The sequence below is a fragment of the Pseudoalteromonas sp. CO342X genome (assembly GCF_004208915.1).
GTDB lineage: Bacteria > Pseudomonadota > Gammaproteobacteria > Enterobacterales > Alteromonadaceae > Pseudoalteromonas > Pseudoalteromonas maricaloris.
Genome location: NZ_SGPH01000038.1, coordinates 1 through 57,671, shown reverse-complemented (window position 1 = coordinate 57,671; position 57,671 = coordinate 1). Strand labels below are relative to the sequence as shown.

At 43.5% G+C, this 57,671-nt stretch carries 44 protein-coding genes (1 of these 44 running past the window's edge); 24 read left to right on the top strand and 20 right to left on the bottom strand.

From position 1 onward, the window contains the following. The 3 genes from EXT47_RS17855 to glmU form a co-directional block, all read left to right on the top strand. Nucleotides 1–502: the 3' end of a cyclic peptide export ABC transporter gene (locus EXT47_RS17855; protein WP_039493173.1), read on the top strand. 1,118 nt of this gene lie to the left of the window's left edge; only the last 502 of its 1,620 coding nucleotides appear in the window; the start codon falls outside the window, past its left edge; the stop codon is at nt 500–502. A 14-nt stretch (nt 503–516) separates the two neighbouring features. Continuing rightward, nucleotides 517–726, top strand: coding sequence for a hypothetical protein (locus tag EXT47_RS17850; protein ID WP_130127216.1), 210 nt, complete (start codon nt 517–519; stop codon nt 724–726). Between the two features lie 327 nt (nt 727–1,053). Further along, the gene (gene glmU / locus EXT47_RS17845; RefSeq protein WP_130127215.1) at nt 1,054–2,412 is read left to right on the top strand and encodes a bifunctional UDP-N-acetylglucosamine diphosphorylase/glucosamine-1-phosphate N-acetyltransferase GlmU; all 1,359 of its coding nucleotides are present in this window, start codon (nt 1,054–1,056) and stop codon (nt 2,410–2,412) included. A gap of 63 nt (nt 2,413–2,475) precedes the next feature. On the opposite strand, the gene EXT47_RS23890 is transcribed toward glmU, so the two are convergent. Next, nucleotides 2,476–2,646, bottom strand: coding sequence for a hypothetical protein (locus EXT47_RS23890; protein WP_165383827.1), 171 nt, complete (start codon nt 2,644–2,646; stop codon nt 2,476–2,478). 196 nt (nt 2,647–2,842) lie between these two features. On the opposite strand from EXT47_RS23890, the gene EXT47_RS17840 reads away from it, so the two are divergent. Beyond that, the gene (locus tag EXT47_RS17840) at nt 2,843–4,087 is read left to right on the top strand and encodes an HlyD family secretion protein (protein WP_039493180.1); all 1,245 of its coding nucleotides are present in this window, start codon (nt 2,843–2,845) and stop codon (nt 4,085–4,087) included. 17 nt (nt 4,088–4,104) lie between these two features. Then, entirely contained in the window at nt 4,105–6,249 is a 2,145-nt protein-coding gene (locus EXT47_RS17835) for a peptidase domain-containing ABC transporter (protein ID WP_039493182.1), read from the top strand. A gap of 51 nt (nt 6,250–6,300) precedes the next feature. Here the strand turns inward: EXT47_RS17835 and EXT47_RS17830 are convergent, their stop codons facing one another. After that, entirely contained in the window at nt 6,301–6,501 is a 201-nt protein-coding gene (locus EXT47_RS17830) for a hypothetical protein (protein ID WP_039493184.1), read from the bottom strand. A 232-nt stretch (nt 6,502–6,733) separates the two neighbouring features. Between EXT47_RS17830 and EXT47_RS17825 the strand changes: the two genes are divergently transcribed. Further along, complete coding sequence (locus tag EXT47_RS17825) at nt 6,734–7,939, top strand: lanthionine synthetase C family protein (protein ID WP_039493186.1); 1,206 nt, start codon at nt 6,734–6,736, stop codon at nt 7,937–7,939. A gap of 9 nt (nt 7,940–7,948) precedes the next feature. After that, the gene (locus EXT47_RS17820) at nt 7,949–11,077 is read left to right on the top strand and encodes a lantibiotic dehydratase (protein WP_039493188.1); all 3,129 of its coding nucleotides are present in this window, start codon (nt 7,949–7,951) and stop codon (nt 11,075–11,077) included. A gap of 46 nt (nt 11,078–11,123) precedes the next feature. On the opposite strand, the gene EXT47_RS17815 is transcribed toward EXT47_RS17820, so the two are convergent. After that, complete coding sequence (locus EXT47_RS17815) at nt 11,124–12,689, bottom strand: NAD(P)-binding domain-containing protein (RefSeq protein WP_130127214.1); 1,566 nt, start codon at nt 12,687–12,689, stop codon at nt 11,124–11,126. 842 nt (nt 12,690–13,531) lie between these two features. Here EXT47_RS17815 and EXT47_RS23885 point away from each other — a divergent pair. The 3 genes from EXT47_RS23885 (at nt 13,532) to EXT47_RS17805 (ending at nt 16,457) form a co-directional block, all read left to right on the top strand. Continuing rightward, nucleotides 13,532–13,684: a hypothetical protein gene (locus EXT47_RS23885; RefSeq protein ID WP_017218567.1), complete on the top strand. Its 153-nt coding sequence runs from the start codon at nt 13,532–13,534 to the stop codon at nt 13,682–13,684. An 11-nt stretch (nt 13,685–13,695) separates the two neighbouring features. Continuing rightward, nucleotides 13,696–14,235, top strand: coding sequence for a hypothetical protein (locus tag EXT47_RS17810; RefSeq protein WP_130127213.1), 540 nt, complete (start codon nt 13,696–13,698; stop codon nt 14,233–14,235). A 143-nt stretch (nt 14,236–14,378) separates the two neighbouring features. After that, nucleotides 14,379–16,457 (top strand): winged helix-turn-helix domain-containing protein, encoded by a 2,079-nt coding sequence (locus EXT47_RS17805; protein WP_039493193.1) that lies wholly within the window; start codon nt 14,379–14,381, stop codon nt 16,455–16,457. A gap of 72 nt (nt 16,458–16,529) precedes the next feature. Here the strand turns inward: EXT47_RS17805 and EXT47_RS17800 are convergent, their stop codons facing one another. The 3 genes from EXT47_RS17800 to EXT47_RS17795 form a co-directional block, all read right to left on the bottom strand. Further along, entirely contained in the window at nt 16,530–16,817 is a 288-nt protein-coding gene (locus EXT47_RS17800; RefSeq protein WP_084204207.1) for an IS3 family transposase, read from the bottom strand. Nucleotides 16,818–16,891: 74 nt separating this feature from the next. After that, a complete protein-coding gene (locus EXT47_RS24205; protein ID WP_099644108.1) occupies nt 16,892–17,017 on the bottom strand; it encodes a hypothetical protein in 126 nt (41 codons plus the stop codon). Between the two features lie 284 nt (nt 17,018–17,301). Further along, a complete protein-coding gene (locus EXT47_RS17795; RefSeq protein ID WP_045965510.1) occupies nt 17,302–17,514 on the bottom strand; it encodes a hypothetical protein in 213 nt (70 codons plus the stop codon). A gap of 401 nt (nt 17,515–17,915) precedes the next feature. Between EXT47_RS17795 and EXT47_RS17790 the strand changes: the two genes are divergently transcribed. Both EXT47_RS17790 and EXT47_RS17785 read left to right on the top strand, forming a co-directional pair. Continuing rightward, nucleotides 17,916–18,983, top strand: a complete 1,068-nt coding sequence (locus tag EXT47_RS17790) for a ParB/RepB/Spo0J family partition protein (protein ID WP_039493195.1) — start codon at nt 17,916–17,918, stop codon at nt 18,981–18,983. A 233-nt stretch (nt 18,984–19,216) separates the two neighbouring features. Beyond that, the gene (locus EXT47_RS17785) at nt 19,217–19,735 is read left to right on the top strand and encodes a hypothetical protein (protein ID WP_039493197.1); all 519 of its coding nucleotides are present in this window, start codon (nt 19,217–19,219) and stop codon (nt 19,733–19,735) included. Between the two features lie 49 nt (nt 19,736–19,784). Here the strand turns inward: EXT47_RS17785 and EXT47_RS23880 are convergent, their stop codons facing one another. From EXT47_RS23880 to EXT47_RS17760, 6 genes are all read right to left on the bottom strand, one after another. After that, nucleotides 19,785–19,958 (bottom strand): hypothetical protein, encoded by a 174-nt coding sequence (locus tag EXT47_RS23880; RefSeq protein WP_017218574.1) that lies wholly within the window; start codon nt 19,956–19,958, stop codon nt 19,785–19,787. 237 nt (nt 19,959–20,195) lie between these two features. Continuing rightward, the gene (locus EXT47_RS17780; protein ID WP_130127212.1) at nt 20,196–22,742 is read right to left on the bottom strand and encodes a family 20 glycosylhydrolase; all 2,547 of its coding nucleotides are present in this window, start codon (nt 22,740–22,742) and stop codon (nt 20,196–20,198) included. Beyond that, a complete protein-coding gene (locus EXT47_RS17775) occupies nt 22,732–23,607 on the bottom strand; it encodes an ROK family protein (RefSeq protein WP_130127211.1) in 876 nt (291 codons plus the stop codon). Before EXT47_RS17775 ends, EXT47_RS17780 begins: the two co-directional genes overlap by 11 nt. A gap of 6 nt (nt 23,608–23,613) precedes the next feature. Then, nucleotides 23,614–24,879 carry an MFS transporter gene (locus EXT47_RS17770; RefSeq protein WP_130127210.1) on the bottom strand — a complete coding sequence of 422 codons (1,266 nt, stop codon included), beginning with the start codon at nt 24,877–24,879 and terminating at the stop codon, nt 23,614–23,616. A gap of 106 nt (nt 24,880–24,985) precedes the next feature. Continuing rightward, nucleotides 24,986–26,473 carry a tryptophan halogenase family protein gene (locus EXT47_RS17765; protein ID WP_240701627.1) on the bottom strand — a complete coding sequence of 496 codons (1,488 nt, stop codon included), beginning with the start codon at nt 26,471–26,473 and terminating at the stop codon, nt 24,986–24,988. Nucleotides 26,474–26,531: 58 nt separating this feature from the next. After that, a complete protein-coding gene (locus EXT47_RS17760; protein ID WP_130127208.1) occupies nt 26,532–29,186 on the bottom strand; it encodes a TonB-dependent receptor in 2,655 nt (884 codons plus the stop codon). Between the two features lie 284 nt (nt 29,187–29,470). Here EXT47_RS17760 and EXT47_RS17755 point away from each other — a divergent pair, with 284 nt between their 5' ends. The 3 genes from EXT47_RS17755 (at nt 29,471) to thpR (ending at nt 31,779) form a co-directional block, all read left to right on the top strand. Then, a complete protein-coding gene (locus tag EXT47_RS17755; protein WP_039493209.1) occupies nt 29,471–30,337 on the top strand; it encodes an AraC family transcriptional regulator in 867 nt (288 codons plus the stop codon). A gap of 171 nt (nt 30,338–30,508) precedes the next feature. Next, nucleotides 30,509–31,231: a helix-turn-helix domain-containing protein gene (locus tag EXT47_RS17750; RefSeq protein ID WP_130127207.1), complete on the top strand. Its 723-nt coding sequence runs from the start codon at nt 30,509–30,511 to the stop codon at nt 31,229–31,231. A 29-nt stretch (nt 31,232–31,260) separates the two neighbouring features. Then, a complete protein-coding gene (gene thpR, locus EXT47_RS17745) occupies nt 31,261–31,779 on the top strand; it encodes an RNA 2',3'-cyclic phosphodiesterase (RefSeq protein WP_130127206.1) in 519 nt (172 codons plus the stop codon). A gap of 3 nt (nt 31,780–31,782) precedes the next feature. Here thpR and EXT47_RS17740 read toward each other — a convergent pair whose 3' ends face one another. The 4 genes from EXT47_RS17740 to EXT47_RS17725 all read right to left on the bottom strand — a co-directional run bounded on the left by EXT47_RS17740 (nt 31,783) and on the right by EXT47_RS17725 (nt 35,553). After that, nucleotides 31,783–32,436 carry a hypothetical protein gene (locus tag EXT47_RS17740; RefSeq protein ID WP_205991269.1) on the bottom strand — a complete coding sequence of 218 codons (654 nt, stop codon included), beginning with the start codon at nt 32,434–32,436 and terminating at the stop codon, nt 31,783–31,785. Further along, nucleotides 32,400–33,149, bottom strand: a complete 750-nt coding sequence (locus EXT47_RS17735; protein ID WP_130127205.1) for a hypothetical protein — start codon at nt 33,147–33,149, stop codon at nt 32,400–32,402. The genes EXT47_RS17740 and EXT47_RS17735 overlap by 37 nt, the downstream gene beginning before the upstream one ends. A gap of 23 nt (nt 33,150–33,172) precedes the next feature. Then, on the bottom strand, nt 33,173–34,459 hold the full coding sequence (locus EXT47_RS17730; protein ID WP_130127204.1) for a LysM peptidoglycan-binding domain-containing protein: 1,287 nt from the start codon (nt 34,457–34,459) through the stop codon (nt 33,173–33,175). Nucleotides 34,460–34,689: 230 nt separating this feature from the next. Beyond that, nucleotides 34,690–35,553: a LytTR family DNA-binding domain-containing protein gene (locus EXT47_RS17725; RefSeq protein WP_130127203.1), complete on the bottom strand. Its 864-nt coding sequence runs from the start codon at nt 35,551–35,553 to the stop codon at nt 34,690–34,692. A gap of 166 nt (nt 35,554–35,719) precedes the next feature. Here EXT47_RS17725 and EXT47_RS17720 point away from each other — a divergent pair, with 166 nt between their 5' ends. Beyond that, complete coding sequence (locus EXT47_RS17720) at nt 35,720–36,922, top strand: acyltransferase (protein WP_130127202.1); 1,203 nt, start codon at nt 35,720–35,722, stop codon at nt 36,920–36,922. Between the two features lie 137 nt (nt 36,923–37,059). Next, on the top strand, nt 37,060–40,485 hold the full coding sequence (locus EXT47_RS17715; RefSeq protein ID WP_130127201.1) for a GMC family oxidoreductase N-terminal domain-containing protein: 3,426 nt from the start codon (nt 37,060–37,062) through the stop codon (nt 40,483–40,485). 303 nt (nt 40,486–40,788) lie between these two features. Here the strand turns inward: EXT47_RS17715 and EXT47_RS17705 are convergent, their stop codons facing one another. The 4 genes from EXT47_RS17705 to EXT47_RS17690 form a co-directional block, all read right to left on the bottom strand. Next, nucleotides 40,789–42,756 (bottom strand): TonB-dependent receptor, encoded by a 1,968-nt coding sequence (locus tag EXT47_RS17705; protein ID WP_130127200.1) that lies wholly within the window; start codon nt 42,754–42,756, stop codon nt 40,789–40,791. A 139-nt stretch (nt 42,757–42,895) separates the two neighbouring features. Next, nucleotides 42,896–43,672 (bottom strand): LytTR family DNA-binding domain-containing protein, encoded by a 777-nt coding sequence (locus EXT47_RS17700; protein WP_130127199.1) that lies wholly within the window; start codon nt 43,670–43,672, stop codon nt 42,896–42,898. A 132-nt stretch (nt 43,673–43,804) separates the two neighbouring features. Then, nucleotides 43,805–45,130 carry a PAS domain-containing sensor histidine kinase gene (locus EXT47_RS17695; RefSeq protein ID WP_130127198.1) on the bottom strand — a complete coding sequence of 442 codons (1,326 nt, stop codon included), beginning with the start codon at nt 45,128–45,130 and terminating at the stop codon, nt 43,805–43,807. An 11-nt stretch (nt 45,131–45,141) separates the two neighbouring features. After that, nucleotides 45,142–46,554 (bottom strand): sigma-54 dependent transcriptional regulator, encoded by a 1,413-nt coding sequence (locus EXT47_RS17690; RefSeq protein ID WP_130127197.1) that lies wholly within the window; start codon nt 46,552–46,554, stop codon nt 45,142–45,144. A gap of 249 nt (nt 46,555–46,803) precedes the next feature. Here EXT47_RS17690 and EXT47_RS17685 point away from each other — a divergent pair, with 249 nt between their 5' ends. From EXT47_RS17685 to EXT47_RS17655, 7 genes are all read left to right on the top strand, one after another. Continuing rightward, nucleotides 46,804–48,057, top strand: a complete 1,254-nt coding sequence (locus EXT47_RS17685) for an efflux RND transporter periplasmic adaptor subunit (RefSeq protein ID WP_017218594.1) — start codon at nt 46,804–46,806, stop codon at nt 48,055–48,057. A gap of 10 nt (nt 48,058–48,067) precedes the next feature. Next, nucleotides 48,068–48,775: an ABC transporter ATP-binding protein gene (locus EXT47_RS17680; RefSeq protein ID WP_039493234.1), complete on the top strand. Its 708-nt coding sequence runs from the start codon at nt 48,068–48,070 to the stop codon at nt 48,773–48,775. A 2-nt stretch (nt 48,776–48,777) separates the two neighbouring features. Further along, nucleotides 48,778–51,174 (top strand): ABC transporter permease, encoded by a 2,397-nt coding sequence (locus EXT47_RS17675; RefSeq protein ID WP_039493236.1) that lies wholly within the window; start codon nt 48,778–48,780, stop codon nt 51,172–51,174. A 226-nt stretch (nt 51,175–51,400) separates the two neighbouring features. Continuing rightward, complete coding sequence (locus EXT47_RS17670; RefSeq protein WP_039493238.1) at nt 51,401–53,815, top strand: FtsX-like permease family protein; 2,415 nt, start codon at nt 51,401–51,403, stop codon at nt 53,813–53,815. A 122-nt stretch (nt 53,816–53,937) separates the two neighbouring features. Then, on the top strand, nt 53,938–55,284 hold the full coding sequence (locus EXT47_RS17665) for a 3-deoxy-D-manno-octulosonic acid transferase (protein WP_039493240.1): 1,347 nt from the start codon (nt 53,938–53,940) through the stop codon (nt 55,282–55,284). Between the two features lie 2 nt (nt 55,285–55,286). Next, on the top strand, nt 55,287–56,315 hold the full coding sequence (locus EXT47_RS17660) for a glycosyltransferase family 9 protein (protein WP_039493242.1): 1,029 nt from the start codon (nt 55,287–55,289) through the stop codon (nt 56,313–56,315). Further along, nucleotides 56,312–57,436 carry a glycosyltransferase gene (locus EXT47_RS17655; protein ID WP_039493244.1) on the top strand — a complete coding sequence of 375 codons (1,125 nt, stop codon included), beginning with the start codon at nt 56,312–56,314 and terminating at the stop codon, nt 57,434–57,436. Before EXT47_RS17660 ends, EXT47_RS17655 begins: the two co-directional genes overlap by 4 nt. Nucleotides 57,437–57,671 lie beyond the last annotated feature (235 nt).

Sequence of the window (57,671 nt, the reverse complement as noted above, 5' to 3'; positions counted from 1 at the left end):
TTACACACCCTCAAAGGGCGTAATAAAAGTAGATGAACAGGAAGTGCATGCAGCTCAACTTGATAGCTATAGAGATAAAATTACGATGGTGCTGCCCGATTTCTACCTTTATCGCGAGCTGTTAGACGCCAAAGGCGACCCAGTAGATAGAAAAACGGCGAATACATTGCTGGCTCAGTTTCAATTGGATCACAAGCTAAGCGTGGATGAGGAAGGGTTTTCCGCCACACAGTTTTCTCAAGGTCAGAGAAAGCGTTTGGCATTGATCGCCTCAATTCTCGAAGATAAAGATATCTACGTGCTAGATGAATGGGCTGCGGATCAAGACCCACATTTTAGAGCGCTATTTTATCAAGAATTGCTGCCATGGTTGAAGTCGCAAGGTAAAACAGTAATTGCGGTAACTCATGATGACAAATACTTTCACCTCGCTGATCGCCATATCAAGTTCGATCAGGGGCAGGCAGAAGAGTTGAACCAGAAAAAGCAACAAGCTGCATAATTAAAGGAGCACATATGTTTGATTTTATCAAAGGTCGCAAGACCCCAGAAACACCAAAAAATACGGATATCGAAGCTGTTGGAGCAGAAAGTGAAGTGACCGTGAAAGAATCCCAGTACACCGTTGGTGGTGAAGTGGTGAAAGAGCGCCATGTAACCGTTACCAAAGGCGATGGCGGACCAGCCCCAACCACGCCGACTCCGCCCCAAGTTCCAGCCAAATAAGTGCTGAACATTGAGTGGTGCGAGGCGAAAGCTTCGTGCCACTTTAGCTCACTTTTAGTGTGTTAAAACGATTCAGCTGACTGTGTTGTAGGTACTATTGCATTCTTTTAACGTATTTTTTTGACTAAACCGCTGTGCGGAAGAAAAGTACACTCTTACCTTTCTCACCAATCCTCGCTACAATATTGCGCAATTTGTACTTAGTAAGTGCTTGTTGTCTGCTAAAGCCATTTCAGTATTACGGTGCACAATGAAGTGACCGAATTAAAGACAAGAGTATTGAACCGTACGTTTGTTTTTTGACACAAGAAAAAGGATCCTGTGTTCATGCCGTTAAATACAATTATTCTTGCTGCGGGTAAAGGCACTCGCATGCGCTCTAAGTTGCCAAAAGTACTTCACCCTATCGCTGGAAAGCCGATGGTTCAGCATGTTATCGACAATGCGGTCTCATTGGGCGCGCAGTCTACCAATTTAGTTTTCGGTCATGGTGCGCAGCAGCTACAAGCCGCGTTATCACATAATGAAGTGAACTGGGTGCATCAAGCTGAGCAGTTGGGTACTGGTCATGCTGTCGCGGTAGCAAAGGAGCATATCAGTGATGACGATAAAGTACTGATCCTCTATGGTGATGTGCCTCTCACAAAGCTGAGCACGCTACAGCGTTTGCTGGATGTGACGCCAGCTAAAGGCCTTGCGGTACTCACTGTTGATTTAGCAAACCCGACAGGTTACGGCCGTATGCTGCGAGAAAATGGCAAATTGGTTGGTATTGTCGAACAAAAAGATGCGTCTGCGGAGCAACTTGCTATTACCGAGATCAATACAGGCATAATGGCGGCTAACGGTGGATTATTGAAAAAGTGGCTTGGGCAGCTATCGAACAATAACGCACAAGGTGAATATTATCTCACTGATATCGTGGCGATGGCGCACCGCGAAGGGGTAGAAATTACTTCTGCACAGCCTGATGATGAGATGGAAGTAGAAGGTGCGAATAACCGTGTGCAACTTGCTGCTTTAGAGCGTGCTTATCAAGCTTGGCAAGCTGAAACCTTGATGATTAATGGTGCTAGTTTAGCGGATCCTGCTCGCATCGATGTGCGTGGACAGGTAACAACTGGCGAAGATGTTCAGATTGATGTCAATGTGATATTTGAAGGCCATGTTGAAATTGGCGATGATGTCGTTATTGGTCCTAACTGCGTACTTAAAAACTGTAAAATCGGCAATGGTGTAGTTATTAAAGCTAATACGCTTATCGAAGATGCGCAGGTTGCTGATAAGTGTACTTTAGGTCCATTTGCTCGCTTGCGTCCTGGCGCGATAATGGAAGAAGATTCTCATATTGGTAACTTTGTCGAGATGAAGAAATCTCGTTTGGGTAAAGGTTCAAAAGCTAATCACTTGACCTACCTTGGAGATGCTGAAATTGGGGAAAAAGTGAATATTGGTGCCGGGACCATCACTTGTAACTATGACGGTGTGAATAAGTCAAAAACCATTATCGGTGATAATGCCTTTATTGGCTCTAATTCATCACTAGTTGCACCGGTTGAAATTGGTAGTACGGCAACGATTGGTGCAGGCTCAGTGATTACCTCAAGTGTTAAAGATGAGCAATTGGCAGTCGCGCGAGGAAAACAGCGTAACTTGGATGGCTGGCAGCGTCCAATTAAAAAGTAAAATTCTAACTTTTTCTTTCACAAAGGGCGCAGTAACAGCGCCCAGACATTATTTAACCTCAAATTAAAAAGGTTGCCTTACTTCCGAACGGCATTTAATTTGTGGGGTATGGATACACACACCTGTTGGGTCTGGACTACCTCCAGCAATTAAAGGCGTGGTATTCTGTGCCAATGTCTTACCCTCAAAAGAGAGGCTTTTGAGTTTCTTTTTTTGTAACGTTAGTTTCTTCATATTAATTTCCTTTTTATTATAAATCAGTCAGATTAAAAAATAATCCCTCTACTTTGTCAACAGGATTTTTACCTAAAATGTAAACAATTAACTCTTTGTTTGTAAGTGCGCTTATTCGGTTCCTTTCCTCTACCACCCATGGTACATTGTATTTTCAATAAAAAAATATTAACAATAATATTACCCGATAAGTGCTATGGAAAATTTATTTCGCCGTGAGGTGTTAGAGCATAAACAGCACCGCTTAGAGGGCACAATTAGCTTAATCCAACCGCCTGTATTTAAGACTCTGGGACTACTCATTTTAACGGTTGTGATTTTAAGCATCGTGTTTCTATCAAGTGGTAGCTATACCAGAAAGGAAAGAGTATCTGGTGTTATTGAGCCCAGTGGTGGACTGCTGCGTGTTGCTGCAATGCAACAAGGTGTGGTGTCTGAAGTATTGGTCAAAGAGGGTGAGCAAGTCGCAGCTGGGCAACCTTTGCTGCGAATTGCATCTGCAAAACATAGCACTGAAGCCACAGAGTTGAATCAAGCATTACTGAATCAATATCGCTTTCAACAAAAGAACTTACTACAGCAGATAGAGCAACTACGTGGACAGTACCAGCTTGATATTGAAGAGCTACAACAACAAGAAACGACCGTAAAAGAAAAGTTAAAAGAACTTGAGAGCCAAGCAAGCACGTTCCAAGAGCGACTACTACTTAATCAAGATTTAGTATCGCAAATTGCGACCTTAAAAGGCACTGGTTATATTTCTGAACTAGAATTACAGCGTCAAAAAGACACCTTGCTTTCATTAAAGCAACAAGCTTCTTCAATCCGTTCAGAGCGCATAGCGCTTGAGTCACAGCTTAAAAACATCAAAAATCAATTGGCGAAATTGCCGATTGAACATCAAAACCGAACTTCTCAGCTGCAATCGCAGCAAGCTGACCTGCTTATCCAAATCTCATCCATCGAGCAGGAGCGACTTGGTGAAGTCCGCGCGGCCCAATCCGGTGTTGTCACTGGCTTGCTTGCTAAGCTTGGCAAAAATGTCTCCATAGGTCAGCATTTACTGACCCTTATCCCTGAAGATAGTGATATGCAAGCAATTGTTTATATCCCAACTTCGGCTTTTGGTTTTATCAAAGAGGGGCAGGAAACAAAATTGCGCTACCACGCGTTTCCTTACGAAAAGTTTGGTATATACAAAGGAAAGATCGTAGAGCTTAGTAACAGCGTTATCTTGCCTGAGGAAACCAACATGCCAGGCATCATTCAAGAGCCTGCGTATCGTGTAGTGGTTACGTTGGATGAACAAGCAGTAAAAGCATATGGTAAAGATACAGTCTTGCGTGCAGGTATGACGCTTGATGCGGATATTGTGGTAGAAGAACGCTCTTTATTGCGTTGGTTGTTTGACCCAGTATTTAGCATCAAAGGCCAGTTATAAGAAGTAAAAGGGTTGATATGGAAATGGAACATGAAGGCGCAGCCAATAAGTTAGAGTTTTGGTCGCGGAAATCTTTACCAGTGATCATCCAATCAGAAGCGGCTGAGTGTGGTCTTGCGAGCCTTGCTATGGTTGCTGGATATCATGGTTATCGCACTGATTTAACTCGCTTAAGGCAGCGTTTCAGCATTTCAATCGAAGGTTGTACGCTGCTCGATATTATGCACTTTGCTGAAAAGCTCCATTTAACTTCAAGGCCTCTGCGAATTGAACTTGAAGATCTAGATGCGCTGCAAACTCCTGCTATATTACATTGGAACATGAATCATTTTGTGGTGCTTAAAAAAGCCAACGAAAAGCGCATCGTGATCCATGATCCAGCTGGTGGCGAAAAAACCTTTACGATGGAAGAAGCCTCCAAGCATTTTACTGGCGTGGCATTGGAGTTAACGCCAACCAAAGATTTTGAAAAGAAAGAGCAAAAAGCGAGCCTTAGATTCTCAGATTTTTGGAGCCGTATTACGGGCTTAAAACGCTCACTGCTGCTTATCTTTATGTTATCCATCTTGCTACAGGTATTTACGCTGGCAGCGCCCTATTATATTCAGCTGGTTATAGATGATGTCATACTCACTGGTGACACCTCTCTCTTGACGGTGCTGGCGATAGGGTTCTTTTTAGTACTGCTTTTTGAAATCGCTACCAATGCGCTACGTGGCTTTACCTTGCTGCACTTTGGTAATCAGATGAATATTCAACTGGGGGCGAACCTATTTCACCACTTAGTGCGCTTACCCATCGCCTATTTTGAGAAGCGCCATATGGGGGATGTTGTTTCTCGCTTCGGCTCTCTTCAGCAAGTAAAGCAGCTTCTTACAACGGGAGTCATTGAAGCGATTATTGATGGCTTAATGGCGATTATTACCTTAGCGATGATCTTCTTCTATAGCCCTATGTTATCAGCGGTTGTGTTGGTTGCTGTGATCACTTACGCGATTATCAGAATGCTCATGTATAAGCCATTTCGCAATATCAGTGAGCAAGAAATCATGGCGCGCGCGGAAGAAAATTCCAACTTTATGGAAACGGTACGCGGGATCCAAACAATTAAATTATTTGGCTCAGAGGTCAAGCGAGAAGGACAGTGGCAAAATCGCTATGCTAGCGCGATTAACCACAATATCCGCTTGGGTAATTTTAAAATTGGCTATGACGCGATTAACCGTGCGCTATTTGGTATCGAAAATATCATTGTGGTTTATTTGGCTGCACATTTAGTGATTGCAGGTGGGTTTAGTACCGGTATGCTGTTTGCCTTTATGTCTTACAAGCGTCAGTTTATGGATAAGACCGCAAACCTTATAGAGAAACTGATAGAGTTTAAAATGCTAGGTCTCCACTTTGACCGTATCGCCGATATTGCTTTGACGGACAAAGAAGAGTTACAACCAGATCAATATCGAAAATTGAATATCGAAGGCAAAATTGAAGTAAAAAACTTGTCGTTTGCTTATTCAGACGCAACCCCCAATGTCATAGACAAGCTGAGCTTAACAATCAATGCGGGCGAGTCAGTAGCAATCACAGGGCCTTCTGGCTGCGGTAAGTCGACGTTACTTAAGTTAATGCTGGGGCTAAATAAACCATCCAGCGGTGAAATCTTGGTGGATGGCATATCTCTTAGCCAAATTGGCGCTAGACAATACCGCCAGCAGATTGCTGCGGTAATGCAGGATGATGAGCTTCTATCAGGTACTGTGGCTGATAATATCGCTTTTTTCGACTCCCCGATTAATATGGAAAAGGTGGTGCACTGTGCCCAGCTTGCTGCCATTCATGATGATATCAGCGATATGCCAATGGGGTATGACAGCTTGATTGGTGATATGGGGTCAAGCTTATCTGGTGGTCAGAAGCAACGGATCATCCTGGCGCGTGCTCTGTATAAAGATCCGAAAATACTGTTTATGGATGAAGCGACTAGTCATCTTGATACTGGGTTGGAAGAGGATATCAATGATGCGGTGTCTCGGTTGAAGATAACGCGTATTATCATCGCGCATCGAAAAGAAACCATTGCCTCAGCTGACAGAGAAATTAAGCTCAAAAAGCCAGTGCACCATGAAGGGGAAGAGCAAACCTCGACATCGGGGTCTGAATAAATAAAGCGAGCATACAGCTCGCTTTATTTTAAGGCTTACTGCTGTAGCACATTATGGGATCTGACAAGTGTGCTCACGGCAAGAGTGGTTACGACCTGTCCAACAATCGCCATAGCGATCTGTGAATAGAGAGCCCGCTGGAGAATTAGCTTGAACATCACCGCCAGCAATTTGAGGTGTCATATTCGCTGGAATAGATTTGCTGTCATTTGAGAGCGCTTTTATGCACTTTTTGTTTAGTGTCAATTTCATTCGTTTTTCCTTACTTATGTTGGTTAATGGCAGTCCTTTATTTCAATCCTTTTACTACACGCATTGAACGCGTGTGTACAAAAATTAAGCTAGTGTTAGTTTGAATAAATGTCAACACTTTGTTTTTTTTAATGGCAATCTATATGTCAAAGTTTGAGTTTGACTAAACAAAAGGTTAACTTACCTATGGTGAGTACAAAAATTACAATTAAGAATTTAAACAAGGATAAGTATGCTAAAGGCGTTAGATTTAAAAAAGAAAGAACAAATTCTATCTATAGTAGAAAAGCTAGCCAAGCAGGTTGAGTCAAATCTTGAAGCTGTTAACAGTAATGGTTTGCTTAGCGGTTTAGCTGGGCACTTATTGTTTTTATTTCGAGCGGCAAACTTTAATGATGCTTGGGTCAATGAGGAAAAATTTCATCTGGCGCTAGATAAGCTCCAAAATGAATTGGCAGAGCAAACCCCTGAACTGAGTTCAGGGTTAGCTGGACAGGCGTGGGTGCTTGAGTATTTTAACCAATATGACGACGAAGAGTATGACCCTGAGCTGCTGGAGGAGATAGATAACTTCTTTGACACTGCACTCGACTTTTCTCCTTGGACTGGAGAAATTGAAATGGTGTTAGGCCTTGCCGGATATTCTCCCTATATCTCACGTCGTGCAAAAAAGACTCAACAAAGTACTTTATTTGATCGTCTTGTTACGGGGTATGAGTCAGTTGCGGTAGAGCTAAATGATAATCAGGTTGCTTGGCCTCAGCCGAAGCAGTCGGTGTATCGGTTCGATCAAGAAGATACGGAAAGCCACGAATTTAATTTAGGGCTGGCACATGGTATTCCTGGCATTATCGCGGCACTTATTTCTGCGCTTCAGGACGAAAAAGTAAAGCTGCGGGCGCAAAAACTGGTCGTTGCGGGCTGTGACTGGCTACTTGAACAGCAGAGTCATGCAGTTGATAGGCTCGCTTGTTTTGGCTCATGTGCAGGAGACGAACATCGTTCTCGTTTAGGTTGGTGTTATGGTGATTTAACGATTGCGTTAACACTTGCAAGAGCTGGGCATGCGCTTGATAAGCCAAGATATGTTGAGCAGGCATTGGAAATCGCGTTGTTTAACGTCGATAGAGACGCAAAACAAGGCCATATTAACGATGCTGGACTTTGTCATGGATTTTTTGGGTTAGTCACTATTTATCAACTGCTCAACCAAATCATGCCTCATCCTAAGTTACAGCAAGCCGCCTTAACCTGGCTAGATTATGGCTTAAATCAGTACCAAGAACATGGACTAGAAGCCCTGTATTCATATAACGGTCTGGAAAAGGCATATCAGGAAGATTTTGGCTTTTTAATGGGTTTTTCAGGTATTGGTTTAGCGCTTATCGGTGTGCTGGATGATGACCTAGATTGGACCGATTGTCTGTTAATGAGTTAAGGAGTAACTATGCCAGCTAAAATAACAACAGACTCCTTTTTTGTTCTGCGAACACCAAAACTGCCGGTTGAAACCTTGTTCAATCAGCAAGATAGTAATGCGATGTTAAGTGCCTGGCTTGCCACACCTGGGGTGATGGAAGCTTTGTACGTCGCAAGTCCATCTCTATTAGAGCGATTGGAACAGTGGCGTGAAAAGCCAGACTCTAAGCAAGGTAAAAAAGTGGCATTGGCGCTATTGCGATACCTCATTCGAATGTCTTCACGACCTACACCTTTTGGTCTTTTTTCTGGTGTCCATACGGGTAAAATCGGCTCAGAAACTCGTCTTGTGAGTGATAGCGCAGAGCATGATTCCCGCAAAACTCGCTTAGACATGTTTCTGCTGTCTGCAATTCGCTCTCATTTAGCAGAAACTGAAGCAAAATCAGATAACTTATCTTATTTACCTAATCCATCTCATTACTTTATAGCAGATCAGTGCCGATATATTGAAACTTACCTCTCTGATGAAGCGATGCAATATCGCCTGAGTGCAGTTGACAGTGATGAATACTTCATCACTATGCTGGAACTGGCGAAGCAAAAGCTCAGCTTTTCTCAGCTCATTGAGCAGTTTTGTCAGCGCTATAACGAAGCTGAATATGATGAAGTTAGTGCATACCTTGAAGAACTCATCAGTGAAGGGGTATTAATTCCCGATATTCCGCTACCTCTTACCGGTGAAAGCCCCGACATTGCGTTGATAAAAGCGTTGAAAAACGTTGCGCCTATAGAAGTTTACGCCAAGTTGGAGCAGGCGACCCATGACCTTGCAGTGATGGATGAAGCGGGACAAGCGAAGCCTGAGCAATATCAAGCCATTTTTAAATACCTTTCTGAGCTACCGGTTAAAGTTCAAGAAAACAAACTTTTCCAATCAGATACTTACCGCGCCTTTTTACATTGTGAATTGTCACAGCAAGAAGTTGCAAGAGTGAATAAACAACTGCAATTGATTGCGAGCTTAAATCGCGGCGCTAAGCATAACCCACTTGAAAACTTTATTAATAAGTTCAACACGCGGTTTGAAGGTCAATTTGTACCTTTGGATATGGTGTTGGATGATGAGTCGGGTATTAGTGTTTCCACTGAAACCGGTTATGACGCCCCGCTAGTAGGTGGTTTACAGTTGGGGCGAGCGAGTAGTGGACAAGCTAGCGCCCCTGACTATACCGAGCTAGATCTGATTATTGAGCAGGCTGTGACATTGCCAAGTAATTTAGGCAAAAGCTGTGTGGTCTTGAGCAGTAGCGAATTGAAGCAAAGAGTTAAGGATAAAGTAGAACTTAACTTGCCACGTTCAATGGCTGTGATGTTGAGTTTATTTGAGGACGAAAAGTCGAATCCTGTGTTCAAGTTCAGTGGCTGTTATGGACCGTCGGCAGCTAATCTTTTGGGTCGTTTTTGCCACCTTGATGAAACATTAAAAGAATCGGTTATTCATCATTTAGAGCAAGAACATAGTCACAGTGAAGAGGTAATCTTCGCAGAAATTGTACATATGCCCGAGGGAAGGCCTGGTAACGTGATTGCGAGGCCACATTTACGGCAGTACGAAATCGTTTTTATGGCAGACAGTTCACTAGACCTTGAATACCAGATCCCGCTAAGTGATCTGTATGTTTGGGTCGAAAGCCAGCAGGTTAAACTCTGGAGTAAGCGACTCAATAAACGCATTATTCCGCGTTTGTCGAGTGCACATAACTTTTCTGCTCGAAGCTTGAGCGCTTACAAATTCCTTTGTATGTTGCAGCATCAAGAAAGTGAAACGCCCAAATTTTCACTGCCTTCAAGCCTAATAAACACTACTTATGTGCCGCGCATCATGTTAGATAACCTGATTTTACATGAGAAAACATGGCGTATTGAACGCAAAGAGCTAGAAGCGTTATTAGTTAATCAACACATCGACGCAAATAAGCTGCAACAGCTCAAAGAGAAGTATTTGTTAGATGATTGGGTTAGTTTTGCCGCAGGAGATAATGTTTTAACTTTGAACTTAAGCCAAAGTGCGATGGTAGAAGTGTTGCTAATGGAAACCAAAGGCCGTAATACGGTTGAGCTCAGCGAAGTATTGGCATCTCAACTGACGCCGCGTGTAACGGATGCGCAAGGTCGTCATTACGCTAATGAAATCATTGTTCCTTTACTTAATGAGAATGCGGCTCCTCATACGCACTTTGCAGAAAAGCCACTAGAAAATATTACCGCCACACCAATCTCTCGGCGCTTCAGTGCGGGTTCCGAGTGGCTTAGCTTAAAAATATATTCAGGTAATACCATTGTTGAGCAGCTACTTTATGAGCAGTTATTGCCGCTTATTGAGGAAAATAGTGCATTGTTCGATAAGTGGTTCTTTATTCGCTATGGTGATCCGGATTGGCATCTACGCTTACGCTTCCAAGGCAAGCCAGCAGTGCTTTGTGGAGAGTTATTGCCAAAACTCAATCAGCTATTGTCACCTATGATAGAGAGCTCTCAGCTGCATAAAGTTGAATTAATGACTTATGAGCGAGAAGTCGAGCGCTACGGCGGTCCGCAATCGATGACTTTGATCGAAAGCTTGTTTATGTTTGACAGTGAGCTTATTGCGAAAAGTTGTCAGCTAGTTGAAGAGTTCGGAGAAGATGTCCGTTGGCGTATCGCATTGGCTTGTACTAACCGTTTGCTGACGCTATTTGATTATGATGCGGAACAAAAGCTATCACTGATCTCTTCATTGCGCGCAGGGTTTGGTAAAGAATTCAATGAGAGTAGCGCGCTGAGAAAGCAGCTCGGTAATCGTTATCGCGATCACCAAACTCAGCTCGATGATGACTTTACCAAGCTTAATATTGCGAGCTTAGCGCAATGTGATGAGACGCAACAAGCGATGTTGGCGCTGTTAGAGGCGTGGCAGAAGCAGGCAGAGCCAGTGGTGAAGGAAATTTTGACATTAGAAAAGTCAGGTTCACTTAATTTGAGTATACAATCATTACTCGGCTCTCTTTTGCATATGCATAACAACCGTATGTTTAAAGCTTATGGTCGAGAACAGGAATTTGTTATTCATGATATGTTGAGACGAAAGTACTTCTCTGAGTCTAAAGTTTCTTAGAGAATGAAAAAGGTTGGCTTGGTTGCCAACCTTTTTCATTTATGAGTTATGCTGACACTTTATTTTGCATTTTCTCACCAACAAGTTTTGGTAATACTCGCTCAATGAACTGTTGAAGTGGCTTAACGTGCGCTTCTACGTCAGTCCAGTCCGCTTCTAGGTCCTCAATAATATGATGAGTCTCTATTACTTCACCCTGATAGCAAAGTTCAATGATGGGGTGTAAGAATTTACTTAACTCCGCATCAGTCGCGTTGTCTTTATGCACTCGAACCTGATTGAACGGGTCACCTTCAATTGGTGCACCAAAGTCTAATGCTATCTGCAAATGATAGTGATCACCTAGATGAGCATGGAGGTACGGACTCGGCAAGTGTTTATAATATTGTGCCATACCGCTCTTTGATACCGTAACTGCATCCACCATGAAGCCATGCTGTTGCCATAGCGCGCTTGTCTCATTGATACGGTTCAGGATTGCACTGCCGATTGCTTCTGGCGTACCTAAGTGTTGGTCGCATGCAAGCGTAGTATCATGATGCTTTTGTTTTAGCATCTCGACTAAGGCGCGGCTATTGTATCTAAAGCCGTGAATAAAGCCTGAGGTCGACTTACGATATTTGGTGGATTGTGTCAGCGTGCCGGCAAAATACAGGCCTTTTACATTGATGGATTCAAAGCTGCAATCTAGAGATGGGAAGCGGCCTTCAATCATGAGATCAGGTTTTGCACTATCGGCAAAAATACTACTGTCCATGGCAAATCCAGTACAACAAATGATCTCATCATACTCTATGGTTTCTTGCTCACCATTAGCATGAGCATAACTAAAGTGCACGATAAAACGGTTGTCTTGTTTCTCAATACGCTTAATGTCGGCGTCTAAGATAGCGTTTTGCGACTTCAGTTGATATGTATCTAGAATATTGTTGTTTACTGCACGTAGGTCGCCAACATAGTGGGTCTTCCATGCCATATCTAAAGGATTTGGACTACAAACGTGGATTAGGCTGGTGGCAGGGATAAGGTGATCAGCCGTTTCGAAAGCTGAGTTTCCTTTACCGATAACAAGTACGCGTTTGTTTTCATATGGTGCCAAATCAATATTTAAGTCTGAGTATTGTGTAACTAGCTCTATTCCTTCGATCTTCGGAATATAAGGCTTAGGGACACCAGTGCTGACGATGACGCGGGCTGCTGTATATTGTTCATTATGAGTTGTGGTCACAACGAAGTGATCGGCAATCTTTTCGACGGACTTAACACGCTGGTTATAAGCAATATTTAGCTGATTTTGGTCAACATAATGGTTGAGGTATTTGACTAAGTTATCAGCACTTGGGAAAAAGTCGCGGTCAAAACTGGAAAAGTTAAGGCTGTAGTCATCAGTTAAAATGGAGTTCCAATCGTGTCTTAAGTTGAATTCAGGGTTTGTTGAACTGGTAAATACTTTATTAATTGAAATCAGTTTCCGGTGAATTGGGAATGTTTCAAAAAAACACCCTGCGCGCTGACCTGACTCCAACATGAGGTAGGACAAGCCACTTTGTTTTAGGTGGTAAGCGGTTTGGACCCCAGCTGGGCCTGCGCCAATAATAAGATAATCAAGCATGTTCGTTGTTCCTTGTTGGTGTTGGTTCTGCAACAACTACTCTAGACAGGGTAACGTTCCCCGCTTTCCCTATTGCAGTTATGATATTAATTTGTTGTATAATTGTTGTTTTAAATTGTGTATTAATTGTGTATTTGCAATGTTTTTTTACCAACTGGGCGGTAACACGAATTCCAGTATGTATTTTTAGGGAGGGAGTCGTAGATAGTGCAACTAAGGCAAGCAATGACTAAAAGCTAATAGTCGGTAATAGGTATTAGCTATGTACTATCTAGAGATATTCTTCAGTTTAGTGACTTAAGAATGCTCTCTTTGACTAAGCTGACTTACCTGCGGACGAGAGCAAATACCAAATAATAAGAGAACTTTGATAAGTACATTGATATACCTTGAATTTGTTTAGTAGCAATATGTAAGTAGGGCTTGAAGTAGCATCCGGACTTACAGGAGCTAAGTAAAGCTAAAAGGTTATTTAGAGCGTATAATTAGAGGAATTACAAATCTGTTACCTAATGACCTGATGGTCTTTAGGTAACAGGTTTCGTTCTTTACCTTGTGTTTCTACTAGCTTGAAAAGCACTACTATCCCGCCAATAAAACTAAAAATTAGCATATTTTGCGAAAACTTTTTTATAAATATTATCGTCAATAGCCATCTAAGAAATCATATTAAACATTATCTTCATCCATAATAAAGCTATAAATATCATTTTCTTATTTGTTTCTAAGGATTGATAATTACTGCTTTTTACACTTTGTTTGTACTCTGGAGTGGGACGGTTGAGCTGAAAGGTTGACTGAGACTATAACTACGAAGAAAAAACATAAAAGGTGTAGACATCATGCTTAAATTGAAATTTATAAAAAGAAATCTAAAAGAATTAAATGATAAAGGTCACTTTAATAAGTCTTTAACCAAAAAAGTTGTAGGCGGTAATACGGATGGTATTGTGACTACCACACATAGTGTCGCCGATCCAGAACCTAAACTTTAGAATTGTTAGTAATGAATGTAGGAAAGGCATTATTAGGGTGCTTCACTACATATTCTTTAATGATCTCTGCTTCTACTTCACCATCTTTTACTATTGAAGTAGAGCCTCCAAGAGTTGAACTCGTGTATGCATATGAAAATGCGATTGCTTTTGAGTTTCTAGCTTCGGAAAATGTAGAAGTTTTTGAAGGAGATATTTTAATTAAGTATCTCAATGAAAAAAATGAAGAAAAAAAAATATTAGCCACATCATCCAGCTTAGTTAATTGGATAAGAAAGCATAGCTTTGATCAACAAGGGTTCAGCTCTGGTGATTTACTTATGAAATTGAAGAGTAGGACGATTTATGGTGTTATCAGGATGCCTGGTGATACTGATGAAGGTTTCAAGGTTGGACAATTAGTAACACTATGTAATAGAGGGGTATCTGCGAAAATTATTATCCAGAGCAAAGAAAAAGGAAGCTATACGTTTGTAGCTAATGATGTGTCATTTGAGTGGCAATCAAAAATCGACATCAATATTATAGATAATAACCATGGTTGTATGTAGTTTTTTTGTTGCATAAGTTGGTATTATGTTTTATTTTTGTAGTTGTTTTTTTTAAGTTTTATTTGTTTTCGCTATGTAATTGTTGAGTTATTGTACTTATTGAGTAGAATGATTAAGTGGGTATTTATAGCTAAAAGTAAATAATGAACGAAGTTAGTTTTTCAAGGAAAGTTAGAGAAGTTCGATTTGGTGAATGGGTTTTGGATCCCAAGTCACAAAGAATATTTGATGGCGAAGTCTCCAGAGAATTGGAGCCTCTTATCTTTAAACTACTTTGTTATTTTATTGTTAATCATGAGTCGGTCGTAACAAGGCAAGACCTTGTTGAGAGTGTTTGGTGTCAGCGCTATGTAGATGATAATGCTATTAATCGCGCTATGTCTGAACTAAGAAAGATCTTACGTTCAAACAAGCAGCAAGGTATTGTGGTTAAAACGCACTACAGTAAAGGTTATAGCTTTTTCCTTGAGCCTGAAATCGTTTATTTCGAAAACACATCCGAGTCTTATCCTCACGATAGTACACCAAAAATCTTTCCCCCTCGTACGGCGTTTATTTTCTATTTTGTACTTGCCATGCTAATCACAAGTCTGATATTCGTTTTTATATCGTTTAAAACACGTGATGTAGATGTGAGAGAAGTTAGTGTTGATGAGAAAACAATTTCTTGGCTTGAAGGTAGTTACAACTCGATCATCATACACCCATCTGAACGATTTATTGCTTTTGAATTTACTCCTGAAGGGGAAGGGTTTTCTAGTGTTATCGTTAGAGACTTAGTGACAAACCAAGAAAATAAGCTTTCACATCAAGGTATTAATCTTTCTCCTTCAGGTTGGTCTTTAAAGTCTAGCGAGCTTTTCGTTAAAAAGATTAGAAACAGCCAATGTGAAATTTGGAAAGTTGATTTAGAGGATAAGGAAAAGTCTCAAAAGTTTATTATGAATTGCGATGAACGGCAGCGTGTAATGGCCGGAATAAGCGATGAAACAATAATATATTCTAAGTTTGGCTATAGAAATAATAATAACTTATCTACAGTTATGATTAGAAATATAAAATCAGGTGATGAATACCAGATCACTTCTCCAAGTCTTAGCTCATTTGGAGATAACTTTCTTTACTTTGATGAACTGGGTAAAAAGGTATACTTTGAGCGAGTGCAGTTTGGTTTTACGGAATTAATGGTGACAGACATTGAAGGTACAGAGGTAACAAGCTTATATAAAACAGAAGGAAGAATATGGAGAGTGAGTTACGATAAAGAGAATGACTCAATATCGTGGTTTGATAATATCAATCAGGCTATAGTCTACTTTTCATTGAATAAGTTTTCTTTATCAAAAGTCGAAAAGTTAGATAAGAAAAGCGCTTACTCGCTCGCATACAATTTGAGTAATAACAAGATCATAGCTGTGAGTGTTCCATACTCTTTTGATATTTATGATTTCGATTTGCAAGAAAGGAAATTCAGTCCTCTCTACGTGAGTAGCGAAGATGAATTTAAGGCGATCTACAAAGGTGAATTCAACGCTTACCTTAAGAAACACAGTAATGGGTCTAAAGAATTAATACTTACAGGTTCTGGAGTTGACGGTGAGGAACCTTGGATGGTAGGAAATATTTTAGACTTTGATCTTGCTGAGAAATCAAAAACGGCGCTCTTCCTATATAAGGATTCATTTAAGGTCTATGACCTAATAACTCGAGAATTGCGAGCTGAGGTTACACTAAAAAACTACCCAATAAGTATTGGATTTAAATCTGAAAATGTTGTTTTTGGCTTAATAAAGAATGACAAATTGAGACAGAACCAAGCATTTCTCTATGACCTAAATGCTATGAAAATGATTCTTTTACCGTTAGACAAGGTGAGCTGGTTTGCCCCCTATAAAAATGGAAGTTATATATATGTCGATGTTGAAGGAAGTGTCTGGGTTAAAGAGAGTGATGGGAGTACTAAAAATGTAGCCAACATAACAAAAAGCTATTTTATAGATTCCTTTGCATTAAGAGAGGGTGAGCTATTTCACTCGGACGGAAAGAACATATTCAAATATAGATTTGAATTGGGTGATTTTAAACCTGAGCTCATAACATCCGAATTACCTAATAATATGTTTATTAATGATATATATATACTTCAGGGAAGTTCAAAGCTAGTTTTAGATACCGTCAGTGTATCTTCAAATTCACTAATTTATGCAGATACTAATCGATGAGTATGTAACTCCACCCAATTTAGTACAGCTATTTCGTAGAATTCTATACAGCCTCAAGATAGCCAATTGGTGTCATATTGACCACGATTCATTATGTTGTGTCGGTGCACTTAATGGTTCAGGTGTTCTTGTTGGAACACGGCGCTTCCCCTTACGTCTCAAGTTTAGTTTTAGCATGTTGTAAACGCGTTCAACACGCTTTTTATTCCACGGCTTACCTTTATTGCGAAGCCTTTTGAATAGCTTAGGCAGCCCCCACCTAGGATGGCGCTCTACCAGCGCAAGTAATGCATCGATAACTTCATCATCTAACGGCCGTTTATGTTTGTAATAAAAAACTGAGCGGCTTAGCCCTGCCACTTCACAAGCAAATGCGACGCTGACGTTAAATTGAGCTCTTAAATGCTCTACCCAAGCTCTGCGCCTACTTGTTTTTACAGCTTTTTTGCGATGATATCCTCAAGCATCGAGTGCTTTAGGCTAAGCGTTGCAAACATATCTTTTAGCTTACGATTTTCTTCTTCAAGCTCTTTGAGGCGTTTAATATCAGACGCTTCCATACCATCATGCTATGTATCATTACATTCTTTAAACAGCGAATCTCATTCGTGAGACATTAATTAGAGCTCATCATCACAGTGTGTTCTGGAAATATTAGGCTATATGCAAATAAACAAACACAAAAGAAGGCGCAATATTATTGAAATTGATTGGTAATTAAGCTGTGCATAAAGCCAGCAAGCTCAGACTGATTCGTTTATTATAATTTTGCGGTCAGTCAGGCTTGTCGGAATTATATGAGTGAGTACTTTTACCTAGTTTAAATTGACACACTCAGAGCGCTTTAAGCTAGGTCAGTTATAAAGTTTTGTGTATCAAATTCTTTATGCAAATCGGTATCAAGTAACCCTTGTATTGCACTGGAACTAATAAAAACACCATCTAAGCCGTTTGCTTGTCCCTTAGAGTAGCCATGACTATATGCCCACTTGATTAGCTGATACTCTCTGCTTGAAAGTGTATGATTAGATGTTTTTTCTATTGTATTTTGTTTCATGAGTAACCTACTTTGCTGTTGAGCTTTAACATGAAGTACGGCTCGATGTTGAAGTTGTGTACTTATATATTATCTTTAAGGTTACAGAGGAAAAGTTTTATTTGGTACTTATGAATTCTTATCTACCCTAGCAAATGTTTAAGTTTAAAATTTTGATTTTTAAGCTTTTATTTTTATTCTTTGGTGGGGCGTGGGAAATTGGTGTAGGGCGTTAGTGTCAATTTGTATCGTAGTAATTATTTTACTAAAAGATACTAAACCCTTTTAAGTTGCAATATAATGACACACTTTACTCTTATCCTTAGATAGCATCTGAGCTATTAAATTTTATAGGGAGCGTGCCTTACAGGCGTGCAACCTGTTTGTTGTACCTAAATATTAATACGGAGTCATCTGGAATTATGGCTGAAAACCTTGAACAGCTTCTACTTGCGACACTGAATAACAAAGAGTTTCTGCATAGTGAATCATTTGAGTATAAATCACTTTTTCTCAGCTCGGTTACTCCGGACATTTCCAACGCTAGGTTTATGCCATGTATTTTTATTGAAGATGAACATGCAAAACAGTTTATATCGAGAGCGATATCTAAGCGTAAACTATGTGATCTATACAACGGGGAGAACTATGTTCTTGTTGGTAAATCTTGCATCATAAATTGTCTTAAATATGGCTCAAGTGAATGGAAAAAGGCGAATACAACAATTGAGTCAATCGTTGAGCTTGGAGAAAATATAGCTGTTTCTGAAATGATCCAAGTGCCTACGGTATACCCTATCGATGATGGAAAGTATCAGATACTAACTGGGCACAGACGCTTTTTTGCACTGGTTTTCGCTTATGGGTTTGGCCATGTTGCTCAGTTTAAAGTCTATGCGCGCAAGCCTATACTCTCAAAAGTTAAACAGTTTCAAGAAAATGCTAGTAGAGAGGATCTTCCTCAATACGGTAAGCTTCAAGCATTTTTAGCTGCGATGATGGAAGTGGACTATTTGGATCAAGCTCGCCTTAAAATTGGTGAAAAGCGAATTACAGTTAGGGAAAAGGCAAAATATCTTGGTATTTCTTTTGGGGCTTTTGATAACTACAATGTTTTAACAAGGTACCCAGAGGTCATTCGAGCATACGAAAATGGATTAAGCTTTTCTTTTGTAAAAGTAAAAAAGATCGTTTTGAAAATTGAAAATGATTACAAGGTCCAACACGATAAAAAAGTATTGAATATTGGTGACCGAAAAGCGATTGGTGCAAAAATCTCAGATGCACTAGAGGGGAAAGCTGCCACTAGTATTAAAAAACAGAACTACATTATTAAGAATATCTCTTCGAGTTCATTGCTTAAAAAGCTTTTATTTACTGATATTTCTGAATTAGACCTTGGTGTTGATTGGGAAAATATAAACTGGGAAGATCGGGCTCAAGTGACTACTTTAATCGCTGAAGTAATTGAATTTTTAGATAATAATTAATGTTATAGGTAAAGCATACTTGGTGTAATGCTATCTCGCACTTTTTTGTTGCGTTATAAAGTCACATTTGATGTTTGAATGGATTCACGTAATTTTCCTTAGTTTTTTGTAGCTCAAGCAATTTAGCTATTACCGTCTATATTAGACACTGCCCCACAGAGGGGGATTGACTAGCTACGCAAATCTTAGTATTGAGTTTTATACTGAGTGAGACACAATCAACGGAAATAAAAATGATGAAAAAATTCGGGCTCGCCATATTGGTGGTATTCAGTACGCTATCTTGGGCTAATGAAAAATTAAATGAAGAACTCTCGGTGTTTACACCTTATCTTGGTACTTGGCAATCGGACTTTGATGTGCCTTCAGATAAACCAAAGATGCAGGATGTCAGTCACTGGGAGCGGGCTTTAAATGGCACAGCCATTCGTACCTTACATTCAATCAACGATGGCATGTACGGCGGAGAGTCATTAATTTTCTGGGATAAAAGTAAAAACAGTCTAGTGTTTTACTATTTTACGACGGCAGGGTTCTACACCCAAGGAACAATGGAAGTCCTGAACCAGAGCGAGTTTGTGGCATACGAAGAGGTTATCAATAACAAAGATGGTATTACAAAGGTGAAATCAACCAGTAAGTTTGAGAGTGGTCAATTTACGGTGTCGACGCAATACTTGAAAAACGGCGAGTGGACTGAACCTGAGTCGCGCATTTATACAAAAAGCGACAAAAAAGTTAAATTTAAGTAAGCCTTAAAGTGCCTCCTTAGAGGCACTGAACTGTGTTATTTACTCTCGATTAGTAAATATCAGGGCAAGTATGGCGACCACACGTATTGGCAACACAATGCGTTAGCCTGTCTTGGCTGAAACGAAGCGCGCCGCCTGCAACCTGTGGAGTCATTACTGCTGGAACAGTTTGCTTGTCAGCTGATAGAGCTTTGATTTTCTTCTTGTTTAACGATAATTTCATTTCAGTATTCCTTCTAAATTATAGGCTCTGATTGAGCTCATTATATTGTAGTTATGTCATCTGATTTATTCTTCAGTGAACAAAAAAGTAACACAACAACCAAGCTAAAACATATTTATTACTTTTTCAACATTTTGCTATTAATTACATTTTCTCAATGTTTCTTTTGCGGCTGATAATGGTGATAGAGATGCTAAGAACTAAGTAGGGCTTAGCATCACATGTTGATCTTATTCGTTATTTTTTCTCTAAACTCAAAGCTCGTCCTTTGCGATCAGAGTTAGGGTGCACCGCTCTAAGCGCCTGTACTTGATTAAGTGAGGCATTGAAGGGCACCCAGTTGCCGTTTTCAAGCTGTGCTTCGATAACAAAACCCGGAATGGCGGTAAAAGCGTCGAGCTTTGCTCCAGATAGCTGTTTTGCGGCGACGACGGGAATGCGAAATTCAATTCCGGCTTGTGCTAACTTAGGTAGTTCTTGATTGCCCAAAATAGCCACGAATCGTTGCCAATCAGCCTCACGTTGCGCCTGTAACTTAGCCGTAAAATATCCGCTAGACTGGCTGTATATACGACCGGCTTGGTAGGGTAATTCCCACTCGGCATGGTGCCATGCACGCTCTGCAAGGGCCAATAGCCGTGGATAAAGCATGTATTCGGCTTGTGCATCACTGCGCAGCATTTCACTCCATAAGTGCCCTTGGAGCCCGGCAAACTTAACCCCTTTGTTTAGTGATGAGTCGCTGTCGTTGGCTATGTAGGCGTGGTTATTGGTATTTTTCCAGATCTCTGCATGTGCAGGAAGGTTGTCTGGCATAAATTCAAACATCTTCTTGCTTTCGATAGCACGGCTTGCCCAGTGATTACCACGCTCTTCTGGGTGAGATTGATATGGAAAGTCAAAGTAGGTTACATCAGGGCTAGACAAGACAACCTGCCAGCCCTGATTGGCGAAGCGATGCGCGACCGCGTGCCCGTTTTCGCTTAATGTCGCCCAAGCATTGCTCTGTACGTTTGCTGGCATATTTGCAGCACGTACATCACCTAAACCGTCGCTCCACCCTGCAACCTGTATTCCTTTTTTATCAAGTAACTTTGCGATCCGTTCAATGAAGTAACCGTTAAAGTTGGTAAAATCTTTCACGCTTGCCTGCAATTTTTTACAAGCCGGCGACTCTAGCCAAGCACCTGCGGTTTCATCTGCACCTATATGGTAAGTGTTGAGTGGTACACCTGCACGGTCATGTAGCACTTTTACTTCGCTTAATACTTTGTCGATAAAAGTATAAGTGTTTGCAATACAGACATTTAGCGTGTTGTCGTTATAATGTTGAATAGAGCTGTAACGCGTCTTGTCAGCAGCTTCTACTAACCGGTACTGCTGTGCATCCTCTGGGTTGCCTTGTGCCATCAGCTTTTTATATCGCGCCTCCATGGCGATGATTGCAGCACGTGAGTGACCTGGCATATCTAATGAGGGTAACACCTCGATATGATGCGCTTTGGCATAGCGCAGGATCTCAATATAATCCTCTGCAGAGTAAAAGCCATTCACTTGCGCGTTTTTATCATTCCCAGCGCCTAATTGCGGCAATAGGCAGCGAGTTTCGGTCAAATCAAAGCAGCGATAAGCGCCGACAGAGGTGAGTTCATCAAGACCGTCGATGGCTAAGCGCCAGCCTTCATCATCCGCTAAATGAAGGTGCAGTTTATTTAGCTTATATGCCGCCATCTGTTCAATGGTTTGTAAAATAAAGGCTTTGGAGCGGAAGTTGCGGGCAACATCGACGTGTAAACCACGAAAGTCATACCTTGGTGTATCAATAATATCCACCATGGGAATACTCAAATCATTAATATCCAACAGTCCTGCAAGGCTTTGTAGCGCATAAAATGCAGCGGCGCTGCTATCAGCTTGGATTGAGATATTATTTTCGGCGACTGTCAGTTGATAATGTGGACTTGATTGCTTATTTGGCTTTACAGCGACATTAACTACAAGCCCGTCCTTGGCGCTTTTTACCCCAAGGGTATTGAGTCGCTGTTGTGCCATGGCGATAGCATCAGCTGAAATACCTGAAAGTTGCAGATTAATTCCGGCTGCTAGATTGAGTCGTTTATCGGACAGCACTGTCAGTTGTTTAGGTTTTGGTATCAGCCCAATTGCAGCATCAAGTGTTGGCTGCACTTGATGTTGATATAAGTATTCGCTGCCCATCCACGGGGTGTCATCTTTACTGCTGGTTTGCAGCTGGTTGAGCGTATCAAATGGCGTCAGATAAGGTTGTAGCTCAAGTCCTGTATCGTTATCGCGCTGGGTTTGCGTGCTTTTGATCACTTGTGGGGTGAGCTTAAGCTGTGCGTCCGTTACAACATAATTTGGCATAAATTCCGAGCGCGTAACCTGAGAATCCTTGGTATAAAAGCGCACGGTAGTGGGAGCACTTGAAAACCCACTAAACCCTGCCGCAGGCGTGATTTTGTGAATATCACCATTGATATGGGTGATGGTAAAGTTATCGCCCTCAACATGGTAAATCGGCATCAGTTGGCTAAAAAAGATAGCAAAGTCATTATTTGCCTTGGTATTTTCTGTGACTACGCTAAAACTCAGCTCTGAGTAATAGCACTTTTGTTGTGCCTTGGGGCAGGTGTTAGGCTTGCTATCAAGCAAGGTGTACTTTACATCAAGATTTTGGCCCAACCAGTTTACAGCGGTTTGGTCGAGCGCATAAAGGGGTGACGACACCCCAAAAAGTAGGGCCATAAGCCGATTAAACTTCATTGGCTAGTTCCTTGTTATCATGGTTAATTTTATTGTGTTGAAACAATCCGTATGCCCCTAAAAGTGGCGCGTGATTTAAGGTGCTTGGAATGACACGAACGGATTGATATAAAGCATTGCCAAGCAACTGCTGCATCTTGGCTTCAAGTGCAGCGTTAAAATAGTCATATGAATGCGTCACGGAGCCGCCAAGTACAATGACATCTGGATTCAGCACCATGACTACTTGCGCGAGTGCATGACCAACGTGACTGCCAAAAGTTTCAAATTGTTGTAGTGCAAATGGGTCGCCACTGCGTGCTTGCTCGGCCAACCACCTCCCTTCAATTCCTTGTCGCCCAAAGAACTGTCCTGACGCATAATCTTCAATAATTCCATCAAGATAGCTTAAGTTGCCTAGCTCTCCTGCAGCACTATGGTTACCCGTATATAAATTACCGTTAAACACAAAACCGGCACCAATGCCTGTGCCAAGGCATACGCCAATTAGGTTGTTGGCATGGTGGCCACCATATAAGTATTCACCAAATGCAAAGCAGTTTGCGTCATTATGGACAACAACGGGCAAAGAAAAGTGCTGTTCTAACAATCCCTTCAGAGGCACATTTTGCCAATGAGGAATATTTTGTGTTGTCAGCACGGTGCCGCTGCACACATCCAGTGTGCTTGGTACGCCAATCGCAATACCGGTTGTTTCGGTCGTTAGGTTTTCTTCGATTAAACGGATAACAAAGGCATTAACTTGGTCTAAGTTGGCCTGACTAGGCACCGCATACTGGCGTACCTGCTCGACCTGAGTGTGGGCAACCGAAGCCACAAGCGCTTTGGTGCCTCCCAAGTCAATACATAACAAAGAGTGATTCATCGTAATTTAACTATTTTCATTTAGAGGTTGAGACAGCGTCTTTTGACTATTGCCAAAAGTTTTATTTTTAATCAAAGGATTAGCCCATACACCAACACTCAGAATATAGCTAAGTGGCAGTAGTAACAGCAGGGCAGCAAGTTGTAAGTTGTTACTCAATTCAGCCGCAAAACCTATGATGGGAGACATAAAAGCACCGCCAATGATCCCGGTACATAAAATCCCTGTGATTGCGCCATGGCCGGTTTTGAATGAATTTAATGCCAGAGCAAAGATGACCGACCACATAATGGAGAGGAAAAATCCCACAATTGGAAAAGCAATAAGCGCCACCGTAGTGCTACCGAATAACGCACTTAGGAGCGCGATAGCGGCGCCAGAGCTGAATAAAATCAAAAGCTTTTGCGCATCAATGAGTTTAAGTAGTGCCAGTCCAAGTAAACAGCCTAAGGTTAGGCATAACCAGAATTCGCTCACCACTTTTGCGCCTTCGGTGGCTGGGTCTAGGCCATGATATTGCTGCAAAAACACGGAAATGAGGTTAGCGACACCTTGTTCTAGCGCAACATAAGCGGCGATGGCGGCAAAAAACTTCAATACGGTTCTATCTTTAAAAAAACCGATACTTTGTGACCAGCTCAGCTGCTGCTTTTTCTGCTCCGGTACCGCGTTAAATGGCGTAAATTGCGAGAGTAATAGCATCACGACGCTTAGGATAGCGAATACCGCATAGATACTTAGCCAGGTTTTATCTGCTGGGATAGCACCAGACAGCGCTCCGCCAAATCCCTCTGCGGTGGTGACTTGAGACTGTAGTTTGCTATAAACCAGAGGCGCGAGTGTTGCGGCAGCACCAAACATCAACTGCGCAAACACCGAAAGCACGGCAAAGTGTTCTGAACCACCGCTAGCGCGTAATAGTGGATTGATAGCCACTTGCAGTAGTGCCATGGCACAGCCGAGCATAAACAACGCTACCATGGCAATGGCAAACGTTGGCATGAGCACAAAGGTCGTTGCGCCAATTGCTGCAAGGGTAAATGCGAGCTGCATAACGGTTTTTTCTCCAAAGCGCTGAACTAGCAGTCCCGCCGGAATAGACATCACACCGTAAGCGATAAAAAAGGCGAACGGGAAAAACCCCGCAAGCGTTAGACCTATGCTGTAACTTTCTATTAATGCTGGAAAAATCGCGCCTAAAATATTGGTGATAAAGGACACCGTAAAAAAGGTTGCCAATACTAAGGCAATCACTAGGTAGCTTTTTTTCATGTTGTATTTCCACCTTCATTAGAGAGCGGGTGATGGCGTGGCGATCTCGCTTGTGGGCAGACAAACAAAAAGATCAAGGGGAATCTCACCACCACCCGCAATTGGGTTATGCACGAAACGCTTGTGCTCGCTGTAATTGTTCCAGTGCAGTTGTATGGGCAGTAAAATGCTCATCACTAAGCTTCGTTAGATAGGCCTTGGCCGCCTGTTCGATATGCTGTGGTGCTTGATCAAAGGGCATTTGGCAGGTGCTATCGCGATGATCCATGCCGCCAAGTAAGCAATACCAACTGGGACGAATATAGGGTGAGTGCATCCTGTGTTGGTTGAGCCAAGCATCAAAATCACCACCGCTACGCCAGTGTGTGAGCAGCTCATCGAGCTCGTTTAAGCTCAGTGCTGCGATTTTCGCATCTTGCCAATACGGTGAATCTGCGCGCTTGCTGGTGGCGTAATGTGCCAGTACATACTCTTTAATACCGAGCACCAACTCTGACAGTTGTTGATTGATGGCTTGTGCCTTGAGCTGTTGCGAAAGCAGTCTATTCAATAACTCAATGCTATAACCTGTGACCATCAGCGCGGTGGCTTCGAGTGGTTCAATAAAGCTCTGCGCGAGGCCAATAGCAAACACATTGCCTTCAATACAGCGCGCCATCATGCCCACTTTCATGGTGAGATGTGTGGCTTGTCCTTTATCGAGTTGCGCGGCTTGACGCAGTTGAGCCTCAGCCTCTTCGGGGGTGGTATGAGCGCTGCTGTATACGTAACCATGTCCGGTTCTGCCTTGTAGCGGGATCTGCCAGCGCCAGCCGCACGGCATCGCGATAGCAGAAGTGCTTGAAGGTAGCGGGTTTATTTTAGCGCCGGCAATCGCGACAGCTGAATCATTGAGTAACTGATCTGCAAAGGAAATAAAGGGTACTTCGAGCGTTTTCTCTATCAGTAGGGCGTTAAACCCTGAGGCATCGACGTAAAAATCGCTTTTCACCTGCTCACCCGACTCAAGTGTCAGTGCAATAATTTCTTTGGCATGATGCTGTACGCTACTCACCGTACTTTGAATATGCTTTACGCCTCGCGCTAGGCTAAATGCCCTTAACCAATCCGCAAGTTTTTGCGCATCAAAGTGATAGCCGTATTCAAGCGCCCTTGGTAATGGACGCTGTGGCAGAGGTGCTTGTTGCTTGTCGGCCAGTACTGCGGCTAAGAAGTAATGTTCAGGCTTATCTATATATTCGCTACCACGACGTCTGGCGTTGGCGTTGACAAAGTAGACTTCCGCTGTTTTGGCATCCATTTCAGAGAAGAAAGGATGGAAATAGCTGCCATTGTCGCCATTCCAGTTATCAAAATAGATCCCGGTTTTATAGCTTGCTTGGCATGCGGGTATCCAATCGCGTTCTTTCACACCAAGATTTTGCATAAAAAGCTGCAAATGCGGCGTTGAGCCCTCGCCAACGCCAATTCTGCCAATACTCGATGACTCAATCACCGTAATTGATAAATTGGGTTGATGCTTTGCAAGGTAGGCTGCGCACATCCAACCGGCGGTACCGCCACCAAGGATGGTGAGTGACTGTATTGTTTTCATAGGCACATGAGTTTTCATAGGCAAATGACCCCAGCCGCAAGTGACTGGGGCTCCGAGGTTAGAACTTATAGCTGACGCCAAGGTAATAACGCGTACCAAATTCAATGGTGTTCTGCGTTAAGTTGTAGTTGGTGTCGTAAGATTGAATAACCTCATTGGTCAGGTTTACACCCTCTAAGCTGACATCCAGATTTTCCATTGCATGCCACACCAAAGATGCATCCCATTGTTGGTAGCTATCATTGCGCACCGCTTGTGCTGCACCGACGCCAATCCATTCACTACGCCAGTTATAAGCGATACGTGCACTAAATTGCTCGTTTTCGAAAAATAGCGAGCCGTTAAATGAGTTTTCAGATACTCCCGGCACCATTTCTTTTGCATTATCTGGTGTGGTGGTTTCACTATCCACGTAGGTGTAGTTAGTAATAAAGCCGAAGCCATTATCAAAGCTATGTTGAAGCTGCAGTTCTATCCCTGTTACGTCACCGTCTCCGTTACTACGTGGGCGTGTGACTCGGCATTGATCATACTTAGAAGGGTCGGTACCGCATCCGTCTACATATTCAATCGCTTCGGTAGAAAAGACAACGTTGTCAATTTTCTTCACAAAAACGGCTGCTGAGAGCAAGGAAGCTTCGGTAAAGTAATATTCGACGCCAATATCTGCTTGATCTGCTTCATAAGGTTTAAGGTTCGGGTTACCACCGGTGGCAGAACCAAAGTTAGCATCAATCGCTAGACCTGGTTTTAAGTCGTTATAATTAACTCGAGACATAACGCTAGAGGCGGCCGCACGGATGATAATATCGTCGCTGTAGTCATAAGCGAAGTTGATGCTCGGTAGCCAGTTGTCGTAGTCAACCGTTTCATCGAACACCGTGTTATCAACATAACCGCTGGACTGCTGTTCTGTATCCACATAGCGTAAGCCGATATTACCGCGGAAGTTTTCACCGCTGAATTCACTTTGCACATAGATAGCGAGCATATCTTCTTCGACATTGTAGGTTTTACCAAAATCTTGCTGCTCGATTAATTCACCCGCCTCATATTTGCCAGTGATAAAATCCCACCACTTATCTTCATCGAGCTTGGCGTATGAGTTAAGAATATGTCCGCCCGTTTGCGAATGAAGATTGGTAAAAATACCATCACTCCAGTTAGCTAAGCTATTACCATCAGGGACAAAACCAACAACATCCGCTGGGTTTCTTTGTATTGCGATACGTGCAAATTCGTTTTTATTAACCTTCACACCCGCTTTGATGTTCTTGAAGTAATCATGCTCTAGCATCCACTTGATATCGGCTTGTGCATAACTCACTTCATGCTCTTGAACCGTAGTTTGGAAGTTTGATTCCTGAGCAAATTTGAGCTGTGAGGCATCGGTTGGGTCTAGCGAATCAAACCAAATTTGATAAGGACCGGATGCATCGTAAGTAAAGCCGCCATCAATACTATTTTGACCGTTAGGGAAGGCAGGATCGCCAATTTTTCCACCCTCATCCGTTGCCGGGATCCACCAACTTGAGGAACCAAACTGTGTACCACCATCAGATGTTGAGCGACCAATAACACCGCTAATCTCGAAAGTATCACCGACGTATTTACCACTGAAGTTTAAGGCATCGACTTTCATGTTTACGGCGTTACGAACAGTAGGGTTGTAGATAATGTTCGCGTAAGCTGGCAAAATACGCGCCCGCTGTGTACCGCCTGCAGCGTTGTTTTGTACATCAACAGCACCTGCACCACGGGCACTTACAGTAAGGAAGTTATGGTTTACATGTGGATTGTCAAACTCAAAGCGAAAGTAGTCTACCGCAAATTCGGTGTTATCGCTTGGTGCAAATTGCGCGGTAAGTTGCGCGCTGGTGCGCTCGCGCTCAGCTCTGAATGCTTGCGAGCCGATAGCCCAAGCGCCCACTGTAGATGCTTGTCCCGTGTCTTGATCCGCCGCAAAATATTCATAGTAGCCACCAATGGACTCAATAACGTGACGGCCTGAAGTCAGGTTCTCAACAGAGTATGCTGCGAGCACACCAAATTTTTCATCGTCACTTTTCCAGCTACCTAAAAATGAGCCACTTATATCATTTTCATCATACAAAGTAGAGCGGCCCATTTCTGCTGACACCATGTAAGTGTGTGCATCTAAGTCCAGTGGTTTACGCGTGACAAGATTCACTGTACCACCCAGCGCACCTTCTTCAAGGTTTGCTTCAGGCGTTTTGTAGACGTTAACTGCCGATACTTGCTCTGCTGATAACAGCTCCATGTTAAAAGTACGCGTCGATGGACCCAAATCATACCAATCGGTACTGGCGACCGATTGGCCATTTAATAAAATACGTGATTGCTCGGGCGCGGTACCACGGATAGTAACACCACTTACTTCACCATATTGGCGGTCGACTGTAACCCCAGAAATACGCTGTAGCGCATCACCAATGTTTTTGTCGGGAAACTTACCAATATCTTCCGAGGTGATAGCATCAACAATACCATCTGCAAAGCGCTTGGTGTTCATTGAAGCTTCAAGCGAGCGGCGAATGCCTCTTACTTCAATTACTTCGACATTTTCTTTTGCGCTTTGTTCTTCGGCTGATGCTGATGGTGCAGCGGTGAGTAAAAGGGGGGATAAGGTACTTGCTGTCACGATGGCGGCAAGTTTATTCAATTTAAATTGCTTCAACTTAGTTGTTTTCATTGTTCTGCCCATTGTTCCTATTTGTTGTTGGCAGAAGCTAGGGTATCGCCTTGAGTGTTTTTTAAGCGGTATATTTCTATCTACTAATGATACTTTTCACGCTTAAATGAGCGTAATTTGACAAAAATACTTCACTGCACTTCAGGCTGTCGCTATATTTCGATAGATTAATATTGTTTGGTGATTGAATTTGCATGGTGTGCAACTAGGTGTAACGAGCAGTTGTTTTAAAATTTATAACATGCCGATTTTAAATAAGTTTATTAATGTAAAAGGAAATTGCTATGCGAGCGATGTACGAGAAAGTACTACCATCTCCCGGGTGCTCATGGCGTTATTGCCTGTATCAATTGCCCGAAATTCCCTTTAATTGGCACTATCATCCGGAATATGAGATCTGTTTGACGCTCAACAGTGTCGGTGTATGTCATGTGGGTGATCATATCGCCCCTTACGAAGACTTAGATTTGGTGATCCTAGGTCCTGACTTACCACATACTTGGCAGTCAAAACCGAATCCGGATCACTCCGCTCACGTTGTCCATGTTGCACAAATACCCGCACACTGGTTGGAGTCTTTAGTGGCTCAGCATCCTGAATTACATGGCTTATCTGAATTGTTAAATGCAGCGCGCCGTGGCGTCAAATTTCCTGTGGAAATCGCAAGGCAAGCGAAAAAATGGTTTGAGCAAATCGCGGATGCCGAGCCGTTAATGCGCTTTGTGCTTTTGCTCGAAATGTTAACGCGGATGACGACATCGAACTATCAACATTTAGCCAGTAGCGGCTTTCGCTTTGACGCCCGCCATGATCCCGCGAAAGACAAGTTCGACCGGGTTATTGCCTATATATATGACAATTACACCGACAAATTAAGCGCCGATGAGCTTGCACAGCAAGTGCACATGAGCACCAATCACTTTCATCGTTTCTTTAAAAAGCGCACGGAGCGTACTGTGACGGAATTTATCAATCAGCTGCGTATTGCCAAGGCCTGTAAACTATTAATTAGCTCCGCCTCTCCCATTAGTGTGATATCGGATCAATGTGGTTTTAATAATATTTCTAATTTTAATCGTCGTTTTCAAGCGTTGAAGGCGTGTACGCCCAGTGAGTTTCGCGCACGGCTGCACCAAAAGGCATTGTATTGATCTGAACGTGGGCCTGTTTATTGTGCTTTTTAATCAAAACTTCAACTCAAACCGTGAATATTTCGTAATGCTATGATATTCATGCTTATTCCTAGATATTCAGCTTGGTATTTATCAAGGAATTGCCAAGAATGTTCCGGGTCGCAACAACAATAAACGAGGATGACCGTGATGACATTAGGACACTTTATTAAACAGATCCGTACACAGAAAGGCTTAAGCCAACCCCAGCTAGCTGAGCAAATGTGTGTTGAGCAAAGCTATTTATCTAAACTAGAAAACGACAAATCCGTGCCTTCTAACGAGGTATTTAGAAAGTTACTAACGGCGCTCAATTTATCCTTAGATGAGTGTATGCAAACCCTTTCAACACAAGGGAAGCGTGAAGAATTAAGCCAAATTCCAGACATCGAATATTGGTATAAGCAACATCAACAATCAAAACAAAAGCAATATAAGCAACTTGCGATATTAGCTATTTTGCTAGTGTCTCTCGGTGTTGGGTTATTTTGGAGTGGCTACAAACAGATATTTTTTAGTGAAAAGTTGTTTGAATATGAATCTCAAGGTGTATTGCAAGCCGGTGAGCCCGTCGAGCTATATAGAAAGTGGCGCTTTCTCCTTGTTCCTCATAGTAGGAATAGCGATATTGAATTTGTGGAGCAAGTTAAGCTTGCCATGGCGAAACGTTTAGACAAAAAAACGGTATTTTCCTCAGACTATAGGGGAAGCGCTTATACCGAAACGGTAACCGATGGTAGAAGGCATTATCGTTTTCAAGGCCCTAAATTTAGTGAGCGTGTAGAAAACGCCTGGCTGCAATTTGTTGGCTTATTATGCTTCTCTGCTGGGGTTATGCTAACTTTAGTAGGCAAACGGTTAGTTAAGCCTTAGTTTATTAAACCTTAAGGTAAAGGTGTAAGATGCAAAAGCGATTGTTTTTTGGTATTGGCATGGATGACGACGTTCGAGCGCATATCGGTCAGTGGCTGGTGGATAGCGTGAGTGCCAGTAAAGCCAATACACAACCAAGTAATTGGCATCTTACACTGGCGTTTCTTGCTATGGTAGAAGAATCAAAAGTAGCTGAGCTTTGTGATTTTGCTAGTAGTTTATCGGTGCCTAAATTTACACTCACCTTTGGTGACTATGGCTACTGGCAGCACAATGGCATTTTTTACTTAAAGCCCGAACAAAAACCACAAGCTTTGCTTGATTTAGCCAATCCACTGCGTGCTTTTGGGGAAAAATGCGACCTCTATCACAACCCGCATCCGTTCTCACCACATATCACACTATTTAGAAATTGTAAGCCAGAGCCGAGTGTTACGAAGCCCATTACGCCTTTTTCACTCACGGTAAAGAAATTTCATCTCTACCACTCTCATCGCAATGAGCGTGGCTTGATCTACGACCCTATCGAGTCCTTTTTTCTGAGCTGAACTTTAATACAGCCAACGCTTTAGCTTTTTAACCAAAGTTTCAAACCAGGTCAGTTGATAACGCTGGTATTTGTCGCACTTGAGGAATAGCTTTTTGGTGGCCTCGTTTCGTGCCGGACTAATATGTAGGCGACTGCACTCTTTACTTGCGCTGTGCCAATCTTGTGCGCTGACGGCTTTAATTAAATTAGGAAAGGCCAAAAATAACTTACTGGTACCAAGGTTGTAAGCCATATCCAACAGCGCAATCTTAGCGGGCGTCGGTAATAGCTGATAAGGAATGCTGCCAGTTTCTTGCTTGGCAAGAAAATGAATGAGGTACTGTTCAAATTCTTTGATTTGCTCTATAAGACATTTTTTAGACGCTTTTGGTGGCAAGGTAAGCTCGGTATATTGCGCATACCAAGAAGCCTTGTAGCCGCTGGGTTTGCCCTTAATATTACGGTATTCATCGCGCTTTTGTTGCAAGGTGGCAGACCGTTTAGAGCGCCTATCCCGCATTGGTAACTGGCAAAATTGCTCAACACTTTGCATATGAAAACCAACACCAATCGTCGGATTGGCATTCACATCTAGGTACAAATGCAGTACCTCGCCCTCAAATTGCAATAGATGCTGTATTACTCGTTGATAGAATTTGTCGGTGTCGTTGAACAACTAGGTACCTCAGTGATCACTGCTTTTTCGTTCGTGGTATAGCACTGTTTTAGTATAGAACAGTAGCAGGCCTCTGCCTTAAAAACCGATTTATGGGCGTCGATTTTATCCCATAATCCACGATTAAAATTGCTTTTTGGCATGGTAAAAATGTTGAAAATGTCGCCATCTGCCAGCAAAATCTTTTGTGGCGCACTGGAAACATACCAGCCAAACTTTTTTAGATAATTGATATTCGATTCTTCTTCCTGCGCATCGTCTAGGGCTGCTTGATAGGCATTGAGGTTGCAACATGCATCCATAAGTTCGGTAACATCAAAGTAATTTTCGCCATCAAACTCGTACTTAATGTAGTGGATTATGGCAGGTCCGGTCCCCGAATTGCGAATATCGACTCGAATGGTTGCTTGAGTGGAGTCTAAATCAAAGTTGCTATAGCTAAATTGAAGCCATGGCCAAGTTTCAGTTTTTAGCTGCTTTTCGGCTGCGGAAACTTGCTCCTGAGCAGCCTTTGCTTGCAGATAAGTGGCGTAAAACGACGCTGCGGAAATAAACATCGCACACAAAGCCAAAATGGTATTCATTTTGGAGCGAGAAAGTTTAAAGGAGCCCCTTGAGTGTCTTGAGTTGTGTGGCTGTGGCCGAGCAGGCTTTGCTGCCTGCGTTTCGGCTACATTTTCAGAGGGTAAGTTATTATTGTTATGTTCTGACATATTTATCCAACTGACACTACGGCTTAAGGCGACAGAAATACGAGTAACGTATCGCCAATTTTCAGTCTATCTGTCGATAGCTGGTTCCATTGCTTTAGCTTAGCGATACTGACATTAAATTGCTTAGCTATGCGCCATAAACTATCGCCGTGTTTGATCTGATAGTCCAGTTGTTTGTCAGCCAAAATGGGCAAAATTAGCTTTTTTCCTGCACGAATTCGGTCATTCTTTAATTGATTAAAGGCTTTTAACTCGGCGACGGTTAGCGAGTAGCGCTTTGCAATGGTGCTGAGAGAGTCTCCACGTCGGATAGTATAATGTTGCCATGTATCTGCAGGCATTTTTGGTAAGTGTGTGAGCATGGTTTGCCACTCTGACACGCGCGCTGTGGGGACTACAATATGCTCAGGGCCGCCGAGTAATGCAGGAAAACGTGCATAGCCTGGATTTAATACCTCGACTTCTTTCCAACCTTTAAGATCAGATAAAATAGCTTGTTGTTCGAGTTTAATAACGCTGATCAGCGATCGATTAGGGATCTTAGGAAACTTCATTAAGTCATGCTTTAGCAGTTGTGATGCCGCAAGTAGCTTTGGTACGTAGTGACTTGTTTGGCGCGGTAGCTTCAAATGGAAAAAGTCAGTTGGTTTACCTGCTTTTTTATTTCGTTCAATGGCTGCAAGCACTCTACCTTCACCTGTGTTATAGGCGGCAATGGCATGATACCAATCACCATCAAAACGTTTGTGGAGGTATTGCAAAAAGTCCAATGCGACACGGGTCGAGTCTACGATATCTTGACGACCGTCATACCAAGCGTTGATCTTGGCATCATAATGTTTTGCAATCAGCGGTGTGAGTTGCCACAAACCCGAAGCATGCTTGTGAGAGTAGGCCTGGGTATTAAAGTCGCTTTCAATTAGCGGCATCAATGCAAGCTCTATTGGCATATCGCGCTTTTCGACTTCTTCTACTAAGTAATAAAGTAGCGGCGCTGCACGTTCACTGATGGTATCCATATAATTGGGATGCCTGAGGTACCAATCAATCCGTTGTTTTACACGCTTATCGTCGGAATCGGCAAAGCTGAGTTGATCTTTAATACGGAGCCATAAATCATCAGTTGCGAGTGGATCATATGGCGTTTTAACCACCGTTTTAGCTTCGTCTTTGACTGTATTTTTTGGCTTGTTATGAGTAGATTGTACGGCGTTATCTGGCGTTGGTTCATTCTGTTGAGGTTGCTGTATTTGGCTACAGCCATTTAGCAGCAGGATTGCTGCAAGTAATGGAGTGATGAGGTTTTTCATAGAGCCTTTTTTATTATCCTTTTATTATGCAGTCCAATGAGGCATCTGAACTGCATAAGATTGTATATAAATTCGGTGCAAATGCAAAAATAGGCACCTTACCTGTTGCGGCTGTGTAGTGTAGGGTGATGAAATGGATACAAAATGAACTTTAGCGTTACAGCATTTAGCATTGATTAATGGAATTAACGCAATAACACTCGGTTACTTGGTAATTGCGTATTGCTCACTTACTCAAGGCTTAGTTGGTGCTTAAATTGTGTTTTATAGGTTCGCGAGAGTGTTAATACTTTCCCACTTTGCAATGCGATTTCACTGTCACCACTGGCGAGCGGCGTAATACTCACCACTTTAGACACATTAATAGCAAAAGAGCGATGAATACGCACGAAGCCAACGGGGTCTAAGCGCTGACATAACGTAGCAAGCGTGGAACGTAGCGGATAAATGCGGCCATTTACGTGTAGATTGACGTAATTTCCAGACGACTGTAACCACTCAACCTCTTCAACTTTAACGATAAATTCTTTACCAAGCTTACGTACCAATAAGTGATGAATAGGTTTGTGGAGTGTTTCATCTTCATCGCTTTCTTGTTTTATCGGAGATGCTTCACCAAGCATATGGGAGACGCTAAATTGATAAGCTTTTATGAGTGCAATAAAGAATACTAAGCTCCATGCATCTTTTTGATATTCATAGATAAGTTCAAACCAAGAAAGGTGAAAGTTGTAATCTAGTTGCAAACTAAAATAAATCGTTTCACGTAATAACACCATGATGCCAACATGGCCAAAACAAAATAACAGTGAGGCAATAAAAAAGCTAAAAGCGACGTTAACAGGTTTATGCCACAGCCAAGGAAATGCGTTTAAATACCAAGATATGGTAGGAATTAAGGCTAAGCTGGCAGCTGCACTGGTATATTCCCACACGAAAGGCTCCCACAGCGCAAAATCGAGCTGCGCATCTCGGTTGGCATCCATGATCAGAGTAATGGCATTCAAGGTGTTGTTAATCGTCAGAAAGAGGGCGAGTAATGCCATTGCCATCAAAGGGTGGTATTGCTGAATAAAGGTACGTGAAAACATCATGGTTTGAGTTTTTCTTTTACTCTAGCAACTGGATGCAAAGCGGTCACTTATTTTATCCCACTATTCCACGGTTTATCCCTAGCTATTGTTATTTAAGCAAATTTCGTTTGATTGTACGCTGTATTGGCGCACTGTAGGGGTAAGTTTATTTTCAAAAAGAAATACCATGGATCATTTAAATCGGCGAGTAGAGCTAGACTGGCTGCGTGTTATTGCATTTACGATACTCATTTTTTATCACACCGCTATGTTATATGTACCTAATTGGGGTTTTCACTACAAAAGTGCTTATACTTCGGTTTGGCTAGAATATCTGATGTTACTGATCTCACCATGGCGCATGTTGCTTATCTGGTTTATCTCGGGAGTTGCGCTTAGATATATTTTTGATAAACAAGGTGCATGCACAGCCATGCTCTTTCGTACTCCTTTGCTATTGCTCCCGCTATTATTTGGCATATGGCTAGTTGTGCCCGTACAACTGTACGCAGAAATGCAGCAAAATGCTGGATTAACGCTTGGGTATGTTGATTTTTACAAACAGTTTATTGATTTTAATAGCCCTTTATTTAGTCAGTATCAAAGCGGTATTTGGCCCCATGTCGATGTCAATCACTTGTGGTATTTGCGAGAATTATGGCGTTTTACTTTGCTCCTTGCTGTGTTGCATATCGTCTTTAATTCTAAGCCTCAAGTAATGCTCCGGCATTTTATCACTTTGCGCTGGCCAACTTATCTACTAAGTGTGCTGGCTTTTGCAAGCTTACTTTGGGCTCAGCTAGCATTGGAAGGTGATAGCAAAAGAGAATTTCAGGGATTTGTTTTTCTGCTCGCAGGTTATCTGCTTGCTAAGCATAATCGGTTTTGGGCTTGGCTTGCTCGGCAAGGTAAAGTGCTACTGTGGGTTTGTGCAGTCAACGCTATGATTATTTTGCTTTTATATCATTTTTACTGGTTGCAGCAAGATACGCGCACAACCTTCATTACTTGGGGTGGGAGTCTTGTGTTGGTGTTGCAGCGCGTGTGTGCGGTGTTGTTGATATTGGCATTAGCAGCGCGTTATCTTAACCGTCCTCATCCGCTGCTTACGAGGCTCAATAAAGTGGTGTTTCCCATCTATCTCTGGCATCAAAGCGTGATTATTGCCTTGGCGCTTTGGCTGAGCCGTTATCAACTCGGTGGTGTGCTTGAGGGCCTGTTGGTGATCACAGGAACGTTGCTATTTTCTGGATTGTTGTTTTGGCTGGTGCCAAAGCTGGGTTCTCTTGGGTTGGTGGTGGGGTATCGCGCAGCCTTGCTGACAAACAATAAAATGCTTTGGGGGGTAGGGTGTTTGTTATTGTTGCCGCTGATCCTCCGGATTATTTAACCTGTGTACTGCGCCATTGTGCAATAAATACTCTACTCTTATTGCTAGGGTCAGTATGCCTCCGATGGAGGATACTTCACGGATAGCATCGCCACGAGCAAGGTGGTGAGCGAAAATAAGAAGAGGGAATCAAGCAAATGAAACCAATTTCTTCTCCTCTGGCGGCAATTCAGCCACATTACGATGTACTTGTTATTGGTAGTGGTTATGGCGGTTCTATCGCTGCGTCACGCTTGGCGAGAGCCGGAAAATTAGTCTGCCTACTTGAGCGAGGGCGCGAGTTTTTAACTGGAGAATTTCCGGATACCGAGTTGGAGGCCGCTGGCGAGTTGCAGTTTAATAGCCAAACAGGGCACAAAGGCTCTCATTTGGGATTATTTGATATTCATATGCACCGTGAACAGAATGTCGTCGTCGGTTGTGGTTTAGGTGGTACCTCTCTTATCAATGCCAATGTTGCTTTGCCTCCAGTAGATGCAGTACTGAGAGATCCAGTATGGCCAAAGGCTATTAGAGATGATGAGGATGGTTTGTTGGAAGAGGGATTCACGCGGGCTCGAGAGATGCTGAAGCCTGCCTTATACCCTGAACATTACCCAACTTTGAATAAACTGAAGGCTCACCAGCAGTCGGCAAATGCATTAGAAGCTCCCTTTAATAAAGTGCCAATCAATGTATGTTTTGCGACGCCTGAAGATGGCATTAACCATGTGGGTGTTGAGCAGCAAGCATGTAATAACTGCGGAGACTGTGTGTCTGGCTGTAATTTTAATGCCAAAAACACCACTCGAATGAATTACTTACCGGATGCTTGGAATCATGGCGCAGAAATTTATTGCCAGGCCAGCGTGCGCTACTTGGAGAAAACCGACTCCGGTTGGCGGGTGTTTTACCAAGACATGGGAACCGGCGCAGAGTGCTTTTCTGCTGAACCGTTATTTGTTGAGGCGGATCTTGTGATTTTGGCTGCAGGCACGCTGGGCAGTAATGAAATTTTATTGCGTAGCCAAAGTCGCGGTTTGGCTATCTCTTCGCAACTTGGTCAGCATTTTACTGGTAATGGCGATATGTTGGGTTTTGGCTATAACTGCGACAGCGAAATTGATGGTGTTGGGGTTGGTAATCTAGAGCCTGAAGACAAAGCGCCTACAGGGCCTTGTATCACTAGTGCAATCGATCTTCGTGAAGCGAGCGAACGCGCGCAACAAATGATTATTGAAGAGGGAAGTTTACCCGGCGCCATGGCGGGAGTGTTACCAGCTGCGCTTGCAAGTGCTGCGGGTGTAGTTGGGCTCGACACGGATCATGGTTTTTATGACGCTTTGGAGGAGCAAGCGAGAGTATGGCAAAGCCAATGGCGAGGCGCTTATCATGGTGCGGTAAAACATACTCAGACCTACTTAGTAATGAGCCATGACGATAGCCAAGGTGTCATAACTTTAGAGCAAGACAAGTTGAACATCCGTTGGCCAGAGTTAGGATCTCAGCCTAATTTTCATCATGCGAGTGAAAAGCTGCTTCAAGCGACAGCAGCGCTCGGTGGCACCTATGTTAAAAACCCAATTTGGTCACCGTGGTTGAATAATCGCTTGGTTACAGTTCATCCTTTAGGTGGCTGTCGGCTTGCTGAGACGGGTTCCGAAGGGGTGGTGAATCATAAAGGGCAAGTGTTTACAGGAGAGAGTGATGCCTGCTACGACTCGCTCTATGTGTCAGATGGTGCCATCATTCCAACGTCGCTTGCGGTCAATCCGCTGCTTACGATAAGTGCATTGACGGAGCGCTGCTGTGCACTTATCGCCAAGGACCATGATTGGCAAATTGACTATCAATTGCCATCAAGCCGCTCCCGTAGCGCTGAGCCGACTACAACAGGGTTGGCGTTTACAGAGCGCATGCAGGGCTATTTTAGCCGCGTGGTAGAGCCAAGCATTACCTCTTTACAAACCTACTTGGCTGCCTATCAGCAGGGTCAAGAAACAAACCAAACGCTGTCGTTTGTATTGACGGTCACCTCGACGGATCTAGAGGTGATGTTGACCGACCCACAACATAAAGCGCATATTTCGGGTCGCGTTGAGTGCAATCTGCTTTCTGATAAACCACTGACCGTTCGCAATGGTGAGTTTCGTTTGTTTGAGCGTCAGGCCTTTCCTCCAAATACTCGGAAGATGATCTATAAAATGAATTTAACGGCGGAGGATGGCAAGCAGTACTTCTTTAATGCCTTTAAGTTAATCAAAGACGACCCTCACTCTCTCGATCTTTGGGATGATACTACAACCTTATTTGTTGATATTCATGAAGGAGAAGATACTCAAGGGGCCGTATGTGGTCACGGTATTATGAAAATAGCGCCGATTGATTTTGTGACGCAGCTTGCCACTATTCGTGTAAGTCATGCCGAGAGTAAAGCGGCTCGCTTAAAAGCCATCGCGCGCTTTGGGCAATTTTTTGCGGGCACTCTATATCAAAGTTACGGCAGTATTTTTTACCAAGAAAAAACGCACAGTGGTGAATTGGTGCGCAAAAAGCGGCCGCTAAGGGCTCCAACACCTGAAGTATACTTGTTTGATACAGCTGATCATGTGCAGCTATCGCTGACTCGTTATCGTGGCGGTGACAAGGGCCCGGTTATGTTAGTGCATGGGCTGGGAGTTGCTTCGAGTATCTTTTCCACCGACATGATTGATACCAACTTAGTCGAGTACCTAGTCGCTAACCAATATGACGTGTGGCTATTGGATTATCGAGTCAGTATTTTGTTGCCTGCCGCCGCAAAGCAATCAAATGGCGATCAGGTAGCGAAATACGATTACCCAGCTGCGGTGAACAAGATCCGAACCATCACGGGAGCAGATAGTATTCAGGCGGTGGTGCATTGTTATGGTGCTACGACCTTCTTTATGTCTATGCTTAGCGGCCTTTCAGGAGTTCGCAGTGTCGTTGCATCACAAATTGCGGCGGACGTCGTGGTGCCGATGGCAACGAAAATGAAAACAGGTTTACACCTCCCCTCATTTTTAGAAAGGCTGGGCGTAGACTCGCTAACGGCGCGAGTACCACAGCAGAGCAATGGGCTTGCCTCTTTGTATGATAAGGCGTTAGGCTTGTACGCGCTCGCTGAAGCACAGGGGCGATGCAACAATGACAGCTGCCATCGCGTGACCTTTATGTACGCCTCCTTATACCGTCATGATCAGTTAACCGATTTGCTGCATGAGCATATTGATGAACTATTTGCCGAAGCCAATATTCAAACCCTTGAGCACCTTGCTGCAATTTGTCGCGCAGGAAAACTGGTTGATGCAGATGGCAAGGACGTTTACATGCCACACATCAACCGATTAAACGTGCCGACGCTATTTATTAGCGGGGCAGATAACGAATGCTATTTACCTGAGAGCACGAAAAAAACCTATGAACGTCTTTGTCTTGCTTTTGGTGATGCTCAGTTTACGCGTAAGGTGATCCCCAATTACGCGCACATAGATTGTATCTTTGGGCGTCAGGCTGATGTAGATGTTTTTCCACATATTCTCAATCATTTAGAGCGATATTAGGGCCTGTTGACCTTTGCTGTTTGACTTTTGTTCTCCTGAGTGTGTTTTAGTCGCGACGCTCGACTTGCCGCCTAGTAATCTAGGCAAAAGTTGATCAACAATGAACAAAGCGCACTCAGGTGAACCCAAAGGGCAGCGCTTGATTGGCATTTCTACTGTGTTATCGCCTGACTCACATAGAATAACTATGCTACGCCGGCTCTGCCTTGTATAAATACCAATCAAACTGCTGCAAAAACAAACTTGAAAGATAAACAGGCCCTAGTCAGGACACTAAAGTCGGTAGGCACGATTAGTATCGGCCTACCAACTACCACTGAGCGTGAACGCAAACTCAGGTGGTACACGTTCACGAATCGTTTCCACGGCGCTTACGCTATCTGCCCGTGAGGTGTTGTAGTACAAGCGTCGATATTCGTATCTAGACGTGAGTGGCGAAGCTTCTAGATTGAGCTTAACGCGTTGGCTTACTTGAAGCTGCGCTTGCAAAGTCAATTGCAATGAGCTTGCTTCAATAAATTGCTCATCGGGGTAATATTCGCGATAACTATCCCCACTGGAAATCTCTGCGCTCCAAGAAAAGCGATTAAAGCTTTGTCGAAATTGCACGCTAGCCCTATGTGGAACAGTCCCGTTAATCGCACGTTTTCCTGTGAGCGCGTCACGGTATGATGCGTCTCGATAACTATAATCAAGATTGAGCTGACTGTTGTTGACCCAGCTTGATAAGTCTAGATTAACTGCACCATCTAGCCCCCAAAGCGCGGCATCCCCAGCATTTGCAACTATGCTTTCACCTCGATTATCTTGCTGATATTCATGCACATCTTTTTGCCACTGATAAAAAGGTTTAACGTTAAAACGCCATCTTTCACCTTCTTCAATATCAATTTGCAGCGCAAGTTCAGTGTACTGCATTGGCTTTATTTCAAGGTTGCCAAACTGTAAGCGGCCAAATCCTGCGTTGAGCTCTGGTAAAAAAAGTGAAAAATCGAGCTGTTCCACTTCATGTTTTAAGGTGGTCGTAAGCTGAATGTGTTTTGTTGCGTCATAATTTAATCGCACCAACGGCTTGACGATGAAATGTTGAATATCTTCACTTTTACTACTGTTGGTCGAAAGCGTAGCCTGCTCGGCTGCCAGTTTGCTGTATAACCGCCATTTCGGTGAAAGCGACCAAGTAAAAGCAGCAAAGGGCTCAAAACTTAGCTCTTTTATCGTGCTGTGTAACTGCTCATCGGGCAATAGTGTGTTGGCATTTACGCGATTGATACTGGCCTCAAGACTGAACTCCGAGACAGCGTCGTTTACCATCAGGCGAATTACTCGCTCGTCAGTACGCTTATACTGTGTAAAGCCCGGTGTTGAAAGTTGCGCAGAGAGACCATCAAACATGTGCAACTCATTCTTTTGTTTTGAGTAGTAGCCTGTAAGTTGTGTGCTCCAGCGCTGACCTTGCCACTGCCTATCGATAGACATTTCGCTAGTGTTTGTTTTATCGCGCTCTTGCGAAAACGCAGATTCAACATCGCTGGATGAAGTTGGTGTGCGGTACAGCCATTCGTATTGCGATTGCAAGTTGTCTTTTACAGCCTGAACATTGAGCGTTAGGGCACCATCCTGAATGGTTTTGTGGCTGGTAAGTGAGAGCGTTATTCGCTCACTTTGCTCTTTAAATGTTTCTTCGCTCTTTTCTTCGAGTGTATTACTAGATGCGAACAGCTGACCTTGGCTGGTGCTTTTATACGGCTCATCTTGAACTTGAAGATGACCGCTATGTGTCCATTGCCCTTTAGGTAATACAAATCCCGCCATTGCTGTTATGCCAGTGGAGGCACTGGCATTTATTGCACTACCTAGCTGCCAATTATAGGCATTGGTTTTTTCATCACGAATGATGTTAACAACTTGATTATATTGCTTAAGTGAAGAAAATGGGTGGTGACTTAGGTACACTTCTAGCGCAACGATTTGGTCAACGGGAAGTTGTTTTAAATGCTCCGAGACCGATCCAGACTTTACGCGGATCTCCATGCCATTTAATAAAATATTGGCAGAACTGCCTCCGAGGCCGCGCTCACCACTTTGTTCAATGAGCGTGAATGACGGTAAGCGCTCGATGGCTGCAAGTGCATCTTGTGCTGCAAACTGTTGCAGTGAACTTCCAGCATAAACACTCGGTTTAGCGTTATCCATATTGGCGTAAACGCTGCTACTTATGACGCTCATTACAGCGTAATAGGCCGCCGTGGAGGGATGAAATCGTGTCATTGTTCCTCTTTGAATAAAAAGCTCTCCATTGCGCTATTAAAAATAAAAAAGCAGATAAAACAAATTATTAGGTACGTAAGGTGGTTCTATGGGACGGATCGACGGGAAACCGTAAGCGGGTTCACGTCGCTCGCTGGTGTTATGCGGCCTGAGAAAGCGTATCAAAGCGTGACTTTAGTGCTTTCTTGTAACCTTTACTCAAGCTAATTTGCGCGCCCGTTGATAACTTGATGATGGCATTGCCTGACGCTTTGGTGATGATACGTTCAACATAGGCCAGGTTAACCAAATAAGAGCGGTGGGTACGCACAAATAGATCGGTTGGCAGCATGGCTTCAAACTGAGATAGGGTTGCTCGCTTGAGGTATTGGTGTGACTCGGTGTGAATTTCAACATAGTTTTTAGCAGCCACTATGTGCACTATATCTTTGATCTGTACAAATGACTTATCGCCGCCTAAACCCACAAGTAAACGTTGATTTATCGCGGTGCTATTGTTTTCTTCGTTGCTTTCAATACGGATAAACTTGTGCCAAACCATAAAGCAGACGTAGATCACCAGCGGATGTAACGGCGCAAAATAATACAGGGTATAGGGAAGATCATCGCAGTAAACGAAGTAGTCGAATACGGCTTGTATAGACATGCTCATCACGAATAAAACCGAGCAGCAAACAAGGTAATCGCGCCAACATACCCTATTCTGTTGGCTGAGTTTATTTAACCACAAGAAGAGTATTGGCGTGTAAATATACCAAAGCCCCCATTCCTGCAAAGCCCACCAGATAGGGTTATTCAGCCGCTCACTTTCTATCTCAACCCAATCGTGCAGTAAGTCGATTGCGGTTAAAAATATGATGACGGCAGTCCAGCCAACTCCAGTAATAGTAAGAATAGGTTTGTATACGGTGTGCACGAACTTTTCCCTAAATTAGATACTTCTAGTTTACCGATTTTTTATAAGTTCACAAATCCTCAAGGAGCGACCTGGCATGCGGTCTTATTTGCCTTGAACTAAAGATAAGCCCTTAAGCAAAGTTCAAGTGAGTTAACCAAATACGCATCTGAAGCATGCGCCTTGCTCGCGCCTAAGATAAATTAAGTCGCCGCCATGATTAATCATAATTTGTCTCGAGAGGCTTAAGCCTATCCCCGAGCCTTGTTGTTTAGTGGTAAAAAACGGCACGAAAATCATGTCAATGACATGTTCTGCGATGCCGGGCCCATTATCGCTTATTTCTATATAGTGCTGGCCTGCGTTATTGGCTCCAGTTTTCAACACCACTTGGCGGGTGTTTCGCTGGTCTTCGTCATTGCGTTGCTGCACCGCTTCAATGGCATTTTTGGTTAAGTTAATAAGCACTTGCTCAATCTGAGCCGTGTCTAACATCACCAGTTGGGAGTGGCTAATATCAAGCTGTAAGTCTATGTTCGCTTGATGACAGCTTTGTTGATGTAACTGATAAATCCCTTCTACAATCGACGCAAGCTGGGCAGGTTGCAGCGCTGGACTTGGTAAATTACTCACCGTTCGAAAACGGGCGATAAAAGCGCCCAGATACTCAGTGCGTTTTGCCAGTGTTTGCAACGCTAAGGCTAGGTCTTGTTTATCTTCTTCATCGTCAAAACTCAATGTGTCGGGCAAGAGTCCCTCACAGGTTTGTGCAATGGATGACAGAGGTGTAATAGAGTTAGCCACCTCATGCGTAAGCACTTTGGTGAGGCGCTTATAGGCTTGCTGCTCTTTGTTTTGTAATGCATCACGAATGGATTGTAAGGTGACAATTTTACGAATTTGCCCTTGGATCTGCGCTGAGGTTATTTGTATAGACAAGTTATCTTGTTGCTCACCATATTGCCAATTTGCTATCGTTTTCAAACTGTTATCGCATTCATTAACCAGTGGTGCGATATCTTCTAAATCTTCGCTGTGATTAATGGGTTTACCTAGTAGGCGGATTACCGCTGGGTTTGATTCAATCACCTTCCCCTCGCTGTCGAACACCAAAACCGCTAAGTCGATATGCACTAGCAAGGTTTGTAAAAAGTGAGCTTGCTGCTCCGCGCTCAACCGCGCGCTTTGGATCCGCGTTTTGATCTCTTCTAAGTGTTGCCGCATGGGGTGATGTTGGCTTAATCCCAAGGAGCTATCGCCATTGGCTAAAGACTTAAGTACAAAGCCCATGTGCTTGTTTTGCTTGTTAAATTGAAGGTATAAGGCCGAGATAAACGCGACGGTAATAAGGGTGATCAACAGCCAAGTTGCCGAAAATCCACCTTGTATATACAAATATAGCGAGAGCCCACTGGAAATTACTAGGCCAATGATAGTAAAGAAAAAAACAAGGGTGGGGTGGTGAGCAAGGCGGGTCATTTCTTTTCTTCCTACAAATCGTACTTTTCTAAGCGACGATACATCGCCCCTCGGGTTAACCCGAGCGCTTTGGCTGCGTTTGATACATTGCCTTGATAATGCTTGAGCGCTGCACGCACCGTACGTTGTTCAATCTCTTCAAGATTGAAAGTGCCTTCAAAAGTGAGTGCATTGGTGTCCGAGGTATCTTCCATACTTGCTTGCGCCGTCGTTGGGGTGGTGCCAATCACAGTGCTGATATCTAAAAACTCGCTTTCACTTAAGATCACCGCGCGCTCGATAGCATGTGCGAGCTCCCTGACATTACCGGGCCACGGGTAGGTTTGTAGACATTGCATGTCGCTGCTATTTACTTCAAGCTGTCTTTTATACTTGTGGCAAAAGTGTTCAAGGTAGTAATTTACGAGCAGTGGAATATCATCGACACGCTCGCGAAGCGGTGGCAGACGGATCTCTATGGTATTGATCCGATATAATAAATCTTGCCTAAAACGGCCTTCATCAACCGCTTGTTGCAGATTGTCATTGGTGGCACAGATAAGGCGTATGTCCACTGAAATGGGCTTATTACCGCCTACAGGAGTGACTTGTCGATTTTGTAAAGCCGCAAGTAGCGTTGCTTGTTGGCTCATTGGCAGGTTGCCCAATTCGTCCAAAAACAAGCTCCCCTCGTGTGCGAGTTCAAAGCGGCCTACCTTATCGCTTTTCGCATCGGTAAACGCCCCTTTTTTATGACCAAACAATTCGCTTTCAAACAAACTTTCGGAGATAGCACCCATGTCTAGGCTGATAAAGGTATTGTCGCGGCGCATACTCGCCTGATGAATGGCGTGGGCGGCGAGCTCTTTGCCCGTGCCACTTTCGCCGGTGATCAGAATATTGGCATCGGTGAGCGCTGCGCGTTCTATGGTACTAAATACCTTTTGCATGGCCGGGCTTTGACCCAAAAAAGCAAATTGATGGCTACCACTAGATTGATTTAGTGCCTGATTTAACCCTTGGGTCTGACGAGTGAGCTTACCAACCTGCTGTTTGTCTTTGGCATGAGCAAATGCGGCAGCAACCGCACCCAGTAGTTGGTCATTTTGCCAAGGCTTAGCGATAAAGTCGGCTGCTCCTGCTTTTATCGCGTCAACGGCAAGCTGAATGTCACCATAGGCAGTCATTAACAACACCACGATGCTTGGGTCTTGTTCGACAATTTTCTTTAACCAATAAAAGCCCTCTTTGCCACTAATAGCATCTTGGCTAAAGTTCATATCAAGCAAGATCACATCTATTTGCTGCGATGCAATCTGCGCTTCTATATCAAAGGGGTTATCTGTGGTGATGATGGTTTGGTAATGCTTTTTTAGCAAAAGCTTTGCTGCAATTAATATATCGCTGTTGTCGTCGACAATTAATATGGTGCCTTCCTGCTTCATATCCTGATCGCTTTATTTTTCTTTTAGCGTACCGCAATCGTTTAGATCTCGTCTACGAAAAGTGTTCATTTATGGACACTTTGTTATTTTTGATGTGTTCTATTTCCGGACACTTATTATTCTTAGAATATAAGGGTGAACACCTAACATTTTGTAATTTATAATAAAATTAAGCTTGGCATGGTGCTTGATATTAGTCATACATATTCGATAAAACGATTTAACCGACTAACAACAAGAGGCGTGATTATGGATAAGAAAATAGAGCGTTCAGGATTGCAAAAACATCTTAAAAAAGCGGTGGCAGGTGGTGTACTTCTGAGCATTGCAGCAGCGGCACTGGCATTCAATAACACTGCCTCTTCAGGTCGTAGTCAAAATCTCGCGCTGAGTAGTCTCACGGTGAGTACCGTAAGCAAGGGGGCGTTTGTGGACGCACTAAGCTTACGTGGTCAAGTCGTACCAAAAACCACGATTTACTTAGATACCATCGCAGGTGGTCAAGTGGAAGAGCGCTTGGTGGAGCAGGGTGAGTTTGTTGAAGCGGGTCAGCCATTAGTGAGATTGAGCAATACCAGTTTACAGCTAGACGTGATGAGTCGCGAAGCGCAAGTAACAGAGCAGCTTAACTTCCTAAGAAACACCCAAATGACGATGGAAACCAGTCGCCTTAATTTACGCCGTGACTTGCTTGAAATTGACTTACAAATTAGTCATTTGGAACGTCGTTATAAGCAATCCAAGCCACTTGTTGAAAAAGGCGTGCTGGCAACCGACAGATTGTCTGAAATTGAGGACGATTTACAGTATTACAAGGCCCGAAAGGAGCTGACGTTAGAGCGCCAAACGCAGGAAAATTCAATTCGTAAAGTACAAGTCGAACAGCTAGAAGACAGTGCTGAGATGTTACAGAAGAACTTGCAATTTGCCCGTAAAAATCTCGAAAACCTACTGATCAAAGCCCCTGTATCGGGTTACTTGAGTGAGCTGGATGTTGAAATCGGTGAGTCAAAGAGTAAAGGGGCACGGTTAGGCCAAATTGACATTCCGAATGAATACAAGTTGGTTGTCCGTCTTGATGAGTTTTATTTAAATCAAGTACAACCGGATATGGCAGTGAATGTGATGTTAGACAGTGGCTTAGTCAGTGCCAAGGTGAGCAAAATTGATAGCCGTGTAACGCAATCACAATTTCAGGTAGAAGTGGCATTACCAAGCGGCCAAAGCGACATTAAACGCGGCCAAAGCATAGATGTAGAACTGATGCTTGGCGGTAACAAAGAAAATGCCTTATTGCTAAAACGCGGTGCCTTTTTTACAAGCTCTGGCGGTAATTGGGTATACGTGTTGGCAAGTGATGGCAAAACCGCCGAGCGTCGTGATATTCGCTTAGGTAAAAAGAATCAAGATTATTACGAAGTGTTAGATGGCTTATCACAAGGTGAGCAAGTGATCACCTCAAGCTATAGCAACTTCGACAAAGCGCAACAACTCAATTTCTAAGGATATAACAATGATAAAACTAACTAACCTAAACCGTGTATTTTGTACTCAAGACGTTGAAACGACTGCGCTAAACGATATTAACCTCACCGTTAATGAAGGTGAGTTTGTCGCCATCATGGGCCCGTCTGGGTGTGGTAAGTCCACTTTATTGTCCATCCTAGGGATGTTGGATTCACCTTCATCTGGGCAGTTTGAGTTTGCGGGTACTGACATTGCGGGCTATAGCGAAAAGCAGCTCTCACAGCTACGTAAAGCGTCTATTGGTTTTGTATTTCAAAGCTTTAACCTGATTGATGAGCTGACTGTGTTTGAAAATGTCGAGCTACCGCTGCAATACCAAAATATCTCAAAAAGTGAACGTAAGCAGCGTGTAGAGCAGATTTTAAAACGCGTTGCCATCGACCACCGCGCCGATCACCTACCACAGCAACTTTCTGGTGGTCAGCAGCAGCGTGTGGCGGTTGCAAGAGCGCTGGTTATTAACCCTAAACTTATCTTAGCGGATGAGCCAACGGGTAACTTGGACTCCAAAAATGGCGAAGAAGTCATGGCGATGTTACGCGAGCTAAACCGCGAAGGCACAACCGTGATCATGGTAACGCACTCAGAAAAAGAGGGGTCATACGCGGATAGACTTGTACGCCTTCTCGATGGTCAAGTGATGTTAGACAAAGCCAACACAGTGGTGCAACCACAAAAAGTAGAGGTGGCATAACGATGATAGGGAATTATCTAATAACGGCATTGCGTGCTTTTAAGCAGCAAAAACAGCATTTTATTTTAAATGTACTTGGGCTTAGTGTGGGCTTAGCCGCGGCAATTTTGGTTGCACTGTTCGCAAAAAATGAATTGTCTTACGACAGCCAACAACCTCAAGCTGAGCGTGTGTATCGAATTGCACAAGACTATTCGCAATTAGGGCTTGGGGTCGTTCCTATTTTTAATTACATCAATGGCACTCGAGCACTTGAATATAGCCAAGTTGAAGAGGTTTTTGCGCTGACGATGGTGGAGTTTACTCGCGAAGCTGAAGTAGATGTGACAGTAAAAAATCAAGGGTTTAAACTGAATGATCTTTATGGCGCAACTGCAAATATCGAGAATTTTATCGATATTGAAACGGTGGCAGGTAGCCTAAGTCGCGCCATGAGTGTACCGAATAGCATTGCATTGAGTAGTTCAGAAGCTCAGCGTATTTTTGGCCGCACGAACGTGGTTGGCGAGATTCTGCAGCATAAAAACGGCCAATATACGGTAGGTGCAGTATTTACTGATTTACCTGAAAACACGCATTTTGGCTTTAAAAACCTAGTGTCTGTAGAGCATGATCCAGCCAATACGGATATAACTTCTAGCTATGTTTATTTACGATTGGCACCGCAAACAGACGTTACTGCCTTGGAAAAAACACTGACGGAGAAATACTATTTCGGTGACTTTAAAGGCCGCTTATCACTGCAATTGCACCCCTTAACGGATCTTCACTTTACTGCAAAGTCACCGTTTGAAATGAAAGTGGGTGGTGCGAAACAAGTGGTGATGATCTGTGTTGGTTTAAGTGTGCTGCTGATCCTTATCGCTGGCTTTAACTTCATTAATATGACGGTTGCACAGTCGACCAAACGTGCAAAAGAAGTGGGTGTACGCAAGGCTCTTGGTGCCAGCAAGTCGCAATTAGTTGCACAGTTTTTATCTGAGTCTGTACTCGTGTCATTGCTTGCAATGACAATAGCCTGTGTTTTGGTCGAGTTACTTTTGCCAAGTTTCAACAATTTAGTTGGCCGCGAACTGAGTATTGATTATGCATCTATGTTTAGTGTCGTCGTGGTCGCGGTTGCCGTCACTGTGGGGGTATTGGCAGGTCTTTATCCTGCATTTTTTATCTCATCTTTTAGTGCTAAACGCGTATTAAGCGGAGATTTACAGCGTGGGAGTACCGCGATTTGGGTGCGCAAAAGTCTTTTAACTGTACAAGCTGCACTTGCGGTTGGGTTAATTATTGCTTCGATAACGCTACAGTACCAGTTGGCACATTTGCAAAACTTACCGCTTGGTTACGAAACCACACAACGTTTGGTGGTCTCAGAGGTGCCCGTTAAAGCGGCTTTTACAAAAGCGCCAACGTCATTAGTTAAACAGTTCGCGGCGATTGAGGGCGTTGAACATATCAGTGTGATAGATACGCAGCTGACTCGCTCGATTAATAACACCCTAGTACCAACGTGGCCAAATGGTGAACAGTCGCAATCCTTAACGCCAGTTATCGGCACAAGTTACGAGGTAGTCAAAGGGTTGGGGTTAACGCTACTTGCAGGTCGAGACTTTAGCCGAGAGTTTGCCGGTGATTGGTCAAATCGAGTTAACGGCGTAACCACAATAGGCACCATTATTACTGAGTCGGTCGCTAAGCAAGCTGGCTACAGTAATGTTGCTGACATTATTGGCAAAACTATCAAAGATACTGGCCGCAACGTAGAGATGCGAGTGGTTGGTGTCGTCGCTGACGTCAAAGTGGGGAATGCACAAGAAGCGAGTTCTAATATTATGTTTTTATTAGGGTTTACTTATTTTAATCCAACATCTGAAGTGATCTTGACGATTAACCCGCAGTATTTAGCACAGATTAGACAAGATGTGATTAGTGTGTTGGCAAAAACCGCAAACGTGTATGAACCAGAGATCAACCTCCTTTCAGACAGTTATAGGGCGGTACTTAGTGGTGATGAGCGTATCTCTAAGGTAGTACTTATCTTCACCGCGCTAGCTGTATTCTTAACCTGTTTGGGCACTTTTGGATTGGCATCTTTTGCAACGGTTCGTCGCCAAAAAGAAGTGGCTGTACGCAAAGTTTTGGGGGCATCACGGCTAAGTATTGTGAATATCTTAGCAAAAGAGTTTCTGACTTTGGTGGGAGTCAGTATCGCCATAGCTTATCCGGTAACCTATTGGCTTGTTGGTGATTGGCTTGCAAACTTTAATGATCGTATTGAGCAAATGATGTGGGTTTATGGTGCAGCAGCCTTGGTGGTTGCCGGTATCACTTGGTTGACTGTGGCGACCCTTGCCTTTAAAGCCGCGAGTACACGTCCGTCGCTGATCTTGCGATATGAGTAAATTAAATTGGTAATCACTCAAGCAATTGCGGCCTAACTTAGGCCGCTTTCATCATTTATTTCTTGGTGTGTTCATCACTAATATCGGCACGACCATTTCTGCTTTTGAATGGTGTGAATATGCTGCTACAAGCAGTCATTTCAAAAGTGAGTCACAATCGCGAGTGGAAAAATCAAGTGACTTTGTACTGGATATCTTTATAAAAAATAACTAAAAAGGATCTTCTATGCTCACTTCATATTTGAGTACGGCAATTCGGGTAAGTAAAAAGCAAAAGCTACACACACTGCTCAATGTCATCGGTTTCAGCATTGGAATTGCTGCTGCAATTATCGTGGCTTTATTTGCCCAAAGTCAGTTGATTGTTGATAAACATCAGCCTGATGCAAATCATGTTTACCGAGTGCATTTAGATTTGCGTTCTGTGGGTGTGGGCGTGCGCGGTGCGATTGACCCTAGAATGCCGCAGCTGATGCAAAAGCACAGTCAAATAAAGGACCTGTTGATTATTAGTCGGATTGAATCGTTACAATATAGTGGCGAACCAATGGCGGATATCGTGAAGGTTAAAGATCAGCGCTTTAAGTTCAAAAAGGCGTATGTTGCGACGCCAAATTTGGCTGAGTTTGTGAATATCTCTGTATTACATGGAGACTTAACTCAGGCTCTTTCTCAGCCCAATCTTATCGCCCTTAGCCAGACAGAATCAAAGCGCTTGTTTGGCGATACAGATGTTATCGGCAGGCAACTTGAATACGATGGGGGAAGCTATGAAGTGGCTGCTGTTTTTGCGGATTTGGAAGCAAATACACACTTTGATTTTGATGTGCTGATGTACTTACCCAAATTACAGCGCGGTCCTTTTAGTAGTCATGTGTATTTGAAGTTGCAGCCAGAAGCAGATCCCAACGCGTTAGCCCAAGAGATGACGCGCGAGATGCAAAAAAGAGCTAAAAACCCGAACTTCAAAGACATCCAGTTTCAGTTTATTCCGTTGACCCAGTTGCATTTTCACACCAATGGCACCGTAGAGATGAAGCAAGGAGGGTCTTATTTGGCACTGCAAGTGAGCGTTGTGCTGAGTACTTTACTTGTGATCATAGCCAGCGCTAATTTTATTAACTTCAATATTGCCAGTGCTGCAAAGCGTGCTAAAGAAGTCGGCATACGTAAAGCGCTAGGTGCTAGTAAGTCGCAACTCGTCACACAATTCCTGTCAGAATCGTTACTGACTGTACTGTTTTCAGGGTTTTTAGGGGTTGTAATCGTTGAGTTGGCATTGCCGCACTTTAATCAGTTAATCGCGCAGCCCCTGACATTGGTATACAACTCTCTATTTATGCTCGGTCTTGTAATTACATTGACAGTGGTTGGTTTATTTTCTGGGCTATATCCAGCTTTATTTATCTCGTCATTTGGCGCGAAAAAAGTATTAAGTGGCGATTTTAGTCGAGGGCGTTCATCAGCAAGGATCCGTAAAATAACCTTATGCTTACAAGGTGCGATTGGCGTAGGGCTGATAGCAGCTATCAGCATGCTCTATCAACAAATGATGCTGGTAAAACAGTTGGATGTAGGTTACGAAAAAGCACAGCGAATTATCATTCGAGAATTGCCCTCAGAGCTGATCTATCAGCAACAAGGAAACGCATTGCTTGATGAGTTAGGCCAGATCTCAGGTGTGGCTGGTTGGACATTGAGCGATACCAATTATGCAACCGCTATTAATGGTGGGATGCATTACACTTGGCCAAATGGCGAAACCTATGACGGCATGTTAGCAGTAATCAATACGGGTTATGACGTAATTGATGTACTCGGGTTAAAGCTGATTACTGGACGAGGCTTTAGTCGCGATTACACTGGAGATTGGTATCGTGAGCAGCAAAATGGAGAGACGCATGTCGCTATCCTGATAACCAAAAAAATGGCTCATTTAGCGGGATATGAGAAGCTTGATGAGGTGATCGGCGTCACTGTTACCGTACCAAGGCGAAAGTTGACAGCCAAGGTCGTGGGCGTAGTGGAGGATATCAGAATTGGTTCCGTGAATAATGCAGTACAACCTACTTCATTGATGCTTGGTCATGTTGATGGTGAAACTGCAAATGTGGTATTAAAGATCGTTGAAGGCATTGATCCAGATAACGTGATCACTGAAATTGAACAAGTCCTTGCTGCACATCTCAATCGTCGTGATATAGAAGTTCAGTCTCTCTATGATGAGTTCTTGGCGGCCCACAAGAATGAACTTTATACGCTTACCATGCTATCTATCTTTAGTCCTTTAGCTATATTTCTGACCTTACTCGGAACATTTGGATTAGCGTCATTTACTACCTTGCGCAAAGAAAAGGAATTAGCTATCCGCAAAGTGTTAGGCGCTTCACGTATTGGGTTAATTAGCTTGGTTGCTAAAGAGTATTTGTGGTTATCTGCATTGAGTATGGTACTTGCAGTCCCGCTGACGTATTGGCTAGTTGGTGAGTGGCTTAATCGCTTTAATGAGCGGATAAATCAATCTATATGGATTTATGGAGTCGCAGGCCTACTTGTGATCTTGCTTACTTGGCTTACCGTTGTACTCGTTACCTACAAGGTTGCAAGCCGGCGCCCCTCATCAGCGCTGCGCTACGAGTAGCTGATAGTAATTTTTAAAATAGACCACTTAATAAAGCAAGTTGGTATAACTCGCTGTCAATTTAGTGTCAAAAACCATAGTTACACTGGGGTTAATTCAGGCTTGAATAACAAGGTGTAGCTATGGCTAAGGTTAAGACAACCTCTCGTCTTCGTGGAAGATCAGCTAATTCACTTTGGATTGGTGTTTATAACAGTATCCTGTTGTTGTGTTTACCTTTGATTGCGCTGATCTTATTAAAAAAATGGCTACGTAAACCGGGTTATAAAAAGCACTTTTTACAGCGCTTAGGTGTCTATAATTGTAAGCGTTTACCCGCCTGTATTCATTTACATGGCGTTTCTGTCGGCGAATGCGCCGCTATTGCTAAAGTTATTCCTGAGCTGCGTAAACAGCATCCTCATTTACCCATTGTTTTTACTTGTACCACGGTTGCAGGCTCCAACTATATTGAGCGCAACTGGGGGGAGCAAGTCATTCACACTTATCTGCCACTGGACTTTCAATTGACGGTCGGTGCGTTCTTGGCGCATTTTAATCCGGTATTGACCATGTCGGTTGAGATGGAGTGGTGGCCGAATCTTATCCGTCAGTCGCGCAACCAAGGCAGTAGAGTGATGCTGGTAAATGCCCGCATGACCGACAGATCAAAAAATCGCTATGCCAACATGTTAGGTCTTTTTACCTTTATGGTGTCCAAGGTGCATAAAATCCTGCCGCAAAGCGAGCTAAGTTATCAAGCTTTTCGCGAGCTGGGTGTACCACCAGAAAAACTGATGATGTGCGGTAATATCAAGTACGATTGGCCAGAAGTTAAACACGCCGACCCAACGCAAAAGTCCTCTCAGCTGACATGGATTGCGGGGAGCACGCATGACACCGAAGAAATAGCGGTGATCGCAGCGCACAAACAGTTGTTACAGCAAAATCCAGCAGCTCAGCTAATTATCGCACCGCGTCATCCTGAAAGATTTGATGAGGTATGGCGGCTGCTGCAAGCAAGCGGGCTGAGCTGTCAGCGTTACTCGCACGCGCCATCACTAACGGCAAATACGCAAGTGTACCTGCTTGATACGATGGGCAAACTATTTGCGTTTTATCGTGATGCCCACGTTGCCTTTATCGGTGGCTCGTTAGTTAAGCTCGGTGGTCATAATCCTGCCGAAGCCATTGTCCAAGGGGCTGCTGTCGTAATGGGAAGTAGTCGACGAAATTGTGAAGATATATGTGCGCCGCTGAGTCAAGTTGGTGCCTTTGTTGAGGGTAACGAACCACAGCAAATAGCCAGAGAAGTCATCGGCTTTTGGCAAAATAGTGCGACAACAGCACAACAAGTACAGGCTGGGCAAGCCGCAATCGCAAAGCATAATGGCGCACTACACAAAACCACATTGCAAGTTTTATATCAGTTAAAGCAAGCGCAACGGCCAGTTCATAGTACCCGATTACATCCAATGGTGATCAGATAACAATGCAATACAACAATATCCTTATTGTCCGACTCAGTGCCATTGGTGACATCGTGATGGCGTCAGGTCTTATTTCTGCACTAAAGGCGCGTTATCCAGAAGCAAAACTGAGCTGGTTAGCAGAGCCTGCTGGCGCGACCTTGCTGCAACAAAATCCATTGCTAGATGAGGTGATCCTGTGGCCTCGTAATGAATGGCAAAAAGTGCGAAAAGCAAAAGGGATCATAGCGCTACTGAAGCGAGTTAGTAGCTTTAAAAAGCAGTTGGCTAGTCGACAATTTGACTTAGTGCTCGACGCCCAAGGACTCCTTAAAAGTGGCGTGCTAGCTTGGCTTAGTGGTGCTCAATATAAGGTTGGGATCAATAGTCGCGAGGGCAGTCAGTGGCTTATGAATAAGGTAGTGACCTCGCCTTGGTCTGCTGATATCAGCTCGGAATACAGAGCTGCTGCGAAATTTTTTGGTGCGCCAGATGCGGCGTTTCAATACTCGCTCATTGCCTCGAAAGAGACACAACAACACACAGAAGCACTGCTATTGGAGCATACTCAAGGTCAACCTTATGTGGTGTTTTGCCCGTTTACAACGAGAGCACAGAAACACTGGGTAGATGGGCATTGGCGTGAGTTGTATAAACAAGTAAATCAGTCTATTTGTGCGCATATTATTATATTGGGTGGACCAAGTGATATCGCTCATAGCGAGCGTTTAGCAAAACAGATGCCGGGGATCATTAATCTAACTGGGAAAACGACATTGCTGGAGTGCAGCGAAATCATTCGGGGGGCAAAAGGTGTGATTGGCGTTGATACTGGGCTGACTCATATGGCGATGGCGCATCATACCCCGGTTATTGCATTGTTTGGTTCAACCTTACCGTATGAAAACACCTTCAATCCAAATGGTCGCGTGTTGAGCGATAAACTTGCTTGCTCACCATGCAAACGCCGGCCAACCTGTGAGGCTCGTTTTGATTGTATGGTGGGGCTCACGCCACAAAGAGTCTCGAGCGCACTAGGAGAAGTGCTATGAAAGTTCTGCATATTGAAGCGGGTCGTCACTTATATGGCGGCGCACAACAAGTGGTATATTTAACCCAAGCGTTGCAGCAAAAGGGCATTGAAAACGTACTGGTTTGCCCGCCTAATAGTGAAATGATTGCAGCCGTTGATAAGCAAGTAGTTGTGGAGCCTGTGAAAATGGCAGGCGATCTCGATGTCATGCAATGTTTGCGGTTACGAAGGGCTATTGCCCATCATCGGCCTGATTGTGTTCATATTCACAGCCGTCGAGGGGTTGATACTTGGGGATTACTTGCCGCGAAGTCGCTTAATGTCCCTGTTATTTTATCGAGACGAGTCGACAATACCGAGCCACGCTGGTGGTCAAAATTAAAATACCCAGCCTACGATAAAGTTATCGCTATCTCAGAGGGGATCCGCCAAGTATTACTCTCGCAAGGTGTCGCCTCTGAGCAAGTAAAGTTAGTCCACAGTGCAGTCGATACCCAGCGCTTCGCACCAAGTAGTGCGGAGCGGCAATGGCTGCTTGATGAGTTTGAACTGCCACAAAATGCCTTGGTTGTGGCTAATTTTGCGCAGCTGATAGAGCGCAAAGGGCAAGATGTGATCATGCGTGCAGCCAAACAACTCATTGTTGAGCATCCTAATTTGCGCGTATTACTGTTTGGTCGAGGGCCAAAGCAGCAACAGTATCAGGCGCGTATAGATGAACTGGGGCTGCAAAAAATTGTCCAGCTGGTGGGATTTCGACAAGACGTAGCGCGTATTTTACCGGCGGTTGATATTGTTGCACATCCAGCATCGATGGAAGGGCTAGGTGTCGCGTTATTACAAAGCAGCGCATCTGGTGTGCCTGTTGTGGGCTTTGCTGCCGGTGGCATTCCCGAAGCGGTTGCGCACAATGAAACCGGGTTACTCGCTCCGGTTGGTAATCAAGTTCAGTTTATCCAAGATCTTAATCGTTTATTGCAGGACCCGATTTTACGAGAACAAATGGGCCGTAAAGGCCGCGCTAAAATGTGCAGTGAATTTGCCATTGAGGTGATGGCGGAAGGCAACTTGTCGGTGTATAGAAGTGTGTTAACTGAGTTGGGAAGAGCGCCTTTAACCAGCCAATCACAGAAAGTGTGAGTTCCAATAAGGATAATCACCAATGCGGTTTACTAGCTTGGTTATTAGTGGGTTTGCAGCAATATACCGGGCAATGGTATGCCTATCTTCTGTGGACCTGAGCATATGATCGTAATACGCGCTTTGCCAAACTTTGTATTTTGAATCCAATTGTTTATTTAACCTGAGGTTTGGATAAGGAATGTTCCAACTCATTGTTGCTAAAGCACAACTTAGTTTTCTCCTTGTCTAGCCA

What these genes read in the sequence shown, in the direction of transcription:
- EXT47_RS17850 (WP_130127216.1), top strand. Translation starts at nt 517, where the DNA reads ATGTTTGATTTTATCAAAGGTCGCAAGACCCCAGAAACACCAAAAAAT.
- glmU (WP_130127215.1), top strand. Translation starts at nt 1,054, where the DNA reads ATGCCGTTAAATACAATTATTCTTGCTGCGGGTAAAGGCACTCGCATG.
- EXT47_RS23890 (WP_165383827.1), bottom strand. Translation starts at nt 2,646, where the DNA reads ATGAAGAAACTAACGTTACAAAAAAAGAAACTCAAAAGCCTCTCTTTT.
- EXT47_RS17840 (WP_039493180.1), top strand. Translation starts at nt 2,843, where the DNA reads ATGGAAAATTTATTTCGCCGTGAGGTGTTAGAGCATAAACAGCACCGC.
- EXT47_RS17835 (WP_039493182.1), top strand. Translation starts at nt 4,105, where the DNA reads ATGGAAATGGAACATGAAGGCGCAGCCAATAAGTTAGAGTTTTGGTCG.
- EXT47_RS17830 (WP_039493184.1), bottom strand. Translation starts at nt 6,501, where the DNA reads ATGAAATTGACACTAAACAAAAAGTGCATAAAAGCGCTCTCAAATGAC.
- EXT47_RS17825 (WP_039493186.1), top strand. Translation starts at nt 6,734, where the DNA reads ATGCTAAAGGCGTTAGATTTAAAAAAGAAAGAACAAATTCTATCTATA.
- EXT47_RS17820 (WP_039493188.1), top strand. Translation starts at nt 7,949, where the DNA reads ATGCCAGCTAAAATAACAACAGACTCCTTTTTTGTTCTGCGAACACCA.
- EXT47_RS17815 (WP_130127214.1), bottom strand. Translation starts at nt 12,689, where the DNA reads ATGCTTGATTATCTTATTATTGGCGCAGGCCCAGCTGGGGTCCAAACC.
- EXT47_RS23885 (WP_017218567.1), top strand. Translation starts at nt 13,532, where the DNA reads ATGCTTAAATTGAAATTTATAAAAAGAAATCTAAAAGAATTAAATGAT.
- EXT47_RS17810 (WP_130127213.1), top strand. Translation starts at nt 13,696, where the DNA reads ATGAATGTAGGAAAGGCATTATTAGGGTGCTTCACTACATATTCTTTA.
- EXT47_RS17805 (WP_039493193.1), top strand. Translation starts at nt 14,379, where the DNA reads ATGAACGAAGTTAGTTTTTCAAGGAAAGTTAGAGAAGTTCGATTTGGT.
- EXT47_RS24205 (WP_099644108.1), bottom strand. Translation starts at nt 17,017, where the DNA reads ATGGAAGCGTCTGATATTAAACGCCTCAAAGAGCTTGAAGAAGAAAAT.
- EXT47_RS17795 (WP_045965510.1), bottom strand. Translation starts at nt 17,514, where the DNA reads ATGAAACAAAATACAATAGAAAAAACATCTAATCATACACTTTCAAGC.
- EXT47_RS17790 (WP_039493195.1), top strand. Translation starts at nt 17,916, where the DNA reads ATGGCTGAAAACCTTGAACAGCTTCTACTTGCGACACTGAATAACAAA.
- EXT47_RS17785 (WP_039493197.1), top strand. Translation starts at nt 19,217, where the DNA reads ATGATGAAAAAATTCGGGCTCGCCATATTGGTGGTATTCAGTACGCTA.
- EXT47_RS23880 (WP_017218574.1), bottom strand. Translation starts at nt 19,958, where the DNA reads ATGAAATTATCGTTAAACAAGAAGAAAATCAAAGCTCTATCAGCTGAC.
- EXT47_RS17780 (WP_130127212.1), bottom strand. Translation starts at nt 22,742, where the DNA reads ATGAAGTTTAATCGGCTTATGGCCCTACTTTTTGGGGTGTCGTCACCC.
- EXT47_RS17775 (WP_130127211.1), bottom strand. Translation starts at nt 23,607, where the DNA reads ATGAATCACTCTTTGTTATGTATTGACTTGGGAGGCACCAAAGCGCTT.
- EXT47_RS17770 (WP_130127210.1), bottom strand. Translation starts at nt 24,879, where the DNA reads ATGAAAAAAAGCTACCTAGTGATTGCCTTAGTATTGGCAACCTTTTTT.
- EXT47_RS17765 (WP_240701627.1), bottom strand. Translation starts at nt 26,473, where the DNA reads ATGAAAACAATACAGTCACTCACCATCCTTGGTGGCGGTACCGCCGGT.
- EXT47_RS17760 (WP_130127208.1), bottom strand. Translation starts at nt 29,186, where the DNA reads ATGAAAACAACTAAGTTGAAGCAATTTAAATTGAATAAACTTGCCGCC.
- EXT47_RS17755 (WP_039493209.1), top strand. Translation starts at nt 29,471, where the DNA reads ATGCGAGCGATGTACGAGAAAGTACTACCATCTCCCGGGTGCTCATGG.
- EXT47_RS17750 (WP_130127207.1), top strand. Translation starts at nt 30,509, where the DNA reads ATGACATTAGGACACTTTATTAAACAGATCCGTACACAGAAAGGCTTA.
- thpR (WP_130127206.1), top strand. Translation starts at nt 31,261, where the DNA reads ATGCAAAAGCGATTGTTTTTTGGTATTGGCATGGATGACGACGTTCGA.
- EXT47_RS17735 (WP_130127205.1), bottom strand. Translation starts at nt 33,149, where the DNA reads ATGTCAGAACATAACAATAATAACTTACCCTCTGAAAATGTAGCCGAA.
- EXT47_RS17730 (WP_130127204.1), bottom strand. Translation starts at nt 34,459, where the DNA reads ATGAAAAACCTCATCACTCCATTACTTGCAGCAATCCTGCTGCTAAAT.
- EXT47_RS17725 (WP_130127203.1), bottom strand. Translation starts at nt 35,553, where the DNA reads ATGATGTTTTCACGTACCTTTATTCAGCAATACCACCCTTTGATGGCA.
- EXT47_RS17720 (WP_130127202.1), top strand. Translation starts at nt 35,720, where the DNA reads ATGGATCATTTAAATCGGCGAGTAGAGCTAGACTGGCTGCGTGTTATT.
- EXT47_RS17715 (WP_130127201.1), top strand. Translation starts at nt 37,060, where the DNA reads ATGAAACCAATTTCTTCTCCTCTGGCGGCAATTCAGCCACATTACGAT.
- EXT47_RS17705 (WP_130127200.1), bottom strand. Translation starts at nt 42,756, where the DNA reads ATGACACGATTTCATCCCTCCACGGCGGCCTATTACGCTGTAATGAGC.
- EXT47_RS17695 (WP_130127198.1), bottom strand. Translation starts at nt 45,130, where the DNA reads ATGACCCGCCTTGCTCACCACCCCACCCTTGTTTTTTTCTTTACTATC.
- EXT47_RS17690 (WP_130127197.1), bottom strand. Translation starts at nt 46,554, where the DNA reads ATGAAGCAGGAAGGCACCATATTAATTGTCGACGACAACAGCGATATA.
- EXT47_RS17685 (WP_017218594.1), top strand. Translation starts at nt 46,804, where the DNA reads ATGGATAAGAAAATAGAGCGTTCAGGATTGCAAAAACATCTTAAAAAA.
- EXT47_RS17680 (WP_039493234.1), top strand. Translation starts at nt 48,068, where the DNA reads ATGATAAAACTAACTAACCTAAACCGTGTATTTTGTACTCAAGACGTT.
- EXT47_RS17675 (WP_039493236.1), top strand. Translation starts at nt 48,778, where the DNA reads ATGATAGGGAATTATCTAATAACGGCATTGCGTGCTTTTAAGCAGCAA.
- EXT47_RS17670 (WP_039493238.1), top strand. Translation starts at nt 51,401, where the DNA reads ATGCTCACTTCATATTTGAGTACGGCAATTCGGGTAAGTAAAAAGCAA.
- EXT47_RS17665 (WP_039493240.1), top strand. Translation starts at nt 53,938, where the DNA reads ATGGCTAAGGTTAAGACAACCTCTCGTCTTCGTGGAAGATCAGCTAAT.
- EXT47_RS17660 (WP_039493242.1), top strand. Translation starts at nt 55,287, where the DNA reads ATGCAATACAACAATATCCTTATTGTCCGACTCAGTGCCATTGGTGAC.
- EXT47_RS17655 (WP_039493244.1), top strand. Translation starts at nt 56,312, where the DNA reads ATGAAAGTTCTGCATATTGAAGCGGGTCGTCACTTATATGGCGGCGCA.